Here is a 57,671-nt window from a genome sequence, read left to right as displayed (position 1 = left end):
CCTGTAAAGTGGAAGATTTAGCCGAAAAAAATATTGAAAACCCAATCGAGTTTGCCGAAAAATTTGTGCAAGCCCTTCGCATTGCCGAAATCGAACCTTTTCGCGCTGTTACGCACAACAAAGGAATCATGAACGGAATTGACGCAGTCGTTCTAGCAACAGGCAACGATTTTCGCGCCGTTGAAGCCGGAATTCATGCTTATGCTTCAAAAAACGGCAACTATTCCAGCTTATCTCATGCCAAAATAGAAAACGGAATATTCACTTTTTGGATGGAAATTCCACTCGCACTTGGAACCGTTGGCGGATTAACATCGCTACATCCATTAGTAAAAATCGCCTTGGAAATCCTAGGAAAACCAAGAGCTCACGAACTAATGGAAATCGTAGCTGTAACCGGTTTAGCCCAAAATTTTGCCGCTTTGCGTTCACTAACCACAACCGGAATTCAAGAAGGTCACATGAAAATGCACATCAACAACATCTTAAATCAATTTCAAGCAACCAAAGAAGAACGAATTACCATCGCCAAACACTTTGAAAACAACACCATTTCACATGCTTCGGTAGTGGAATTAATCGAAAATTTAAGGAAATAAATTTGGATCGAATCGCTTGCGAATTTGAACAAACCATATTCCCGCTTTTCGTTCCAATCTTTTTAAACAAAAAAAGTTTAAAAAGGATTTCCACTACAATCGGGGATAAAAAAGAAACCATAGCACTAAATCAGCTTCATGAAAAAAACCTTCTACAGCAACGGAAAATTACTCATCACCAGCGAATATGTTGTTCTCGATGGGGCAATTGCTTTGGCTTTACCCACAAAATTTGGACAAACACTACATATAGAACAAGGAGAAAACGACATGATTACTTGGACAAGCTTTGACAGCGATGGAAGCATTTGGTTTGAAGAGAATATTCCGTTTTCATCCATCATCAGAAAAGAACGTTTTGACGATATCAAAAGTGTAAAAAACACACTAATTGACATTTTACACGAAGCGTACCTTCAGAATTCAAATTTCATAACTCAATCCAATGGTTATAAAATCACTACCGAATTGAGTTTTCCAAAAAATTGGGGTTTAGGAACATCATCAACCTTAATCAATAATATTGCGCAATGGTTAGAAATCGATGCTTTCAAACTACTTCAAAACAGTTTTGGCGGAAGCGGTTATGATATTGCTTGTGCTCAAAACAATTCGGCAATTCTATACCAATTAGAAAACAACAATCCAATTGTAAAACAAATCGTTTTTGAACCCAATTTTAAAGAAAAAATCTATTTCGTTTACCTAAATAAAAAACAAAACAGTCGACAAGCCATAACTGAATATTATAACAAACAAGGCAACATTAAAAAAATCATTCCTGTTTTCAATCAAATAACACAAACCGTTATTGAAACTACTGACGTAAAACATTTTGCGCAGCAAATTGAAAATCACGAAATCCAAATGAGTGAAATTCTAGAACTTTCAACTGTGAAAGAAGCTTTGTTTCTCGATTTTAATGGAATTATAAAAAGTCTTGGCGCTTGGGGTGGAGATTTTATTATGGTAATTTCCAAAGAAAACCCAACAAACTATTTCACTCAAAAAGGTTTTGAAACAGTTTTGTCCTTTGATGAAATGATATTAATTTAATTGTATCACAGAGTTTCGCAAAGTTTTTTCACAAAGAATTTCTTCAAATTATAAAACAAAAAAATGCCTCAAAGTAATTTGAGGCATTTTTTGTGAAACTAAAATCTGTTAATAGAAATCAGCTCTGTTATCTTCAATATCAGCTTCAGTTCTTAATGCTGACATAATTCTACCTGCATTACCTTTCGCTTGTGCTGAAAGTTGCGTTACTTGTTCTTTAAAATCTTTAATTGCTGGTGCTTTTGTTACTGTTTTTGTAACTACTACATAAACCCCAGAGTTACCTTCGATAGGTTTCGAAATTTGACCTGCTTTTGAAGCAAATGCTGTCCCAACTACTTTTGGTTCAAATCCAGCTCCAGGAAGCGCAGGATTACCTAATGTTAAATCTAAAGCGTTCATTACAGTAACTTTATTAGCAGATGCTAATGAAGTCAAAGATGTACCGTTCAATTTAGCTTTGATTTTCTCAGCTTTTTTCTTGTTTTTAAGAATATTTTCAACCATTGGTCGAGCTTCTTCTGCAGACATTAATCCCTTTGGAGTAACTTTTTTCAATTTAGCAATTACATGTCCAACATTAGGAATTTCAAAACGTTTAACATCATTTGTATTAGTATCATCAGCAAAAGCCCATTTTACAATTTGTCTTTGATTTTGGATAGTTCCAAAACTTTCGTCCATAGGTTTTAGTTTTGCCGATGGAGCAACAGTAAGCTTCATTTGTTTTGCTAACGCTGTAAAATCTTTAGTTGCAGCTTCCATTTCAAATTTAGTAGCTTGCTCATAAGTTTTGTTGTTTGTTTGTTCAGATGGAGCAATTTTTTGAGCAATAGTAGCCATTTTGATTGCATCTTGCTTGTCTGTTACATTAATAATGTGGTAACCAAATTCTGTTTCAACCAAACCAATTTTTCCGATTGGGTTATTGAAAACAAAATCGTTGAAAGGTTTTACCATTTGACCTGGAGCAAAATATCCTAAATCACCACCTTGTTGCGCTGATGAATCATCAGAATTAGTCATCGCCAACATAAAGAAATTACCAGGATTTGCTTGAGCTTGGGCTAACAATTCAGTCGCTTTTGCTTGTGCTTGTTCTTTAGTTCTTTTTTCCTTTTTGTTTGGAACTTGAGTTCCTTCCCAACTGATTAAAATATGACTAGCTTTAGATTTTGCACCAGCTTTTCTTCCTAATCCTTTTGAAATACAATAATAATTGTTAAACATATACGGACCATAAATTTCTCCTGTTGCTAAAGCAAAAAGTTTATCAGCATGTTCTGCAGGTAAATCTTGTTTAGCGATATAGGTAGAGTCGAATGGAATATCAGAATTTGCGTTTACAAATTCAGCGATATTAGTTGCAGTTCTAAATCCTTGAATAGTATCGTTTTTACCAGTTTCTTTATTGTAACGAACGCTTGGCAAAAGTAAAGCATCAACTTTTCCTTTGATTTCAGCTTCGTCAGAAGTTGATGGTTTTTCATCAATTAAAACGTATTCTATTTCACGAGTTTCTTCTGACTTGAAACGTTTTTCTTTTGTTTTTACATAAGCATTGATTTCTTCATCAGTAATTTTGATATCGCTATCTTTTACAGAAGAATAAGGAACGTTTACAAAGTCAAAAGTTACTTTATCAGTATCTGCTTCATATTTTAATTTTCCTTCAGCATTAGTTGTGTACAAACCGCCTTTTACTAATGAATTATAGATTTGATACTTTGCGTTTAGCTCAGCATCTTTTTCTCTTTCTTTTAAGAATTGAATTCCTTCTGGATTTGCTTTGAAATACTCTTTGAATTTAATGATATCAAATTTTCCAACTGCGTTTAAAAACATTGGGTTTTGACCAATATTTGGATCGGCTTTGAATACTTCAACAATATGTTTTTCACCAACTCTAAGTCCTAATTTTTCAAATTCTTTAGTAAGTAAAGCAATGCTGATTTCTTGATTCCAAACCTGATTTGCTGCCTGAACAGAAGTCACACCTTGTCCGCTCTTTTCTGCATTTGCTACTTTAATCCTAAATTCTTCAAATGCAACATCTTCTCCATTAACGCTTCCTACATATCTTGAAGGTTGTCCAAAACTTCCGCTTTGAAACAAATCTCCAATTACAAATGCAAATAATGCGAATGCAATAATTGCAATCAATAAGCCAGAACGGTTTCTAATTTTTGATAAAACTGCCATTTCTATTATGTTAATTTTTTAATTCAGTTTGCGAAAATACAATTATCTGTGAAATAATAACAATCAGTTGCTTATATTTTTACTGTATTTTTTTATTTTCAGCAAATAATTAGGTTTTACTGTTTTTTATTGCGCTCATCAAATCGTTTCGCATAGTTTCTTCTGAAGAAAAACATAAACAATCCAATGACTGCAAAAACAGCACTTAGAATATAATTCTCTTCGCCTGATTGCCATTTTGAAAAAGCATCATAGGCAAAAATTAAACCTGCAATTAAGTAGGCATATTGGGTAAATTTTAAATAATTCATAGTTATTCGCTTTCGTTAACTTCTCCCGATATTTTTTGGGAGTTTACTTTTTTAAAATCTTTACTAAAATCAATTCCTTCGCCATAGGAAAGACCTTTTGGAGAACTAAATTTAAATTTTTTTTGAGTAAAAAACCATTCATTTTTTTGGTCGAAATATAGTTGCTCGGTTTCGAGTTTTTCTCCAGTTTCGTTATAAATATTTACTTTTCCTTGTAAATCAATCAAATCGGTTCCTTTGTAAGAAATGGCATAATTGGCTTTTACAAATGTTTTTTTACCATTGGCATCAAACAAAGTCAAATCAATTCCTTTAGGAAATTCGGTGAACGGAAATTCTACCAATCCAAATTCGAGCATTTTTGGACTTATTAGAACGGCTTTAATTCTTCCCGAATCGGTGTATTTTAAATTGATAGAATCGGCTTCACCACTTGGACTGAATTCTGAAAAACCCATTTTTTGTACTTCACGGAAATTGCTTTCGCAAGAAACAAAAATGAATAAAGTTAGTATAAGAAAAATATGTAGAAGTTTATTGCTCAACTCTGTAATGGATTATTTTTTTTGAGGAAATTCAACTATTTCGTTAATTCCGCATTTAATTTTATAAGTTTTACCAAATAATTTTGCTTGAAAAATTTCTTCAACCGAAAGCGACTTCTTTTCTAACTCAGCTATTAAAGAATCATATTTTCCTGCAAATTTTGGATTTTTATTTTGAGCTCTTTTAATTGTTTGTATTGCTAAATAATAAACCGCTTTTTTATCAAAATTATTATCAGTACACTTTTCAGCATTATTTACATATGCATTTGAAAGGAAAAGATAAGCTCTATCAAGCATTGGATCAAAACTAATGGCTTTGTTCATGAATTGTTTTGTTTTTTCCAAATCATCATTGTAAAGTGTTGCACCAAGATTGTAGTAAATTTTAGCTTTTTCTATTGAATCATTTTCTAAAATTGCTGCTTCTTCAAAATATTTTTTTGCGTCGTTATTTTTTCTGTTTTTTACAAAAGCCATAGCTAAAAAACTTGAAGATTTAGCGGTTTTATTTAAATCATAAAATTTTTGTGCCATTGAAAGAAAAATTGGTTTATCAGAACATCTATTAGATAAAATATCTAATGCAGTTTCAAACCATTGAACATTTTCTTTATTCTCGTTGATTTTATCATCGTAATATGCAGTTAGATTTTCACAATTAATTACTGATCTTGCCTCTGATTTTAAAGAGCGTAATGTTGCATTATATTCATCACTATACTTTGGCTTTGATAACAACATTTCATTCGTTAGCTGATACAAACTTGAATATTTTTCTACATAAGTGTTAGTAGAAATTTTACTATCTGTATTTTTATATTTTTTGTTAAAAAGTTTGAAGTAGCTAAAGATTACTCTACCTTCAACATCCTTAACTTTTGAAAAACCACTTTCGAAAAGAGTTAAAATTTCATCATCAGTACCGATAGAATTATCAACCAAAAGCAAACCTTTTTTTATCTCATAATCTTTCGATTTTTCGGGGAAATTTTTATGAAACTGGTCATAAAATTTCATAAAATCGCGAACAACTTTTTCTTTTTCTTCTGAAGATTTGGCTGTCTCAATTCTATACTGATATATAGTAATTCCATCAGTATATAATTCTGGATTATCTTTTGGACAATTTTTTAAAACCGATTCCCAAGGTTGAATAGACTCATCCATTTTCTTAAGAATCAAAAAGTCTTTATATTCTTTTACTTGCTTAGAGCAATCCATTTTCTGCGCGTTACTAACTGAATATATAGTTAGTAAAATCATTAAAATATTTACTCTCATTTTTTATATTTTTAATTGAATTTACGTCTTTCAAACCATTTATCGCTAAATGACAAACCAACACTTAAATTAAAGTAGTTTTCTTCAATTAAGTTAAAGTATTTAGTTCCTCTTTTACCCATTTCGAAACCAACATTAACATTAGAAAAAGTACCACTCAAAGGCAAACTCACACCTAAATTAACGGCAAAATCTTCAATACTTTTATTTTGCAAGACCATTCCTGTATTTTCATATCTCAAACCACCTCTGTAGGTAATCTTTTTCAAATAACTAGAAAAAGAATTATAGTTAGGAATGAAATAACCACCTAAACTGTAACGTGTTGAATTTTCAAATTTAACACCCGTTATATCGTCAAATCTATTCTTCAAATCACTATTTTGTTGTAAAGTAATCTCAGCACCAACAACCCATTTTTTTACTTCACCAAATCCTGCTCCAAACATTATTTTCGATGGTAAATTTAACTTTAAATTTTCAGCAGGTCTAATATCTTCTTGATCATCTACTGTGATTGTTCTTTCGTTTGTAAATTGCAATTTTGCTTCTGGCGAATAAACCAAAGAACTAAACAATGTATATTTTTTTGAAACTTTTGTTTCATAAGCCAAACCAGTTGTGAAATTGAAACCTTGAATTCTTGAAAAATTCTCTTCAATCGTTCCATCTTGTACACCAGTTAAAAATCTAAAACTTGTAGTCTCAATTGTCCCAAAATTATATTGGGCATCAACTCCAAAGTTAAGTTTTTTTGTGATTTTATATGCCATTCCAAAAAAAACTTTGTTAATACCACCAATTCCGTTGTATTGTGTAGTAAATTGATTTGTTTCATCAGCTGATTGATTAATCTTATATCCAACAGAAGAATATGGAATCACACCAAAGCCAATTCCTAGTTTACCAGCTGGAATACCAACTGCTAAATAATCCAAAGTAACTCTTCTTGCTTTTTCTTTAGCATTTTCTGTTTTTAATGTAGTATTTAGACTTGTTCCTCCAACGGTAAATGTTGTCAATTTTAAACTTGCTAAATGAGCAGGATTTTGTAAGTTCATATGAATACTATCAGAAAAAACAGAAACTCCACCCATTGAACGGTTTTCAACTGCACCTTTAAATTTTACATCACCTATTCCATAAAATGAATATGGAGAAGCCGTTCCTTCTTGAGCTTGTGAAGAAATTGCAAAAAGTAAACCAAAGCTTACTATAATTTTTTTAATCATTTTTGATTGTATTGAAATGTTTGGTTCAAACTTTCTAAGAGAAAATTTGGATTGGCAAATATGGTATTTTTTAATCGCATAGCCAAAAAATCTGCATCGCCACCAGTTAAAATTATGATAAAATTAGCGTTTAAGGTTTTGTAATAGTCTATAAACCCGTCAATTTCATTGGCTAAACCGTTGATTACGCCAGAATGTATTGACTCATTAGTAGAATTTCCAATTATATTTTCGGGAGAAGTTTTAGTCAATAAGGGCAATTTTGCAGTAAATTGATTCAATGATTCATATCGTAATCGAATTCCTGGCGAAATTGCGCCACCAAGATAATTATTATTTTCATCAATATAATCATAGGTTACACATGTTCCAGCATCAATTACTAACCTACTTTTATTAGGGAATTTTAAAACTGCTCCTGCTGCCAAAACCATTCTGTCAATTCCAAGTGTATTTGGTGTTTCGTATAAATTTGAAAAAGGAAAAATGCTTTCTTTGGATATAAAGTTAATTTTCGCTCTATTTTCAAAGGCTAAAAAATCGGTTTTTTCTATACTTCCAACCGAAGCAACTGTGATTTTATCGATTTTTGGAAAATTATTTAAAATAATATTCAATTCTTTTGAAAATTTTTCTTTTTGAAAAAAAAACACTTTCAAAATTGTATCCTGCTCAAATACAGCAGTTTTAATTCGGGTATTTCCAACATCAATTGCTAAAAGCATATAGTTTAATTTAGAACTGCGAAGTTACAATAGATTTTTTTTACAATTTCTTTTGGATAAATTAAAAATCGTTCTATATTTGCACCCGCATTAGCAACGGTACCTTAGCTCAGTTGGTAGAGCAATGGACTGAAAATCCATGTGTCCCTGGTTCGATTCCTGGAGGTACCACAAAAAAGCCCAAACAGTTTGTTTGGGCTTTTTTATTTGACAAAAATTAAATATCGTTTTTAAAAAACCATTAAGAAATTAAGTTTCATTAAGCATTGTTACCCTTTAATCATCCTATTTCTTAATGGTTTATATATAATTTCAATAATAATTTCTAACTCATGTTATTGCTTTCCTTCGGTTACTGGTTGACTTTGTAAAGGTGTTGGCACTTCTCCATCATATTTAGTCTCTTCCAAGTCTTCAGTTTGTCTGCCTAATTGTACCTTTGGATTTTCTTGCGTTCCAGTAATTTTTAATGGAATTCCTAACAAACCAAATGGTGGCAATCCTAATCGCATTTTAATATTCAATTTACCGTCAAAACTGGTTGTTCCTTCAATTCTTGGACGGAAACCTGCTACTTTGAATTTGAATCGTTCAATGGTAATGATATTATTTTTAATTTTAGTTTTAATATCCACTTTACTTAAATCAGGATTAGCAATTGCGTCTTTACCTGTTTTTTTACTTACGGTTCCAAACATTTTAAAACCTTTCATCTTTACTTTATTAACAGAAAGTGTTCCACCACCAGTTAACGATGGATAAATTGGCATCATTTTATTATCCAATATTCCGGCAACATTATAATCTAAAGACACAATTCCTTCTGCACTTTCGGCGGCAGAAGCCATTTCGCGAAACATTTTTACTTCGTTGTAAGCACGTTTTATATCAAAATCTTTGGCATTTACTTTGAAGTCAAAAAATGCTTTTTCGGGCGATTGACTACCATAAACGATATCCATTTTTACATTGGCACCAATTAAATCAAAAGCTGAATTCTTTAACGTTAATTGACCTTTATTGATATTCATTTTTCCTTTCAGGTTTTCTAATTTCAAGTCTTCGAAATTGACTTTTTTTGCAATTGCATTAATTTCTAAATTGAAATTTGAAGGAATGATAATTACTGTACTTTCAGTTTTCACTTCATCTGGTGCAGATAATGGCGGATAATCAATGGTAATTGTCTGTTTTCCCATAAACTCATCAACATTAATGAAATCGGACTGCAACATGAAATTCCCTTTCAAAATTGCTTTATCGGTCAACACAAAATCGATTACGTTTTGCAGAAATCCATTCATTTTAAAATCGGATTCGCCGTAGGTTGCTTTGAATTCGTTGAAATTCATTTTATCTTGATTGAAGACAAATGTTCCTTCGCGAATAATAAATGGTTTTGGCAAATATTCTGAACTAGTTTTGATGTCACGCAAAACCAAAGTTCCTTTGTTTTGAAGCTTGGTATAATTGCCGTTCATGGCATCGGCTTGTGTCCCTTTAAACGATACATCAGCTTGGATAAAACCTTTCAAATCAAGACTTTTTAGTGAAAAAACTTTGTAAATTCTACCTAAATCCAATTCGCCTTTTGCCTTGATATCGTATTTAATATTTTGAAAATTTTCTACCATAGCATTGACAAAAATTGGCTTTCCTTCAAAGTCAAAAAATGCTGGTGTGATATGTATTTTCAAATCATCAAATGACCCTTTTTTATCGATTATATTAGCAATTACATTAATATTTTTAATTGGATTTGGATAATAATCGGTTTTAATATAGCCATTTTTCAATTCAATTTTTCCATTGGTTACTGGAACTTTATTATTCTTTTTGTCATAAACTCCAAGTGCTCTAATATTAGTATTCAATGTTCCGCGCAACTCCATATTTTGAAGACCAAAAGCTCTATTTAATGTTGCCAGATTGACTTTGGTTTCAATCCGCGCATCAACATTTGGCGTAGCTAAACCTTTAGTTTTTACGATTGCTTTTACATAATCTTTGTCGAGATTGAAGAAAATGGAATCAAGATTTACCGTTAACTGTTCTGTATCAAGCGAAGGTAATTTGGTATCAAAATTCAAGAAAATATTTGATGCCGAAACTGGTGCTTGATTATAATTGACATATCCTTCACGGATTTTCATATTGAAAGCAAGATTTGGCTTTAGGTTTTTGGAAGCGATGTATTTTCCTTTTAACGACATTGACAAATCGGTTTTTCCTTTAACCTTTGATTTATCTAGCCAAGTCACATATTGCGGTGGTAAAGCGGAGAAAAAATCGCTTAAATGACTGTCTTCGGATTTTACACTGAAATCCATATCATATCCATTACTCAAAAAATCAAATTTTCCTTTGAACTCAACTGGCAATTTGTTGATTTTCAAATTATTTTGTTCAAAAATAAACGCTAAGGAATTGGTATTTATTTTGGTAATTAAATCCGCATTTACTTTTTTATTTTTTAGATATTGTTCGCCGTCATATGTAAAATCAAAAGATTCAATTCTGGCTTTGGTATATAAATCAAAAATCGATTTGTCTAAATCTCCATTTCCAACATAATTAAAACCTTTGGCATCAATTAACATCTTGGCCGATTTATCGTTGTAAACCAAATGGGTATTCTCGATGGCGATTTTTTCTAATCGAAGTGCAGTTTCTGATGGATCTTTTTCGATAGCTTTTTCTTCGGAAATATAGACATTATAGTTTGCTTCTCCTTTTTCGTTTACTAACACATTGATAAATGCATCAGAAATATAAATTTTATCGATGTTTACTTTATTATAAAACAACAATGAAGATAAGTCAATTCCAAAAGCAACTTCATCAGCAGAAAGCAATGTTTCTTTTTTGTATGGTTCTGAACCTTTTAGAGATAAATCAGTTAGGGTTAAGGTTAACGATGGAAAATGATTGAAAAATGATAGATTTGCTTCTTTAAAATTAAGTTCTCCGTTGAGTTTTTTATTAGCAAATACTTTTACTTCTTCGGCAATTTTTCCTGGAAAAAGTATTGGTAAAATGAATAATAGTGCAAGAATAGAGGAAACCGAAATTCCTATCCATTTTAAAATTCTAATTATTATTGCTTTAGGCGTTTTTTTCATGCAGCAAAACTACATCAAATATTAATATCTCAAAAGATTTGTTTTAGTTTTAAAACAAGTAAGCCACACTTTTCAGTGTGGCTTACAATAACTAAACTAACTCTAACCAAATTATTGTTTAATTAATTTCATTGTTTTTGTTCTGTTTTGAGAATCAAATGCTTTCACTAGATATACACCTTTGGTCAAATCGTTAATATCAAATTGATAATCAGTAGCATTTATTCCATCAAACGACTTCACTAATTGTCCTGTGACAGAATATATTTCGGCTTTAGAAATTTCTCCTTCGATAACAAAATAATTGTTAGCTGGATTTGGATAAAGAGTTAAACTTCTAGATTCATTATTTACAATATCTAAAGTACTTTGCTGGTTACCAAATATTCGATAACCACCAGGTTCAATAGAAACATTTTGATTTTGATTTGTAACATTTAATGTAGTATTATCCATTAAATTCACCCAATTACCGGTGAAGGGAAAACCACCTGGAACATCATAAGTGCTATCTGAAAAGTTTGTCAATACAAATACATAACTCAATGAAGATGTAGGAGATGTTGATGTCCAAACATCTAACCTTGGTCTTCCTACTTGGCTAAAATTCCATGCGAATTGTCCATTTTCGAATACATCTTCCTTGATTCTTAAATCAATTTGTCTAGCCCATTGGTTATAGACGTTTGCTCTAGCTGGATTTTGTAACCAATTTTCTGCCCATTGAGGTTGAGGTTTAGTATCTAATTTACATCCATCATTGAACTGAACGTTACCATTGCTGCATAAAAATAAAGATTCATCCCAACCTAATGCCCCAAAGTGCCATATCATTTTCGGTCCGGGAACCATAAATAAAACTGAACCCATTGCAGGTAATCTTTGTAAAACTTTATCTAAATTACCAACGGTTTGTCCAGCCTCATTCAATGCTTTATAAACTACTCTCTCTTCATCATGACTTTCTGCGTAACCTATCATTCTATCAGATGGATCAGTAACCGCTGCTAGGTTTGTCGCATTTCCTTTTAATAAGTTTGCATAAGGATCAGTCATTTTTCTCCACTGCATGATACCGCCTTGGTTTCCTACTCTATTATAACTAGCCCATTCCACCTCTTCTTGTGCTGAACCACCAGTTCCTAAATGTTCAAAAATTACTAGCGAAAGTGGATCTGCTGCCCACTGATTGTCAGCATACCATTTCATTTTCGCAACACGATCGGTTCTATAACCATTTGTACAACCTTCATCCATTGAAGTACACTGGTTTGTAAATCCTTTCGTTAAATCCCAACGGTAACCATCAATTTTAAATTCATTAATCCAATATTGAATTGTTCGAATAGCATAAGTATTTGTTAAATTCCCGCCTGGACCTGTTTCTCTAAAATGATTTAAATCACTTCCAACATTGTAACTATGTAAGGCAACTTGATTTACATAAGGATTTTCAGTAGTTGTTCTTGGTCCTGTTCCGTTGGCCCAACCATCGTTATCAGAATCTAACATCCACATTCTTTCTAAAGGTGAACGTCCAAAAACGTGATTTAATGCTATATCTAAAATTACCGCAATACCGTTTTGATGACATAAATCTACAAATTCTTTCAATTTAACCGGCGGACCGTAACGTTTGTCTAACGCCATATGAAAAACCGTATTGTAACCCCAACTCATGTTGCCTTCAAACTCCATAACTGGCATCAATTTAATAGCATTTATCTTAAGATTCTTAAAATAATCGATTCTATTAATTAAATCTTGATACGTTCTTGTTGCATCAAAATCTCTTATCAAAACTTCATAAAACACTAAATCTTTCTTTTTAGGTTTCACAAAATTTGTGGTCGCACTACTCCAATTATAAGAAAATAAATTATTTGGTCCAGTTTGTAATACGGTTACTTCTCTTTCCTGTCCTGGTGCAATAGCGGAATATGCTGGCAAGTTAGGAAATACTCCAAGCGATTGAATTTCTGGGTCGTCAAACGGTGAAAGAACAAGTGTTGAAAATGGATCAGCAGTTTTAACAATTGCTGGCGAACCAACTGGTAAATTTACTACATCACAAACCCAATATTGATAAGCATAAATTTGACCTGGAGTTAATCCTGTTAATTCTAACCAATATTTTGTTGAACCAGAAGCTGTATCTCTTTTCATTGCAAAAGCACTTGTTGGTTGCCAGTTATTAAAACTTCCAGCCACATAGATGAAACTTTTAAATGGAGCATTTAATACTAAAGTAGCTTTTGTAGGATCAGAAGGATTGTAATTTATTCCATCAACTAAACCTGATGGCATTGCTCCTGTTAAATTTCCTGGATTAATAATAACTGAAAATCTAGCTGTGAATGTTGTATTACCTTGAGTTATTCTTAAAACATAATTTTTATTTACAGTTACATTAGTATCAACAAAAGAATAATTTGAAGTATTCTGAGTATTAAGAGGTGTAGTTGAGCCATTTACAAATAATTGATAATTTGCAGAACCATTTGTATTATTAGCTGTAACAGTTACATTAGATCCACTAGATATTATATTATTACTATTTAATGCAGGAGCAGTTAGATTATATTGAAATGCACCCACGGGCACGAAATAATCTGGTCTAGATTGCAAACTTGCATCAGCAGATCTAAAGACAACACAAATCTCGGTTATTGAGCTATTAGTTGGCACACCAAAATAAGTGTATAAGTCTGGTGTTATTGTTAATGTATAGTTTGATGAAGTCCCAACTTGAGTCATTTGTGGATGTAAAGGACTAGCAAAATCAGAACTACCTTTAATATTTTGAAATCGAACTCCATTTACAGTAACTCCAATATAAGCATAAATTATTCCTGTATAAGGAGCTAATTCTGTTCCTGTTTTGTTAAATGTAATTGTTACTGGTTGCTCTGCAAGAACAGTAGTTGGCGAAGTTGTAACTTGTGCGTTAGCCTTTGTAAATAAAACAAATGCTAAAAAAAATAATAGATTTTTCATAGTTATTTTTAGATAAAAAAAGGGCTGAAAAATAATAATTTCAGCCCTTCAAAAATATTATTTAATTAGTCAACTGTAATCACTTTTGTGATTGTATTAACAGTGAATTTTCTAACTGCATTTGGACCAATATATTTAAAATTAGAATCTCCGTCGTTAGCATTAATTAACTCGTTATCAATTACATAACCGTCATTTACAAAAGAAGGGAAATTTCTATTTGGAGAACCCCAACTGTCACCACCATCATTTGCCAACCAAATTCTGAAATTAGCATCTCCATCAGGACTAAAACGAACAATTGCTTCATAAACGCCTGGCGCTACTAATCCTAATTCCGACTCATTATTACCTGCCCATGACCAACCTCCAGGTGTAGCTTGACCAACAAGCCAGTAAGAACTCGCAGAAGTTGAACCTTGAAAAGCAGTTATTGTCTTTTGATTTTCATCAATTTTTAAACGGTGAACACCCGGAGTACCTACGAATCTGAAGTTTGAGTCGCCATCATTAGCATTTTCAAAATTCGAACTGATTTTGTATCCAAGATCTGTATAATAAGGAAAATTTCTACCAGAAGACCATACTGTTTCCTCAGTAAAAAATCTAAAAGTATCATTTGCGAAAGTTACAGTAGCAGTAAGAACATTATCATCACATATTAAACTAAGTGGTGAATCCCAATTCCAACCAGCAGAAGGAATCCCAGCTCCAACTGCAAATTGTCCTAAACATCCATATGGTGTCACTAAATATGTTATAATATTAGAGTAAGCTGGTTCAGAATTACCAACAGTTGCTTTAATTCTAATATCAACAGAACTTTGTACAAAAGGAGTTGCTCCAGCAACTAATGCAGCGAAGTTTAACTGACCAGACTGGATGGTAACAAATTCATTAGACGTTGTGGCTAAAATCTGAGCGTTGGAGAAATCAGACCCAACTGGAGCTAATTCAACACTATATTCAATTTGTGTAGGTGTTGAAAAATCTGGTTGATCCCAAGTCAATGAAATTCCAGGATTAGTAGGATTGCTCTCACTTAGAACAATGCTTTCACCAGTTAATGGAGTAATTATTCTAAAAGATTCTGCTGGCGTTATGAATTTTAAATCCTGCTCGTCTTCGCATGAGGTAAGCAGAAATGTACTTACTGTTAGTAGTAATATTGATTTTACTATTTTTTTCATCTTGTTTAATTTTTTATTAATAACCTGTATTTTGTGTTAAATTTGGATTTGCAACTAAAGAAAGCTGCGGAATTGGATATAAATTACGGAATGTTGGTATTGCTATTCCGCCTGGGGCATTTCCTTTCCAAGCCCAATTATAAATTCCACCAGAATATTTTCCAAAACGTATTAAGTCTTGTCTTCTGTGAGCTTCCCAATGTAATTCTCTTGATCTCTCATCTAATATAAAATCTAAAGTTACTTGAGAAGTTGATACGTTTGCAAAGTTTCCGTCATTTGCTCTTTCTCTAAGTGCATTTATATACCCTAAAGATGTTGAAGAAACATTAGCTGTTGAACTACCATTTGTAGCACCATCTTTTCTCATCTGAGCTTCAGCGTACATTAAATAAACATCTGCAAGCCTGAATAAAGGAAAATCAGTGTCTACAAATGTAGAGTTTGATCCATTTATTCCACTTGAACTAACATTTGAATATTTAGATAATATGTATCCTTGATTTCTATTGTTAATGTCCAAAATATCTAAAGTCCTTTGACCACCACCAGAAATTGTTTTTCTGATATCAAAATCAAACTCAGAGCCGTTAAACTTTTCAACAAATTGCTTTCTCAAACGAATAGCTCCACCCCAACCTCCTGCACCTACTCCAAGAGAAATTCCATTTTGCTCTAATGAACCAACAGAACCGTTAATCATTACTGTAGTTGGACCAAAGTTTTGAGTAACAACCCCATCAGACTGTATAGCAAATATCATTTCGGTTGAAGTATCATTATCAGCTTTAAAGTTATCCAAGTAATTTAACTCTAATACATAACCACCATTGATGATAGACTCACATTGATTCATACAATCTTGGTATCTATTTTGACCAATATAAACTTCTGCATTTAAGTACATTTTTGCTAAAATCATACGTGCAAAAGCTTGATCTAAACGACCTGACTCGTTTGTTCTTGGTGCTTTTAGTGACGGTATTAAATTTATTAAATCGGTCTCGATGAACTCAAATAATTGTTGTCTTGTGTATTGTACACCAGCAACTGCAACAGGCTGTTCTTCTGTATTAAAGGCTGCTTTACCAAACATATCCATTAAATGATAATACGCTAAAGCTCTCATAGCTTTCATCTCATTCCTGTAATCTTCTATATCAGCGAGTAATGTTGGATCTGTTACTCCTCTTGATGATAATTTAGAAGATGTTGTTTGTCTTAAATACTCATTTGTTAGAGCGACATGGAACATAGCTCTACTGTACATACCTCTTATTATTGCATTATCCGAAGTCCAAATATTACGTTGTAAATCTCTTACACCTTCATCATTTTCATAACTCCAAATAGCTTCATCGGTGGCTAAGTTTTGCAAATACCACAAACAACGACCATATTGGCTAGTACCAGCATCTACACCACCAATATTGGATGATGAAGGTCCATCTGTACCTGTCAAAGCCAAATTACCATAAACACCTGCTAATCCTTTTTTATATGCATTCTCAGTGGCAAAAAATTCATCTGAGAGGAATACTTGAGGATTTTCTGGTGTAATGTCTAAATCACTTTCGCACGATACAAAAACGAATGCTGTGATAATGACATAAACAAAATTAAATTTACTTTTTTTCATAGTTTTTTTAGAATTTTAAATTAGCCCCAAATAAAAATTGTCTTTGTCTAGGATAAATAGTGTTATCTCTTCCTTCATTATTTATCTCAGGGTCAAGACCAGAGTATTCAGTTATTATAAATGCGTTTTGAACACCTGTAAATAATCTTAACGATGCTTTACCATCTAACCATTCTGGAAATGTGTAACCTAACGTAATGTTATCCATTCTTAAAAAAGATCCATTCTCAACATACAAGTCTGACAAAACTGTTTGTCCATTGGCAATAGCAAATTGTGTATCATTAAATGAAACAGGAATATTTGATAATTGTCCATCATTTGCAAAAGCAAAACTTGAGTATGCTCTAGTTGAATTTATTTGATTTAGAATTCTATTCCCAACACTTGCTCTCAAGAAGAAAGAAAAATCAAAGTTTTTATAATTCATGTTTGATGAAAAACCAAAAACAGCATCAGGATCTGGATTTTTGTATAGATAACGATCGCTTTGATTAACAACCCCATCTCCATTTAAATCAGCGAAAGCACCATCAATTGGTGAACCGTCTAAATTGTACAATTGCTTATATACAAAGAAGGAGTCAGGAGTAAAACCTACTCTTCTGATTTGCGATGTTCCTCCAGTTCCTGCACCAGAACTCCCAATAAATTGCTCTACTTGATCAGCAGGAAGAGACTCAATCCTTCTTTCAAAAGTGGTTGCATTAAAATTAATATTCCAATTGAAATTATCTCCTCTAACCACATCTGCATTTAAGTTAAATTCAATCCCTTTTGTAGAAAAACTTCCACCATTAGCTGGACCTTGATTTCCAAAATTACTTCCATCAGCATATGGAGTCTCAGCAAAATATAAATCATCAGTTAATTTATAAAATACATCAAAAGCTCCAGATAGCCTTCCATTAAATAAACCGTAATCTAAACCAAAATTATATGAAGTAGTTTCCTCCCATTTGATATTAGGATTATATGATTGTGGAACACCAACAGTTAATGACTCTCCACCAAAACTATATTGAGAATTTAACAATCCAGTGCTATATCTTGGTAAATAAAAATCCCCAACAGGTATGTTTTGTTGACCAGATATTCCCCAACCTAAACGTAGTTTTAAATCAGAAATAGTTTTGTTATTTTCAAAAAAGTCCTCTTTCAATTTCCAAGCAAAAGCAGCTGACGGATAATTACCCCAACGATTTTCTTCAGAAAAACGTGAAGTACCATCTCTCCTCATAGCTAAGGTTAACAAATACTTATCATTGTAATTAATATTCGTTCTCGCAAAGTAACCAATTAGTACCTCGTCAGGATTAGCAGGAAAACTTTCAACTGCTGCTGGGTTATTTCTATTACCACTTCTGTAACCATTATACTCAAACTTTTGATAAGAATAACCTGCAGTTGCTTCTACACTAGTATTACCAAATTTTTTGTTGTAAACAAAATAAGCATCTAATAATTTGTTTCTTCTCGTATCTTCATCTTCAATATTAGTCCCAATAAAACTATTATTTAGTACTTCACTAGAACCGATACCAGTAGTACCTTTATTGATTCTTCTTACTCCATTTGACTCGTCAAAACCCACATTTAAAACCGCTCGTAATTCCGGGAAAAAATGAAATTTATAATCAACTTCAAAATTTCCTAAAAAACGATTATTAACACCTCTATCATTTGTTTGAAGTAATTGAGCAACAGGATTTCTTGGTGATTGAGCTGCAAGACCAGATGGATCCGATGGATTTTCATATTCATAAAATCCGTTAAAGTTATTACTGTAAGGATTATAAACAGGTTTTGTTGGATCAAAACGTATTGCAGTTCCTTCTACGCCATCAGCAAATCTATTTCTTTCATTACTATACAAAGCAGAAACATTAAACTTCAAGTGATCATTGAAGAATCTTGGGTTTAAAGCAACAGAAACATTATTTCTGGTAAACTCATTAGTTAATCTTAACCCTTCTTGATAAGTATTATTTATTGTTAATTTAGCAGGTATACTGTTAAACAACTGTCCTCGAAGAGACAAATTATTGTCTACAAAATCTGTTCTTCTGTAAATTGCTTTTTGCCAGTTTGTATTATAGATTTGTTGAGACTCATTCTGTGGTGTAGAAGGATTATCAATTATGTTAGGATTAATAATTCCAAGTTCTGAAAATCTACTAGGTTGATTTTGCTGTATAAAATTAATATACTGTTGTGAATTCATAATATCAACAGTATTCATAACCCTACCACTTCCGTATTGGAAGTTATAATCTATTGTAAGCTTCTTTCCTCCTCTTTTTGTGGTTATGATTATAACTCCATTTGCCGCTCTTGCACCGTAAATTGCTGAGGCTGATGCATCCTTCAATACGTTAAAACTCTCAATATCATTTGGATTAATTGATGCAAGTATAGAAGTTGACCCAACATTTTGACCTTCAGTTATTGGTAAACCATCTATGACTATCAAAGGATTGTTGGATGCGCTTAACGATGAACCACCACGAATTCTAATTTGAGATCCACTACCTGGAGCTCCACCACCCGTGTTTATTGTTAAACCAGCAACACGACCAGCAAGTAAATTTTCAGTTGTAACATTTGCACCCTTGTTGAAATCTTTCGATGACAATTGTGTCACTGAACCTGTAAGATCTTTCTTTTTTACACCACCATAACCAACTTGAACTACAACTTCTTGCAGTTGATTAGCTTCTTCTACTAAAGAAATTGATACTGATTTTTGACCAGAATATTTTACTTCTTGAGCAGTGTAACCTATAAAAGAGAACTGAACTAAGTCTCCATTATTAAGCCCACCCAATTGAAACTTCCCATCAAAATCAGTTGTTGTGCTTTTGTTGGCACCTTTAACTATTACATTTACTCCCGGCAAAGGTTGATTGGATGCTGCATCCAAAACAACTCCACTTAACGTTTGCGCAAACGCAGCAAACGGCAAAATCAGGAATAAAAATAACAACTTTTTGTAAATTGTTTTCATACTTTTTGTTTAGGTTAAAATTTTTGCTTTGTGCTTATACTTTTGTCTTCGAATTGTTAAATTTATGCAAAAAAAAGGTTCAACAAAACGAACACTTGTTAATTGTGTTTCGAAAACGTTTTCGTGTTGAAAACTTTTTAGTTATGGTACATTTTTGACAATAAAATTGACGTTTGTGAAAAAAAAATATATCTTTATTGACAAATCATTAGTAAACAAAAAAATGAAGAGAAAAGTAACACTAAAACAAATTGCAAAAGAATTGGATGTTTCAATCTCTACTGTTTCAAAATCATTACGAAACAGTCTGGAAATTAGCGAAGACACAAGACAAAAAGTACAAGCTTTTGCAAAATTATACAACTACAAGCCAAACAACATTGCTTTAAGTCTAAAAAACAAGAAAACAAAAACTATTTGTATTATCATTCCCGAAATTATTCATCACTTTTTTGCTACTGTAATTAGTGGTGTTGAACATGTTGCTAATGAAAACGGATACAATGTTTTAGTATGTCTCTCGGACGAATCTTTTGATAAAGAAGTTATCAACATGGAAATGCTCGCTAGCGGAAGTATTGATGGTTTTATTATGTCTTTATCCAAAGAAACTCAGCAAAAAAAAGATTTTCATCATATTACCGAAGTCATAAATCAAGGAATGCCAGTAGTCATGTTTGACCGAGTTACGAATGAAATTTTATGTGACAAAATCATTATTGACGACGTTCATGCCGCTTATAACGCAACACAATTTTTAATCGATAAAGGCCTGAAAAAAATAGCCCTAATCACTACTGTAGACTACGTTAGCGTTGGAAAGCTAAGGACCGAAGGCTATAAAAAAGCTCTAAAAAGCAATGATATTGACATTAACGAAAATCTTATTCTAAAAATCGAAGACACCGAAGATTTTGACCATTATATAGAAGAACTTCTACAAAACAATGATATTGAAGCTATTTTTGCGGTAAACGAACTTTTTGCTGTTACTGCATTAAAAATTGCCAACAAGCTAGGAAAAAATATTCCCGAAGACATTTCAATAATAGGTTTCACTGATGGAATTATCTCCAAATATTCCACTCCAAGCATTACAACAGTTAGTCAAAATGGAATAAAAATGGGTGGAAAAGCAGCCAAAATGTTAATTGACCGATTAGAATCGGAAGACGAAGAAGAAGAACAATACAAAACAGAAGTTATCGAAACTGAATTAGTAGAAAGAGAATCAACAAAAAATTGATTTATCAACAAAAAACGTTTTCGTAAATATCCATTTCTTAATTTTTTTAATTAGCCTAGCCAAATTTAAAATCTTTAGTATATTTACAACTTATTATCAAGCTTATACTTTACTTCGAAACTAAAAAAGCTTGATAAGCAATAGCTTATCGTATTATAAATCATTAAATTACGATAATGGAAAAGCGTAAATTAGGTTTCTGGGAAATTTGGAACATGAGTTTCGGTTTCTTAGGAATACAAATGGGTTTTGCCCTACAAAATGCTAACGCTAGTAGAATTCTCCAGATTTTTGGTGCCGATGTTCATGAATTATCATGGTTTTGGATAATTGCTCCGCTAATGGGATTAATTGTTCAACCCATAATTGGACATTACAGTGACAATACTTGGGGAAGATTTGGCAGAAGAAAACCTTATTTCCTAGCTGGAGCTTTATTAGCTTCTATTGGATTAATTCTAATGCCTCAAGCCGAAATTTTCATTGCTTTTATGCCTGCCTTATGGGTTGGCGCGGGAATGTTAATGATAATGGACGCATCTTTCAATGTTGCAATGGAACCATTTAGAGCATTAGTTGGAGATAATCTTCGTGCCGACCAACATACAATTGGTTTTAGCGTTCAAACCGCTTTGATTGGTATTGGTGCTGTGGTTGGTTCTTGGTTACCTTATGTTTTAAACAAATGGTTCGGAATTAGTAACTTAGCAACTGAAACTTCAGCAATTCCACAAAATCTAATTTATTCCTTTATAATTGGTGCATTGATTCTTGTTGGTTCGATATTGATTACCATTTTCACAACAAAAGAATATTCGCCAGAAGAACTTGCCAAATTCAATGATGAAAAGCAACACAAAGAAGCTGTAGGCGAAAAGGAAAAAGAAGCAAAATTATCCGATATTTTTACAGACTTTGCCAAAATGCCCGAAACCATGCGCCAACTGAGTTGGGTGCAATTCTTTTCTTGGTTTGGACTTTTTGGAATGTGGGTTTTTTCAACTCCAGCAATTGCACAACACATTTACGGCCTAAGTATTAACGATACTAAAAGTGCCGAATTTCAATCAGCTGGAGATTGGGTTGGAATTATCTTTGGAGTTTACAATCTTGTTTCAGCTATCGTCGCTTTTGCATTGCCATACATCGCAAAACAAATTGGGCGACGAAAAACACATGCTCTTTCTTTAGTTTTAGGTGGAATTGGTTTAATTTCTATGTATTTCATGCCAAACAAAGAAGCATTAATTTTCTCCATGATTTTAGTAGGATTTGCTTGGGCGAGTATTTTAGCAATGCCTTATGCCATTTTAGCTGGTTCAATCCATCCAAAGAAAATGGGAGTTTACATGGGAATTTTTAATTTCTTCATCGTAATTCCTCAAATAGTAAATGCCTTAATTGGCGGACCATTAGTAAAATATGTTTATAGTGATCACGCCATTTATGCTATAGTGATGAGTGGAATTAGTTTCCTTATCGCAGCATTTTTAGTAATTAAAGTTAAAGATAACGTAGACACAAAATAATGTCAAAAAAAGCATTCATATTCGACCTCGACGGCGTAATTGTTGACACCGCTAAATATCATTTTTTAGCATGGCAAAAATTAGCACAGGAACTTGGTATCGAATTTACCCCAGAACACAACGAAGAATTAAAAGGAGTTAGCCGCGTTCGATCGCTTGATATCATCCTAGAACTTGGAGGAATTCAAGCTTCTCAAGAAGATAAAAACAAATGGCTTATCCAAAAAAACGAAGATTATCTATCCTATTTGGTAGATATTGATGAAAATGAAATTTTACCAGGAGTTTTACCTGTTTTACACTATTTAAAAGACAAAAATCAATTAATTGCTTTAGGTTCAGCTAGCAAAAATGCGAGACCAATTCTCGAAAAAACAGGAATTATCAACCTTTTTGACGCCATAGTTGACGGAAACGATGTTACTAATGCAAAACCCGATCCAGAAGTTTTCTTGCAAGCCGCAAAAAAACTTAATGTTACCAACGAAAATTCAATCGTTTTTGAAGATTCAGTAGCAGGAATCCAAGCCGCAAATATTGCCAACATGACAAGTATCGGAATTGGTGAAGCAACAACATTACACGAAGCAAAATACATATTTGAAGATTTCACGTTTATTGATGTATCATTCATAGAGTCTTTAATATATTAAAACAACAGAAAAATAAAAATTAGTGATTTAGGAAAACAATTATTTGAAGCAAAAGTCTTTAAATCTTTACATCCAAAAATCTTTAAATCAAAATAAAAATGAACCAAGATTATATCAAACCAGATAACTGGTCGATTATTGAAGAAGGATTTGATGCCGAAAGAGTAAAATCTTCTGAAAGTTTATTCAGTATTGGTAATGGCGCAATGGGACAACGCGCAAATTTTGAAGAATATTATTCCGAAAAAACATTCCAAGGAAGTTATATTGCCGGAATTTATTATCCTGATAAAACAAAAGTGGGTTGGTGGAAAAACGGTTATCCAGAATATTTTGCCAAAGTCTTGAATGCTCCAAACTGGATTGGTATCAAAATAGAAATTAATGGCGAAAATTTAGATTTAGCCAAATGTCAATCGGTTTCAAATTTCAAGCGTGAGTTGAACATGAAAGAAGGAATTTACTATCGTTCTTTCAATGCCAAAATGCAAAACGGATTAGAGATTGCAGTTAAAGTAACGCGTTTTCTATCTTTAGATTTAGATGAATTAGGTGTTATCAATTATGAAATAACACCAAATGCTGATGCCAAAATTGTTTTCAAACCTTATGTCGATGCTGGCGTTCACAACGAAGATGCCAACTGGGAAGAAAAATTTTGGGAACCATTGAACGTTCAGCACAACAACAACGAGGCTTTTGTTACGGCAAGAACTTTCAAAACTCATTTTACTGCTACAACGTTTATGCAAAATGCTATTTTACTTAACGGTGAAAACACAAATGCATTGCCTGTAAATATTGAAAAAAACAACGAGAAAGTCGAATTCACATACGAAGTTGCTGTTGCAAATGGACAAACAGCATCCATCCAAAAACTAGGTGGTTATACGGTTTCAATGAACCATGAAAACACGCAAAAAGCAGCACAAAATGTAATTGCCGAAGGTTTGAAAATAGGTTTTACTAATTTAGTAGAAAGCCAAAAACAAGCTTGGGCAAAAATCTGGGAAATGAGCGATATTACTATTGATGGCGATGTAAAAGCACAACAAGGTATTCGTTTCAATATTTTCCAACTAAACCAAACATATCTTGGAAAAGACAGCCGATTAAACATTGGTCCAAAAGGATTTACAGGCGAAAAATATGGCGGTTCGACCTATTGGGATACCGAAGCCTATTGTATTCCTTTTTACATGGCTACAAAAGACCAGCAAGTTGCTCGAAATCTTTTGGCTTATCGTTATAACCAATTGGACAAAGCTATTGAAAATGCAGGAAAATTAGGCTTTACAAATGGTGCAGCTTTATATCCAATGGTTACCATGAATGGAGAAGAATGTCACAACGAATGGGAAATCACTTTTGAAGAAATTCATAGAAATGGCGCCATCGCTTTTGCTATTTTCAACTATCATCGATTTACTGGCGATTACAGTTATATTCCAGAAAAAGGATTGGAAGTTCTTATTGGAATTGCCCGTTTTTGGCACCAAAGAGCAACGTATTCAACTTACAGAAACCAATATGTAATTCTAGGCGTAACTGGTCCAAATGAATATGAAAACAACGTTAACAATAATTTCTACACCAATTATTTAGCCAAATGGTGTATCGATTATACAATTGAACAAATCAACAAAGTTCAAAACGAATATTCAGCCGATTATTCTCGAATAATGAGCAAAGTTAATCTTGACGATGCCGAAATTGCTCATTGGAAAAAAGTAGCAGACAAAATGTATTTTCCTTATTCGGAAGAACATGATGTTTACCTTCAACAAGATGGTTTTTTAGATAAAGAATTAGTAAAAGTTCACGATTTAGACAAAACCCAACGACCAATAAATCAAAAATGGTCTTGGGATAGAATTCTTCGTTCGCCATATATCAAACAAGCCGATACCTTGCAGGGTTTCTATTTCTTTGAAGATCATTTTAGCAAAGAACAATTAGAAAAACATTTCGATTTCTACGAACCGTTTACTGTTCATGAAAGTTCGCTTTCACCTTGTGTTCACTCAATTCAAGCTGCTGTTTTAGGAAGAATGGAACAAGCGTATACATTCTATTTACGAACTTCTCGATTGGATTTAGATGATTACAATAAAGAAGTAGAAGAAGGTTTGCATATTACTTCTATGGCTGGTACTTGGATGAGTATTGTAGAAGGTTTTGGTGGAATGCGTGTAAAAAATAACTCATTACATTTTGAACCAAGAATTCCAAAAGAATGGAATGGTTATTCATTTAAAATCAATTTCAGAAACCAAATATTAAAAGTAGCCGTTCATCAAAACGAAACCAATTTCACTTTGGAAGGCGAAACTGCAATTCCAGTTTTTGTAAACGGAAAAGAAATTTTAGTTGAACCGAATAGTTTGGTAACGGTTTAAATTAACCTAACACTAACCCTGTCAGCGTTTTAAACTCTGACAGGGTTTTTTAATTGTTTATAAAATGAAAAAAGCACTTCTATTACTTCTGTTTACAATAACAACTTTCGCACAAGTTGACAAAGTTGAACCGCCATTTTGGTGGAGTGACATGAACCGTTCCGACGTGCAAATAATGTTCTATGGAAAAAACATTGCTCAAAATGAAGTTTCTGTTTCTAATGGCATCATCATCAAAGGAATTCAAAAAACCGAAAACCCAAACTATGTTTTCGTTACTATTGACACCAAAAATCTAAGTGCTCAAAACATCGTTTTCACTTTCAAAAACGGCAAAAAATCATTTACTAAAAACTACGAACTCAAACAACGCAAAGAAAACTCACGCTTCCGCGAAAGTTACAACAGTTCTGACGTAATGTATCTTTTAATGCCAGATAGATTTGCTAACGGAAACCCAAACAACGACAGTCATCCATCAGTAACCGAAAAATACAATCGCGATTTACCTGGCGGAAGACATGGTGGTGACATCGTAGGAATTATCAAAAACATCAATTATATCCACGAACTTGGCGCAACAGCCATTTGGTCAACACCACTTTGTGAAGATAATGACGAACGATATTCTTATCACACCTATGGACAATCCGATGTGTATAAAATCGATCCAAGATATGGAACTAACGAAGATTATCTTCGAATGAGCCAAGAATTACACAAAAAAGGCATGAAAAACATTATGGATTATGTAACCAATCATTGGGGTTGGAAACATTGGATGATAAACGATTTGCCAACGCGCGATTGGATTCACCAATTTCCAGAATTTACCAATTCCAACTACAGAATGACAACCCAATTTGATGCAAATGCTTCAAAAAGAGATGCAGCACATTGTATGGATGGTTGGTTTGTAAAATCAATGCCCGATTTAAATCAATCTAATCCATTGGTTTTAAACTATCTTACTCAAAACGCTATTTGGTGGATTGAATATGCCGATTTAGATGGTTTTCGAGTAGATACTTATTCCTATAATGACAAAGAAGGAATTGCCAAATGGACAAAAGCAATCACAGACGAATATCCACATTTTAACATTGTTGGCGAAGTTTGGATGAACGACCAAGCTCAAATGGCTTATTGGCAAAAAGACAGTAAAATTGGCGCTATTCAAAACTTTAATTCCTATTTGCCTTCGGTAATGGATTTCACGTTGCACGAAGCGATTAGTTCCACTTTCAATGAAGACCAAGCTACTTGGGATAAAGGAATCATCAAAGTATATCAAAATTTTACCAACGATTTCTTATATCCAAACATTGACAATATTTTAACCTTTATTGAAAATCACGATACGCAACGTTTCAACCATTTATATCCCGATTTCAAAAAATACCAATTGGCTATGACTTTGTTAGCAACGATTCGAGGAATTCCTCAGATTTATTATGGTTCCGAAATTGGTATGGCAGGAAACAAAGACAAAGGCGATGCTGATATTCGACAAGATTTTCCTGGCGGATGGAATGGCGACAAAAACAACGCTTTCACAGCTTCAGGAAGAACCGATGTTCAGAAACAATACTTCGATTTTACGTCAAAACTATTAAATTGGAGAAAAAATAAATCGGTTATTCATTCAGGAAAAACTACTCATTATATACCAGAAAACAACGTTTATGTCTATTTCCGTTATAATGAAAAAGAAACGGTAATGATTATCATCAACAATAATCCCGAAAAACAAACCATCAAAACCAATCGTTTCCTAGAAAATATCAAAAACTATACTTCAGGAAAAGACGTTTTAGGAAATGCTTCTTTTGATTTAAAAAATGAAATTTCCATCGAAGGAAAATCGGCATTAATTTTAGAATTAAGATAAAAAAACAAACCATTAAGTAATTAAGAAAAGTTAAGTTGCATTATGATTTGACTTAATTTTTCTTAATTACTTAATGGTTCAAAAAATGAAAAATGAAAAAAATTGTTTTACTATTTTTAATCACAACCTTTTCATTTGCGCAAAGCAAAATAGAAAGCCATCAAATAGTTGACAAAGAAAAATTTGCTGGAATTATCCATCGAATAGATAGCTTTCCCACAAAATTTATTGTGCCAAGAACAGTCGATATTTGGTTGCCATCCAATTATGCTGAGGATAAAAAATACAGCGTTTTGTACATGCAAGATGGACAAATGCTTTTTGATTCATCGTCAACATGGAACAAGCAAGAATGGATGGTTGATGAAGTTGTTTCCAAATTAAATGCTGAAAATAAAATTGAAGACATGATTGTGGTTGCCATTTGGAATATTAAAAATCTTCGTCATGGCGATTTATTCCCAAAAAAACCGTTGCTACAACTTTCAAAAGATAAAATAGAATTTATTTATGTTGAAGCTCAAAAATTAAATTATAATTTAAAAATTGAAGATATTAATTCAGACAATTATCTAAAGTTTATCGTCAAAGAATTAAAACCATACATTGACAAAAAGTATTCGGTTTATACCGATGCAAAACATACCGCAATAATGGGTTCAAGTATGGGCGGATTGATTTCGATGTATGCCATTTGCGAATACCCAAAGGTTTTTGGAAAAGCAGCATGTTTATCAACCCATTGGGTAGGATTTCGTGATTTTGAAAACAACCCAATTCCAGAAAGTTTTTTTGCTTACATGGAGAAAAATTTACCCAATCCAAAAGACCACAAAATCTATTTCGATTACGGAACAGAAACACTAGACGCAAGTTATTTAAAATACGAATATCGGATAGACGAAGTGCTACAATCCAAAGGATACACAACAGAAAATTATAAAAATCTTAAATTTGAAGGAGAAAACCATTCGGAAGCTTCTTGGCAAAAACGAATTAACATTCCTATCGAATTTATGTTTGGAAAATAAATTAAACCTTTTAGATATTAAGTCAAATCTTAATGTAACTTAAACCCTTAATGGTTCAAAAAATAAAAATATGAAAAAAATTGTTTTAATTGTTTTAATTTTTTTAATTACAACTTTATCATTTGCCCAAAACGCAAATAGAAAATTCATTGAAATTGAAAAGCTTTCTAGTGGATTTTCGGTTAGAGTTTCAGATGGATATTATCTAGTAAACTTTTTAAATGATAAAATCATTGAAACATCATTTATACCAAATGGAGAAAAAAACAATTACACTTCGGAAGCCGTTGTCTTAAAAACTAAGTTAAAAGATATTTCTTTTAAAGAAAATATTAACACAATTGAATGTTATTCGAAATCAAGTAATTTAAAAATAGTTATTCAAAAATCACCATTCAAAATTTCCTATTTCAATAATAATGAAGAAATCCTTTCAGAAAAATCAGGATACGCAAAACGTAAACACATTCCATTGGAAAACGTAAAAGGAAACATTGTTTACGACTCTACCGAAGTGTTACAATTTAACATCACGTCAGATGAAATCCTTTTTGGCGGTGGTGCAAGAGCTTTAGGAATGAACAGACGCGGTAACCGTTTAGCACTTTATAACCGAGCACAATATGGCTACGAAACAAAAGCTGAACTGATGAATTTTTGCATTCCACTGGTTTTATCATCAAAATTATATGCCGTTCATTTTGATAATGCTACTATTGGTTATTTAGACTTAGATAGTAAAAAAAATAATGTCCTAGAATATGAAACCATTTCAGGAAGAAAAACCTATCAAGTAATCGTTGGCGAAACTTGGACAGATTTAATTTCAAATTATACAAAATTAACTGGAAATCAACCATTACCTCCAATATGGTCGTTTGGAAATTTTGCTTCCCGTTTTGGTTACCGTTCGCAAGAGCAAGTAGAAAAAACTATAAAGAAATTTCAAGATGAAAAAATCCCTGTTGATGCCATAATTCTAGATTTGTATTGGTTTGGAAAAACTGTTCAAGGCACAATGGGAAATCTCGATTGGGATAAAGATACTTTTCCTAATCCTGATAAAATGATTAGCGATTTGAATGAAAAAGGAATAAAAACCGTTTTAATTACAGAACCATTCATTCTTACTACCTCATCTAAATGGCAGGAAACGGTAGACAAAAAGGTACTAGCAACACTTAAAGATGGAAAACCAGCAACATGGGATTTCTATTTCGGGAATACTGGAATTGTTGATGTATTCAAGCCGGAAGGTTCAGCATGGTTTTGGAAGGTGTATAAACGACTAATTAATCAAGGCGTTGCCGGTGTTTGGGGCGATTTAGGCGAACCCGAAGTGTTTCCTAGCTTTGCCAATACCGCAAGAGGAACCGCTGATGAAGTACACAATATCTATGGACACAATTGGGCAAAACTCATTGCCGACGGTTATAAAAAAGATTTTCCAAAACAAAGACCGTTTATTTTAATGCGAGCAGGATATTCTGGAAGTCAACGTTTTGGAATGATACCTTGGAGTGGCGATGTTTCTCGAAGTTGGGGTGGTTTACAATCGCAAATGGAAATAGCTTTACAAATGGGAATGCAAGGTATGGCTTACATGCACTCTGATTTAGGCGGATTTGCTGGTGATTATTATGACAATGAATTATATTTGCGTTGGCTGCAATATGGTGTTTTTAATCCAATTTTCCGTCCGCACGCTCAAGATGATGTCGCTTCAGAAGTAGTATACAAAGATATCGCGACAAAAGAAGTTGCAAAAAAAGCTGTAGCATTGCGCTATCAATTACTGCCTTATAATTATACTTTAGCCTATGAAAACTCGGTTTCAGGAATACCATTGATGCGTCCGATATTTTTTCAAGAACCAAAAAACGAAAAAGCATTAAACGAAAAAGAAAGTTACCTTTGGGGAAATAACTTTTTAATAAAACCGATAACAAAAGCAGGCGTAACTTCAACAGAAGTATATTTCCCAAAATCGTCCAATTGGTTTGATTTTTATACTGGTAAAAAATATGATGCTGGAACTACTCAAATTGTAACTGTAAATTCAGAAAATATTCCTACTTACGTTCGTGGTGGTAGTTTTATTCCAATGAAAACATCGCTTCAAAATATGTCAGATTATTCTTTAAACTACTTTGATTTGCACTATTACTATGATGAAAGTAGTGTGGCAACTATCGATAAATTATTTCATGATGATGGAAAAACAACAAATAGCATAGAAAATAATGCCTATGAAATCATGACATTTACATCAATTTCAACATCTAAAAACACAATTTTGACTTTGAAAACAGAAATTGGAAAAAACTATAATGCAATCGATAAAATTGTTACTCTAAAAATTCACAATTGTAACCCAAAATCGATTTATATTGACGGAAAAATTACTTCTTTTACGAAAGAAAACAATAGTATAATGGTTCCCATCTCGTGGTTAAAAAATACAACCCCTGAAATTAAATTAGAATTTTAAAATGAAAAAAATAATCCTTTCTATTTCTGCTTCGCTCCTATTCATTAGCTGTAATTCAACCAAAGAAGTAACTTATAAACAGCAATCTAAAACACCTTTTGTTTGGGAAAGTGCCAATGTCTATTTTCTATTAATTGACCGTTTTAAAAATGGCAATCCAGCGAATGACAAAATTATTAACCGAACAAAACCTACAGGAAAACTTCGTGGGTTTGAAGGCGGTGATATTCGCGGAGTTATTCAAAAATTAGACGAAGGTTATTTTACCGATTTGGGTATCAACGCGATTTGGATGACACCTGTTGTAGAGCAAATTCATGGCAGCGTTGATGAAGGAACTGGAAACACCTATGGTTTTCATGGCTATTGGACTAAAGATTGGACAGCTATTGATCCAAGTTATGGTACGCGCGCTGATTTAAAAGAATTAGTAGATAAAGCTCATTCCAAAGGAATTAGAATTATACTCGATGCAGTAATCAATCATACTGGTCCAGTTACTGAATTGGATCCCGTTTTTCCTAGCGATTGGGTTAGAACTTCGCCAAAATGTACTTATAACTCGTATGATACTTTTATAAATTGTACGTTAGTTGAAAATCTTCCCGACGTTTTAACTGAAAGCAACAAAGAAGTTTCTTTGCCACCAATGCTCGTTGAAAAATGGAAAAAAGAAGGACGCTATGAACAAGAAGTAGCCGAACTAAATGCTTTTTTTAAAAAAACAGGTTATCCTCGTGCACCTCGATATTATATCATGAAATGGTTGGCAGATTACATTGCCGATTTTGGAATCGATGGCTACAGAGCTGATACCGTGAAACACACTTACGAAGATGTTTGGAAAGATTTTGAAACCGTTTGTCAATCAACTTTTGAGGAATACAAAAAAAATAATCCAGCAAAAGTATTAGACGATAACAAGTTCTTTACCGTTGGTGAAGTATATGGCTATAATATCAGCGGGAAAAAGTTCTATGATTTTGGAGACAAAAAGGTAGACTATTTTATAAATGGATTTTCTAGTTTAATCAATTTTGATTTTAGAAACGAAGCCAAAATGAATTATGAAGACTTATTTTCAAAATACAATTCGATACTTCAAAACGATTTAAAAGACTACAGCGTAATGAATTACATATCATCGCATGATGATGGATATCCCTTTGACAAGCAAAGAGAAAAGATTTTTGAAGCAGGAACAAAACTCTTATTAACTCCCGGAATTTCTCAAGTTTATTATGGTGATGAAACATCTAGACCGTTAGATATTCCTGGTACACAAGGTGATGCTACACTACGTTCTTTTATGAACTGGGAAGAATTTGAATTTAATAAAACGACCTATAAAATTCATGAGCATTATAAAAAGTTAGGACAATTTAGAGCCAATCACCCAGCAATAGGCGCAGGAATTCATAAACAAATTTCTAGCTATCCTTATGTTTTTAGTCGTACCTTCGTAAAAAATAATTACAAAGACGAAGTAGTAGTAGGTTTAGATTTACCATCTGGTAAAAAAGAAATAAACGTAGGTACTACTTTTGCAAATGGGACCAAAGTCAAAGATGCTTATTCTGGAAAAACAGCAATAGTTGAAAATGAAAAAATAAGTATCGATACGAATTACAACATCGTATTACTTGAAAAAATGTAAGATTTAATACAAAAACACCTTTATAAATTATGCCTTTTGAATACATTGAAATTGAAAGAGTTGAAAAACTTACTAAAGAGGAATTTATAAAAAATTACTACAAACCTCAAAAACCTGTGGTGGTGACTAATCAAATTGAAGATTGGCCAGCTTTTACAAAATGGAATTTTGACTTTTTAAGAGAAGTTGCAGGCGATAAAACTGTCCCGTTGTATGACAGTCGAAAAACCGATTACACTAAAAAAGTCAACGAGCCCGATTTTACAATGACAATGTCTGAGTATATCGATATTTTAGAAAAAGGACCAACAGATTTACGCATCTTTCTTTATAACCTTATGAAAGATGTGCCATCAATGAAAGAAGATATGAAATGGCCCGATTTAGGTCCGAGATTACTAAAAAGTTTACCATTGGTGTTTTTCGGAGGTGAAGGTGCAAAAGTTTTTATACATTATGATATTGATTTTCCAAACCTTTTTCACTTTCATTTTCAAGGAGAAAAACAATGTATCATCATTGACCCCAAAGAAACCAAATACATGTATCGTCTTCCCTACTCTTGGCTCTGCCACGAAGATATAGACTTTGAAAACCCTGATTTTGATAAATTCCCCGCGTTAAAACATGTTAAACCTTATATTACCAACTTAAAGCACGGCGAAATGTTATACATGCCTGAAGGTTGGTGGCACTACATGAAATATTTAACACCCGGTTTCTCTCTAAGCTTACGTTCATTGGCAAGCAAACCTAGTAATTTGTTTAAAGGATTTGCAAATGTGGCCATTATTCGACACTATGATAATTGGATGCGAAAAAGAAAAGGGCAAGCTTGGCTTGACTATAAAGATGAGGAAGCCATTCGTCGCACCAATGCTTTATTGACTAAATGATACTAATAGGACATCGTGGAGCAAAAGGACACATGGCTGAAAACACTTTGGCTTCTTTCGAAAAAGCTTTACAACTCAATGTCGACATGATTGAACTGGATGTTTTTCTAAGTAGAGACAATATTCCAGTTGTCATTCACGATAAGACAATAGATAGAACAACTTCTGGCTTTGGTTTGGTTTCTAGTTTTTCTGCACGTGAACTTCGAGAATTTGGCATTCCCACGCTACAAGATGTTTTTCAATTGGTCAATAATCAATGTGATATTAATATTGAGGTTAAAGAAATTAAAGCGGTAAAAAGCATTTTAGATTTAATAGATTCGAATATTTTTTCAAAAGACAAAATCTTGATTTCGAGTTTTGATTGGAATGCTTTGCAAGAAGTTCGGTTTCATGATGATGAAATTCGGATTGGTGTTTTAACCGAAACTGATTTAGAGCTCGCCATAGCCTTCGCCAAATTCATGCAAGCTTACTCCATTCATCCCTATTATCATTTATTAACCCCTGAAAATTGTCAAAAAATGAAAAACAATCGTTTAAAAATTTTCACATGGACTGTTAATGAGCCCGAAGACATTATCTTTGTGAAATCGTTATACGTTGACGGGATAATTACTGATTTTCCAGATAGAGTATAAATTAACCGTAAAGTTCGCCAAGATTTACACAAGCAACGCCAAGTTTTAAATTAATAAATAAATTTTGTGATTTAATGAACTCAAACTTTGATATAATAATCGTTGGTGGCGGAGCTGCAGGTTTTTTTACGGCAATTAATATCGTAGAAAATAATCCGCATTCAAAGGTTGCTATTCTCGAAAGAGGAAAAAGCGTTTTAGAAAAAGTTAGGATTTCTGGTGGCGGTCGATGTAATGTGACGCATGCTTGTTTTGTTCCCAATGATTTGGTGAAATTTTATCCTCGTGGAGAAAAAGAATTGCGTGGGCCATTTCATCAATTTTGTTCGGGCGATACTATTGAATGGTTTGAGAAACATGGTGTGGAATTGAAAATAGAAGATGATGGTCGCATGTTTCCCACAACTGATAATTCACAAACCATTATAGATTGCTTTTTGACTGCTGTTAAAAAATTGAAAATTGAAGTTTTAACGGGACAAAGTGTGCAATCACTTTTTAAAGGAAATGACTATTGGAAAGTCGAAACCAATAATGAAACCTACTCGTGTCAAAAACTAATTATGACTACAGGTAGTAATCCTAAGATATGGGAAATGCTACAAAATATGGAACATACGATTGTTGCGCCTGTTCCTTCATTGTTTACTTTTAATATCAAAGATAGCCGAATTGCAACTTTAATGGGTGTTTCGACTTTCGCCAAAGTAAAAGTAAAAGAGACAAAGCTAGAAGCTGTTGGACCATTATTAATTACCCATTGGGGAATGAGTGGGCCAGCAATTTTGAGACTTTCGGCTTGGGGTGCAATTATTTTGGCTGAAAAAAAGTATCAGTTTATCATACAAGTCAACTGGTTGGGTGATGCCACGTTTGAAGAAACTTTGGAGCAATTAAAAGAATTAAAACTCGAACAAGCTAAAAAAGTTGTTTCTAAAATATCTCCATTTGAGTTACCAAATCGATTGTGGGAAAGTTTGGTCTTAGCTTCCCAAATTGATAGCGAAGTGAAATGGGCAGATTTATCCAAAACACAACTCACAAATTTAGCCAGCCAACTAACCAACGGCGAATTTCAAGTTAACGGGAAAAGCACTTTTAAAGAAGAGTTTGTTACTGCTGGTGGCATTGATTTAAAAGAAATAAACTTCAAAACAATGGAAAGCAAATTGCACGATAATCTATATTTTGCTGGCGAAATCATGAATATTGATGCCATTACAGGTGGTTTTAACTTTCAAAATGCTTGGACAAGTGGATTTATAATTGCCAGCGGAATTTAATTTTTTTTAACAAATGTTGTAGGTGCTTCAAAATCAATTATATTTGATTACTAATTCTAATCAAATGAAACAAACTCTACTCCTTTTTTTATTTTTCACCCTAAAAGTATTCGCTCAACCTAGCATTACAACTTATAATGTTTGCGATGACAATAACGATGGTTTTGCTATTTTTGATTTAACTACAAAAATCCCTGAGATTTTAGCCAATGATAATCCAGTAGATTTTTCAATAACTTTTCATGAAACTTTAACAGATGCTCAAACCAATTCAAATGCAATAACAACAATTGGAGGTTATACGAATGTTCAACCATTTGTACAAACTATTTTTATAAATAAATTAAACAATGCAACAAATCTAAGTGATTTACTTGCTCTAGATATTATAGTGCAGCCAAGTCCAATTGCTGATGTTGCCGCGGTAACAGCCTGTTTTTATCAAGGAGTTGCGCTTTTTGATTTAGGAACTACAGCTGAGTTAATTTGGGCTCAAAATAATGCTACACCAAATCTAATAAGTGTCAGTTTCCACAATTCACTTGTTAATGCAATGAATCAAATCAATCCTTTGCCATATCAGTTAGCTTCACAAGATAACTTCACAGTAATCTATATTTCAATAAAAAATACAATAACAGGTTGTTCTACTTTTACTCCTTTATCTCTCATAGGTGAAAATTGTAACAATAACAATTGTCAAACACCAACTAACTTATTTATTGAACCTGTTTCAAACAACATTTACACTTTAGATTGGTCTACTGTTAATGGAGCAACAAGTTATGAGGTTTTTCTAACTGGTATTAATAGTCCTGAACCAACACCAAATACAACCGGTATAAGTTCAACTGTTAGTAATTATACCTTTTCTAACTTAAACTGTGGAACTGCTTTCAAATGTTATGTTCGTTCAGTTTGTTCAACAAATGACACTTCTCCATGGTCTAATGCTATTATTTTTGAAACACCTGATTGTAGCGGTGGAACATGTGTTGTTCCAACAAATTTAGCTACAAATAGCATCACATTAAATTCCGCTACATTAAATTGGTCAACAAATAATAACGGTGATACTTCTTGGGAAATTTATATTGTTCCACAAGGAAGTCCTGCGCCAACAAGCACAACAACTGGTTCAGTAATTGCAAATGTTAATCCTTTTATAATTGTTGGGTTAAATTGTGGTACTTCTTACACATATTATATTCGCGCAGCATGCACCAATCAAGCGTTTTCTGATTGGTCAGTTGGAGCAAATTTTCAGACTATTGGCTGCGGAACTGCTGTAACCGTTTCTACAACAACTTTAACGCCAACACAAATTTTAAACACCGTTGTGCTTAACGAAGAATGTGGCACACCTACCAATATCGTTACGCAAGGAATATGTGGGATTGGCTATTTTAACAACAACGATGGCGATTTTCCTTTTGAAGAAGGATTAATTCTCCGCAGCGGAAACGCTAATCTATCTGGTGGAAGTTATACTGGTGGAAATTCACTTTCCTCTACTTGCTCTAACTTAAATGATGGCGATTTGAACAATGTATTAGTTTCAACAGGAAATGCTTCGGGAACAATTAATGATGCTACTTTTATGAAATTTGATTTCGTTCCAACATCCAATTTATTAACATTCAATTTCATTTTCGCTTCTAATGAATATGGAAATTATCAGTGTAATTTCTCCGATGTTTTTGGATTTATTTTAACCGATTTAACCACTGGAGATAAACAAAATATTGCGGTTGTTCCAAACACTACAATCCCAATTTCAACTACAACAGTTAGAAATAATCTTTACAATAATGCTTGTCCATCGGTAAATGCGCAATATTTTGGTAGTTTCAACCCAAATAATCCAGAAAGTGATATCAACTTTGTTGGTCAAACGGTTCCTTTAACGGCTTTTGCAAATGTGATTCCAAATCGTCAATATTCGTTAAAATTGGCAGTTGGTGATTATAATGACTCTATGTTTGATTCAGCAGTATTTATTGAAGGTGGTAGTTTGGCGTTTGGCAATCAATGTAATGATAATATTCAGTTAATGGCTTTTGTTGATACGAATACGAACGGAATTAAAGATACTGGAGAAGTCGCTTTTTCCCAAGGAACATTCAATTTTGTTGTAAATAATGATGGAATTACAACCGAAAACCAATCTTCAAACGGTACGTTTTATATTTTCCCTGAAAACCTCAGCAATAGCTATGACATTTCGTTTTTAGTTTACCCAGAATTAGCAAGTTTTTTCTCCAATTCAACTACATTTACTGATATTGTTTTTGATGAAAATGGCGATAATATTTACTATTTCCCTATTACAAATACGCAACCTTACAACGATGTAGAAGTAAGCGTAAGTTCTTTTGGAAATCCAAATCCAGGGTTTAATTACAATAATTATATCATATACAAAAATAATGGTTTAACACCTGTTTCTGGTATTTTGCAATTTAACTATGATAGTATTTTAACTGTATTAAGTATTTCTCAAGCTGGTACTATTGCCACATCCAATGGCTTTGCCTATAACTATATTGATTTACAACCTGGTGAAACACGAATTATTTATGTAAACTTCATTGTACCAACAATTCCTATAGTTAGTTTGGGACAATTAGTAACAAATACCGCTATTTCAATAAATGATGGTGATATCAATTTAACAAATAATACCTCTGAATTTATTCAAACCATTATTGGTTCTTATGATCCAAATGATAAACTAGAAGCGCATGGCGGAAAAATAGTTTTTGATGAATTTGACTCAAATGATTACTTGTATTACACCATTCGTTTTCAAAATACAGGAACTGCCAATGCACAGTTTGTTCGACTAGAAGATACTTTAAACGAAATGCTAGATGAAACTAGTGTGAGAATGATTACATCAAGTCATAATTATGTTTTGACAAGAAATAACAATCAATTAACATGGCAATTTGACCAAATAAATCTTCCACCTCAAATAGTTAATGATACAGGAAGTAATGGATTTGTACAATTCAAAATAAAACCAAAAGCAGGTTTTGCTTTAGGAGATGTTATTCCAAATACTGCTGAAATATATTTTGATTTTAATCCAGCAATCATCACCAATACTTTTGAAACTGAGTTTGTAGAAACGTTAGGCAATACTCAATTTAATGCGTCAAGCATTGGTTTGTATCCTAATCCTGCTAAAGAAAACTTCACGATAGGTAATAGTGGTTCAGAAAACATCACTCAAATTACTATTTATGAAGTTAGCGGAAAAAGAATATTCCAACAAACTAAATCGTTTGAAACTCAAACGACAATTCCAGTTTCTACTTTTGCCAAAGGAATATATTTGGTAGAAGTTGTTTCTGAAAACAAATCAAAAGTAACAAAGAAGTTAGTTGTTAAATAAACTAAAAGTCCCGAAATTATCGGGACTTTTTTTATCGGTTTAAATACCAAATACTAAACGTTAAAACGGTTGCAAAACTAACCCATGCCAAATAAGGAAGTAAAAGATAACCCGAAATTTTATCTAATTTCTTAAACTGAAGATAGGTTTCATAAATCATCAACCAAAGTAAAATAATTTCAAATGAAGCCAACATCGGATTACGCAATCCAAAAAACAAATACGACCATAAAGCATTCAAAGCCAATTGAATTATAAAAAATAGAAAAGCCTTTTTTACATTTTTTTCATCAGTATCAATTTTGTTCCAAACTCTTCCAGCAGCGAAACCCATCATAACGTAAAGCAATGTCCAAACAGGTGCAAAAATCCAATTAGGCGGATTAAAAAATGGTTTGTTCAAATCGGCATACCAAGTTGGAATATTTTCTCGAGTAACTATACTTGAAATGTAACCAACCGCCAAACAAGTCAAAATTACAGTAGCAATTCGTAGAATTTTTTGCATGATAAAAAGATTTTAGTCAAATGTACTACAGATTTATAAACTATTTTTAAAAAAAGTATCTTTGCCAAAAAAAATTTAGTTATGGTTTCTGAAAAAGATTTTATTTCAACCGAAATGGCATCAATCGAAAAAGGCAGTTTTCAATGGAGTTCGCCAAGTAATATCGCTTTAGTAAAATATTGGGGTAAAAAAGAAAATCAAATACCAGCCAATCCATCCATAAGTTTTACTTTGAACAATTGTAAAACGATTACTAAATTGGATGTCTCCAAAAAAGAAACAAACTATACCTTTTCATTCGATTTATTATTTGAAGGAAAACCAAAAGAAGATTTTAAACCAAAAATTCAAAAATTCTTTGAACGCATTGAAAAATATTGCCCTTATTTAAAACAATATCATTTCACGATTGATACTGAAAATACTTTTCCACATAGTTCTGGAATTGCTTCATCTGCATCTGGAATGGCAGCTTTATCGATGAATATTATGAGTTTGGAAAAAGCGCTCAATCCAACTTTAACAGATGATTTTTTCTACCAAAAAGCATCATTTCTAGCTAGATTAGGTTCTGGAAGTGCGTGTAGAAGTATCAAAGGAAATGTAGTTGTTTGGGGAAAACATAGCGAAATTTCAACTAGTTCCGATTTATTTGGAGTAGCATTTCCGTTACAACTTCATGAAAATTTCCACAATTATCAAGACACCATTTTATTAGTTGACAAAGGCGAAAAACAAGTTTCGAGCACAGTTGGTCACGATTTAATGCACAATCATCCGTATGCTTCAACTCGTTTTGAACAAGCGCACACCAACTTATCGGCATTAAAAAAAGTGCTGGAAAACGGAAATTTAGACGAATTCATCAAAATTATAGAAAGCGAAGCACTCACTTTACACGCCATGATGATGACTTCAATGCCTTATTTTATTCTAATGAAACCGAACACATTAGAAATCATCAACAAAATTTGGAAGTTCAGAAACGAAACGAATATTCCTATATGTTTTACACTCGATGCAGGAGCAAATGTCCATGTTTTGTATCCCGAAAACGTTAGCGAGAAAGTTTTACAATTTATTCAGCAAGAATTAGTTGGCCATTGTCAAAATGGTAACTATATTTGTGATCAAATTGGAAACGGAAGTCAATTGATACAACTATGAAAGGACCACTTTTTTATTCAAAAATTCTTCTCTTCGGAGAATACGGAATTATCAGAGACTCTAAGGGTTTATCTATTCCTTACAACTTTTATAACGGTGCTTTGAAAGTGGACGAAAATCCATCAGCCGAAGCTATGAAATCAAACGAAAGTTTAAAACGATATGTTGGTTATTTGGAACAATTACAAGAAGACCAACCTGAGCTAGTAACTTTCAATTTACAATTACTAAAAACGGATGTTGAACGTGGCATGTATTTCGATTCAAGCATTCCACAAGGTTATGGCGTTGGAAGTAGTGGCGCTTTAGTTGCTGCTATTTATGATAAATATGCCAATAATAAAATAACCGTTTTAGAAAACCTAACTCGTGAAAAGTTATTGCAGTTAAAAACCATTTTCTCTCAAATGGAGTCATTTTTCCACGGAAAAAGTTCTGGTCTTGATCCATTAAACAGCTATTTGAGTATTCCAATTTTGATTAATTCAAAAGATAATATTGAAGCTACCGGAATTCCATCGCAAAGCGCAACAGGAAAAGGTGCTGTCTTTTTATTAGACTCTGGAATTGTTGGCGAAACAGCACCAATGGTTAACATTTTTATGGAAAACCTAAAGGAAGAAGGTTTCCGAAAAATGCTAAAAAACCAATTCGTAAAATATACGGACGCTTGTGTGGAAAATTTCCTTGGCGGTGATATAAAATCACTTTTCAAAAACACCAAGCAATTATCTAAAGTCGTTTTAAATAATTTCAAACCAATGATTCCCGAACAGTTTCATGGCGTTTGGCAACAAGGAATTGATACTAATGATTACTACCTAAAACTTTGCGGTTCTGGAGGTGGCGGATATATTCTTGGTTTCACCGAAGATTTAGAAAAAGCAAAACAATCCCTAAAAGATTACAAACTTGAAGTAGTTTATCAATTTTAAATTTCTACTATGCTTAGCCGAAAAACCAAACATCTGCTGTTAAAAATTATCAGCATGTTTTCTGTGGTTCGAGGCTATAACATTCCAGTTATTGTCTTGGCACAATACCTGTCGTCTATATTTATTCTTGCTCCCGAAAAAAGAGCTTTGGAAGTAATCCTCGACAAAAATCTTTTCTTAATCGTACTTTTATCCTCATTAACCATAGCTTCGGGTTACATTATCAACAATTTTTACGACAGTAAAAAAGACCTAATCAACCGACCAAATAAATCCATGCTCGATAGATTAGTCAGTCAAAAAACCAAACTTCAAGTTTATTTTTCAATCAATTTTATTGTTTTTATACTCGCCTTTTTTGTGTCAATCCGAGCCGTACTTTTCTTTTCTTGCTATATTTTTCTCATTTGGTTCTATTCCCATAAACTCAAAAAAATAGCAATCATTGGTAATTTAACCGCCTCACTCCTAGCCGTTTTACCATTTTTTGCCATCCTTTTATATTTCAAAAACTTCTACAACGTCATTTTTGCACATGCAACATTTTTATATTTACTCATTCTCATCCGCGAAATGATAAAAGATTTAGAAAATATAAAAGGCGATATAGCAAACGATTACCAAACCATTCCCGTAATTTTTGGCGAAAATTTCTCCAAAAAAACCATCACATTTTTAACGATTTCCACCATAATTCCAGTATATTTTCTAATCGAAATATTCGAAGTTGGCTACATGGATATCTACTTCTACATTAGCATGATAATCCTGATTTTCTTTCTCCAAAAACTCTGGAAATCCGAAACAAAATCCGATTATCTAAAACTCCACAATATTCTAAAGTTCATAGTAGTTTCGGGCGTTTTTTGCATCATTTTAATCAATCTCGAAGTACTAATTCACGGCAAAAAAGTAGTCGAAACCATTGTTCGTTAGTAGCGAAACTTTCACCAATTACTACACCTTTTTCCCGCTTTCCGTTTCAATCTCTTCGAGGATTTCCACTTCAAATGAAATTCATCGAACTCCAATAAAAATTATTAACAAAGTGAAATAATCGGGGCTAATTTTTAAACCATAGCATTTTATTATACGATATAAGCATCTGAAATACGTATCTTTGCACAAATTACAGAATTTATGAATAATAAGGAAGGCAACAATAAACGAAACAGTTCACGTTCAAATAGTTCGAGACCAAATTCGAATAAGCCAAAACCTGCCATGCAAAAACGTGCGCAAGGTCCAAAAAAAGTAAAACCAACAACTGATTCTGCATCACCAAAGAAAACAGCAAAACCAGTAAATAATATACCTAAACCACTAAAATCGGACGACATTCGATTGAACAAATACATTTCCAATTCAGGAGTTTGTTCACGTCGTGATGCCGATATTTATATTCAGTCAGGAAACGTAAAAGTAAACGGCGAAGTTATTACTGAAATGGGCTACAAAGTAAAACCTGGCGATGTGGTAAACTTTGACGGAACAACGTTAACTCCAGAACGCAAAGAATATATTTTGCTAAACAAACCTAAAAACTTCACAACTTCTAACGAAGACAATGATGATTATAGAAATGTTTTAGAATTAGTTCGAGCAGCAACCAAAGCCAAAATTCAACCCATCGGAAGAATGGATAAAAACACTACTGGTTTATTAGTTTTCACAAACGATACTGATATGATTAGAAAATTCAGTTTACCTAATCAAAAATCAACAAAAATCTATCAAGTTTCCCTAGACCGAAATTTAAAATTTGAAGATTTAGAAAAAATTTCTGGTGGCGTAACGCTTGACGGACATAAATTATACGTGGACGAAATCAGTTATATTGAAAACGAACCAAAAACTGAAATCGGGCTAAAACTAAGAACACCAAACGTGAAAGTAGTTCGTGCTATTTTTGAAAGTTTCAAATACGATGTACTTAAAATTGACCGTGTCTCTTTTGCTGGATTGACAAAGAAAAATTTACCTCGCGGTAACTGGCGTTTCTTAACAGAACAAGAAATCATCAATTTGAAAAATCTATAAAAATTGTATATTTACATTACTAAAATCCTCTTTTTTAGAATAAGAGGATTTTTTTTGTCTAAAAATAAAATATGTCAACAGAAAAAAACCTATCCATTGCGCATCTTTGGTTTGAAGCCTTTAATGCTCATAATCTTGAAAAACTTTTGTCATTATATGATGATGAAGCACAACATTTTAGTCCAAAATTAAAAATTCGCCATCCCGAAACCAATGGTTTAGTTATTGGAAAAGATGCTTTACGTTCTTGGTGGCAAGATGCTTTTGACCGATTGCCAAGTTTGCATTATAAAGTAACTTCATTAACTTCAAATTCGGATAGAGTTTTTATGGAATACATCAGAACTGTGGAAAACGAACCCGAAATGCTCGTAGCCGAAGTACTCGAAATTAAAGACGGAAAAATCATTTTTTCCCGAGTTTATCACGGATAATTTATCATTCCGTTAACTAATCAATTCAGTTAAAAATATAGTTTTACCTACTAATCAATACATTATGAGAAAAATTTATTCATTTTCGGCAATTGTAATTTTGTCATTACTTTTTGCAAACTGCAAATCCGACGAAAAACCACAGGACTTCAAATCAATAACTGATAACTATTTCAATGAAAAAAACGAATTAAGTCCGCTTGAAGCAACCTTCAATGGACAAACAGAGCAAAACGACAAATTAGTTTTTGAAATGACCGATGCGTATCGTTCTAAAAAGAAAGCTCTTTTTGAAAAATATTTATCCGAATTAAAAAAAATTGATTTCGACAAACTATCCGAAGAAGAAAAAAATAGCTACGACATCATCAAATGGGAAGCTGAAGTTGGCATTTCATTATTGGAACAAAACGGAAATTTAACGCCAATCAATCAGTTTGACGGAACGCATTTAACGATGGGACAATTGGCCAGTGCCGAAAGTGCGCAACCATTCAAAACCGTTGACGATTATGAAAAATTCTACAAAAGATTAGATTTATATACCGTTTGGATTGATTCTGCTATTGTTTATATGAAAAAAGGAATGAACCAAAATGTGCTTTTACCAAAAAGTTTGGCAGTAAAAGTTGTTCCTCAATTTGAATCGTTAATTACTCCAAAAGCCGAAGACAATCTTTTTTATTCAAGCTGTAAAAAATTCCCAACCGAATTTACGCAGCAACAAAAAGACGAATTATCTAAAAAATATGCAGCTACAATTTCTGAAAAACTTATTCCTCAGTTTCAAAAAATGGTAAAATTTTTAAACGAAGAATATGTTCCAAAATGCAGAACAACCAGCGGAATAGGAAGTTTAAATGGCGGAAATGAATTGTACAAATCTCTAGTAAAACAATGGACAACAACGACCAAAACTCCTGAAGAAATTCACGAATTAGGATTGAAAGAAGTTGCTCGCATTAAATCGGAAATGGAAAAAGTAAAAACCCAAGTTGGTTTTACTGGAACAATAATTGAGTTTTTTGAACATGTTAGAAACAAACCCGAATTAAAACCATTCAAAGATCCAAAAGAAGTAATTGCTAATTTTGAAAGATACCATAAAATCATCAAGCCAAATGTGGATAAACTATTTTCGCTTCAACCAAAAACTCCGTTTCAAATCAAACGAACAGAAGCATTTAGAGAAAATACCGCGAGTGCCGAATATATGCAAGGTGCAACCGACGGTTCGCGTCCGGGAACTTTTTATGTTCCAATTCCTGATGTAAAAAATTACAACTACTATGCCGATGAAGATTTGTTTTTGCACGAAGCCATTCCAGGTCATCATTTCCAAATTTCGTTGCAACAAGAAAACGCAGCTTTACCCGATTTCAGAAAATTCAATTGGTTTGGTGCTTATGGTGAAGGTTGGGCTTTATACACCGAAAGTCTTGGAAAAGAATTAGGTTTATACAATGATCCGTATCAATATTTTGGAATGTTAAGCAGCGAAATGCATCGCGCTATTCGTTTAGTAGTTGATACTGGTTTGCATAGCAAAGGTTGGACGCGTGAACAAGCGATAAAATATTCACTTGAAAACGAAGCCGAAAGTGAAGCAAGTATTATTGCCGAAATTGAACGTTATATGGCAATTCCAGGACAAGCTTTGTCTTATAAAATTGGCCAATTAAAAATCATTGAGCTTCGCAAAAAAGCCGAAACAGAGATGAAAGACAAATTTGACGTTAAAGTTTTCCATCAAAAAGTATTGGAATCTGGCGTAATGCCATTGGCTTTGTTGGAAAAGAAAATCAACGATTGGATTTCCACTGCAAAATAAATTCAACAAAAAACGGCTTTCAAATGAAAGCCGTTTTTTTTATTTTTTAATTCCCTGTTCTAATTTATCAAAATTGATAGGATTTCCGTTTACGTCAAAATATTGGTAGTGATATTTCAACTTTCCATCAAATTCTTCTATTCTAATTTCCATTTGATAAAAACCGCCTTTCCACTCAACAACAACGCTAAAAGTATATTCTGCAACACCAAAACTACTTGGCATTGTACTAGCATAAACCAATCGTCTTGACTTTAAATTTAGCGTATTAATCTCAAAATTTTCATACGTTCCAATTCCTTGCTCATCAGAATCAATTCCTTCTTCATCATGATGACCAATAACTCGGCTACTTTTCTTAACATCTTTAGTATAATTATAAATATCTTTAATTGAAACAATTACATCTTTCAACGAATTTTTCCCAACATTAAAAACATAAAATCTCAATTGATGCACGTAGGTGTTTTTATCTGATTTTTTACCATTATCATCGGACAAATCCAAATCGGTAATTTCAATCAACGGTAAATTATTACCCAACATATTCTGATAAGAATACGCAACACTTGGAGAAAAAGCACTAGAATCTAGTTCTTTATTTTTTAGTACACTGTTTAGTTTCTCAATTTCTTTTTTGCTTTTGGCTAATTCAATTTCTACTTCAGGCGAAGCAACAGTTGAGCCATTTCCTTTGTAATAAATAAAAATGGCTATCGCTATTAAAATACATCCTAGAATTGCTAGTATAATCGTTATCATATTCGATTTATGGTTCATTCTTTTCTATTTGATACTTCTTCAAAAGTGTTACATAGTAAAATACGATGTAAAACTATCTTAAAAGAATTCAATAATAAATTTTTAACGATAAATAGCTCAATTTTAAGATAAAAATCAAATTTTTAGCAATAATTGCAATTTTTCTAGATAAAAAACCAATAAAAATAAAAAAAGCCCAAACTTTCGTTTGAGCTTTCTGTGCGGGTAATAGGACTCGAACCTACACGCCTTGCGGCACCAGATCCTAAGTCTGGCATGTCTACCAATTTCACCATACCCGCGAAATTTGTGAGTGCAAATATAAACATTACTTTGTAATTTCCAATACTCAATTAATAAATTCCAAAAAAATACTTCTCCTGCAAAAATTTGGAATTTGGAATTCAAAAAATGGGATTTCTATTTGTATATTTGACATTATTCAATTTTAATTAAAATGGACAACATAAAACACTACGTTCAACAAAACAAAGAACGTTTTATCAACGAATTAATCGAATTATTAAAAATACCTTCGGTTAGTGCTGATAGCGCATATTCTCAAGATGTCATCAACACTTCTGAAGCCGTAAAAGCTAGCTTGGAAAAAGCTGGATGCCAATTTGTAGAAATTTGCGAAACACCAGGTTATCCTATTGTTTTTGGCGAACATATCATCGACACCAATTTACCAACAGTTTTGGTTTATGGGCATTATGATGTTCAACCGCCAGATCCAATGGAACTTTGGACTTCTCCACCATTTGAACCTGTAATAAAAACTACCGAAATTCATCCTGATGGAGCCATTTTTGCTCGTGGTGCATGCGATGACAAAGGTCAGATGTACATGCATATAAAAGCATTTGAATACATGATTGCCAATAATTGTTTGCCTTGTAATGTAAAATTCATGATTGAAGGCGAAGAAGAAGTAGGTTCAAAATCGTTAGGCTGGTTTGTAGAACGAAATCAAGAAAAATTAAGTTGCGACGTGATTTTAATTTCTGATACCGGAATGATTTCTAATTCGCAACCAAGTATAACAACAGGTTTGCGTGGTTTAAGCTATGTTGAAGTTGAAGTTACAGGACCAAATCGCGATTTACATTCTGGACTTTATGGCGGCGCTGTAGCCAATCCAATAAATGTGTTGACCAAAATGATTGCATCACTTCACGACGAAAACAATCATATTACTATTCCTGGATTTTATGATAAAGTAGAAGAACTTTCCGCTGAAGAAAGAGCTGAAATGGCAAAACGTCCTTACTGTGAAGACGAATATAAAAAAGCGCTAGACATTGCTGATGTTTATGGTGAAACAGGTTATTCAACCAATGAAAGAAATTCGATTCGTCCAACACTTGATGTAAACGGAATTTGGGGTGGTTATACTGGCGAAGGTGCAAAAACAGTAATCGCAAGTAAAGCTTTTGCAAAAATTTCGATGCGTTTGGTTCCAAATCAAGATTGGGAAGAAATCACCGAACTGTTCAAAACCCATTTCGAAAGTATCGCACCAAAATCGGTGAAAGTAAAAGTAAAACCTCATCATGGCGGACAAGGTTATGTAACACCTATTGACAGCATTGGTTATCAAGCTGCTAATAAAGCTTACACTGAAACCTTTGGAGTTCAAGCTATTCCAGTTCGTTCTGGAGGAAGTATTCCAATTGTAGCGTTGTTTGAAAAAGAATTGAAATCCAAAACCATTTTGATGGGATTCGGTCTCGACAGTGATGCCATTCACTCACCAAACGAGCATTTTGGAATATTTAATTACTTAAAAGGAATTGAAACTATTCCGTTGTTTTATAAATATTTTGTGGAACTAAGTAAATAAGTTTTACCACGAAGACACTAAGAAAACACAAAGTTCACAAGAAAAAAAATCTGCAAAATCAAATATGATTTTGCAGATTTTTTATTTCCAATAAACTTGTCATTTCGAGGAACGAGAAATCTCATAATCATTGCTTATATTGATGTGATTTCTCCTTGCTCGGAATTACAAAAAAGAAAAAAAATGTTAAATTACTACTCTACACTTGTAGAATTGATTTTTTATTCTACATTTGTAGAGTTAATTCTAAAAACATAGAGCAATGCAATTATCCAATTCTGAAGAACAACTAATGGAACATTTGTGGAAACTTGAAAAAGCTTTCATGAAAGATTTGCTAGAAGCTTATCCTGAACCAAAACCAGCAACAACAACCGTTGCCACGCTTCTGAAACGAATGATTGATAAAAAATTTGTCGCTTACAACGAGTTTGGTAATTCACGCGAATATTATCCATTAGTCAAAAAATCGGATTATTTCTCTAAACATGTGAACGGATTGATTAAAAATTTCTTTGACAATTCAGCATCGCAGTTTGCTTCCTTTTTTACAACCGAAACAAATCTTTCGGAAAAAGAATTGGAAGAACTTAAAAAAATTATTGATGTTCAACTTCAAAAAAAGAAAAAATGATAGACTTTATTATATCATCATCGGTTTGTTTGAGCATTTTTCTTGCAGTATATCATTTGCTTTTGGAAAAAGAAAAAATGCACAATTTCAATAGATTTTACCTATTGGGTTCGATAGTAATTTCATTGCTAATTCCATTTTTAAACTTCGAAATCATAAAAGAAATTCCTGTAGAAGTTTCAGAAACCGTTATGGTTGAAGGAATAATTTCAAGTCAAGCGGTTTTTGTTGAAGAAGAACCTTCGATTTTACCATTAATCATTTGCAGTTTATATGGTTTAATAACTTTTGGACTTTTCATTCGTTTTGGAAAAAATATTTTGGAACTTATATCAAAAACCAAGTCAAATCCAACGGTAAAATATCAAAACGCCAATTTGATTTTATTGGAAGAAAAAGTACTTCCGCACACATTTTGGAACTCCATTTTTATCAATTTTGATGATTATAATCGCAGAAATATTGAAGATGAATTATACACGCATGAATTAGTTCACGTAAATCAAAAACATACATTAGATATTCTATTTATCGAGACACTGAAAACCATTTTTTGGTTCAATCCGTTGTTTTATTTCTACAAAAAAGCTATTCAACTTAACCACGAATTCCTTGCTGATGAAGAAGTAGTAAAATCATGTGATAATGTTCCGTTTTACCAAACCTTATTGCTGCAAAAAACTAGTATCAATCACGTATTTCTAACCAGTAATCTCAACTATTTAGTTACCAAAAAAAGATTAATTATGATGACAAGAAACACCTCAAAATCATTGGCTTTACTTAAAAAAATCGCAATTCTACCAATACTAGCAACAATGATTTACTTTTTTTGTGTAGAAATTGTAGCGCAAGAAAAAAAAGTATCTAATGAAAATTACAAAACAAAAAATCATGCTGTTGCTTATGCTACATCTGAAACAAATAAAAAAATAAACAAAAACAATTTAGAAGAGTATTTTAAAGGTGTTCGAATCAAATATTATGACAAGTTAGTCTTAGTTGAAGAAGAAACAAAAGCTCCAAATACTGTTGGTGCAAAATATCCAAAATTAATTTTTGATAAAAAATACGAAGAACTTACAAAAGAAGAGAAAGAAGATATTGAAATTTCTTTAATTCTTAGTATGCAAAAACCACTTGAAAAAAAATCACCATCTCAACAAGAACTGAAAGAATTCCAAAATTCTAAAAAATTTGCGATATGGATTGATGGGGAAAATGTAGCAAATAGTGAATTAAACAAATACAACGTTAAAGATTTTGCCTATTATTCAGGAAGTGTTATTCTCAAAAACGCGCGAACAAAAAAGCATCCACAACCCTTTCAATATTGGTTTTATACACAACCTTATTTTGAAAAACAAAATATAGGAAAAAATAAGGACAAATATCCTGGCGATGAAATTGTGATTTTTAAAGAAGGAAGAAATCAAATTATTACACCAACTGAAAAATCAGCAGTAAGAGCAGAAGTTATCACTTCTGAGGAAGAAGTTTTGCCTGTTGCCAAAAATGAAAAGCCAAAAAAAGTTATCGTTGGAAAATATGATGAAAAACCAACTTACATTGAAAAAAATAAAAATAAAAAAGTTGAAGTAGTGGCAATTGGTGAAGAAGCCGATTTGGAAATACCTACTTTTCCTGGTGGAATTTCGGAGTTTTATAAATTCGTTGCTAAAAATTTTAAAATGCCTAAAAATTTCAACAGTAAAGAAAAATTGATTGTTTCCTTTATTGTTGAAAAAGATGGAAGTTTGTCAACTTTTGACGTAAAAAAAGACTTAGGTTCAGGCACAAAAAAAGAAGCGGTCAGAGTTTTGAAAAGTTCTCCAAAATGGATTCCAGCAAAAGTTAAAAATGAGACTGTTCGTTATCAATACGTGCTTCCAATCCAAATGTCCAAAGAATAAATGAAATTCCTTCTGATTTTTCTAACTGCGATTATTACAATTGGCTTTTCAAGTTGCAAAACCAATAAAACCTTAAACCATCATCGGGAAGGAAAATGGGTTTTTAAAGATACTGTAAATGGAGTTTTATACAAATCGAAAGGAAAATACAAACAAAGTCAAGAAATCAAAATGTGGAAATATTTTGAAGATTGCAAACTAGTTAAAACTGAAAAATACGAAGACAATATTTGCCATATTAAAACTTTTGATGAAAAAGGCAGAACCACTTCCATTGGAAAATCGATGATTGTGGAAGAAAATAACGAAACACATTGGTATTTAACTGGCGATTGGATTTTCTTTGATGAAAAAGGAAAAATCATCGGGATAAAAAAATATAAAAAAGGAGAATTAATCTCAGAAATTGAAATGTAAAAAATCCGCAGCTGTTGCGGATTTTTTGTTTAAATATCAATCACTTACAATAAAAATTATTTTTTGGCGTTATATTTGTATAATCATCATTAATCAAAAAATAATCAATCATGTCAAAACGTTTTTTCCTTCTTTGTTCTGGTGTCGATACTGACATTGTGAACGGTTGTTCCAACGGCGAACAAAACAAATATGCCGGAATTGGAGCTACAGTTTTTTTTACAGCCGTAATGGCTTTTATTGCTGCTTCTTATGCTTTATTTACCGTTTTTGACAACGTATTTATTGCAGTTGCTTTTGGATTAGTTTGGGGATTTTTAATCTTCAATCTCGACCGATTTATTGTTTCTACTATCAAAAAAAGAGATAATTTTTTGGATGAATTTATTCAAGCTTCGCCACGTATTGTTTTAGCAATTATCATTGCAGTTGTAATTTCAAAACCTTTGGAAATCAAAATTTTTGAAAAAGAAATCAATACTGTTTTATTAAAAGAAAAAAACGAAATGGCTTTGGCAAATAAAAAGCAAGTTGCCAATTATTTTCAGTCAGATTTGGATAAAAACAAAGCGCAAATCGATAGTTTGAAAAGCGATATTACCAAAAAAGAAAAAGAAGTAAACGATTTATACTCAACTTACATCACCGAAGCTGAAGGAACAGCCGGAACCAAAAAATTAGGAAAAGGTCCAGTTTATAAAGAAAAACGCGAAAAGCACGATGCGGCTTTGCAAGATTTGGCAACTTTAAAAACAACCAATAAAACCAAAATTGCCGACTTGGAAGCCAAAGCCAAAACGCTACAAGCTGATCTAGACAAAAAAGTAACCGAAACTCAACCTATTATTGATGGTTTCGACGGATTAATGGCTCGAATTAATGCTTTGAATAAATTACCTTGGTTGCCATCTTTCTTTATTATGTTGTTATTTTTAGCGATAGAAACTTCTCCAATTATTGCCAAATTATTATCGCCAAAAGGTGAATATGATTTCAAACAAGAAGATGGTGAAATGGGAATTAAAAACGTAATCGCTCAAAATCGTTATCAAAGTGAATTGCAACGAAAAACCGATGCCGAAATCTATGATAAAGTGTACGCTGATATCAAAGACGACAAGGAATTGTACAATTACAAGAAAAAAGGCGCAACCGAATTATTGAAACTTCAAGCCGATGGTTTTGTAGAAAAACAAAAGAAATCAATGTAGTTTAATTGCATAAGTACATAGAAAAAACCCTGTCAGAGTTTGAAACTCTGACAGGGTTAATTTTAAAGAAAAATATACTTTTACATATATTTTATAATCTCAGTCTTTAGCTTATCATATTCGCCTTGAAGAATTAATCCGTTGTCTAACAGTTTTTTATAGTTCTGAAGTTTTTCAAATAATTCATCTTGAGATAAATCGGCTAAACCTTTCTCGGTTTCTGCTTTCTCATCTGGAAATTGCTTTTCATCTCGATAACCCGAAACCGGAATAATTTCAGCAAAATTGGTTACTTCTTCCGCTTGAACTTCTTCGATAGCTTCTACTTCTTCTATAATTTCTACTGGAGTTTCAACAACTTTTGGTTCGTCAATAATTGGTTTATTCACAACCGGATTTTTTAACAAATCCAATTGCTCTTTGGCAAAAGTGTATAATTTTCGGGCTTGATTTTTTGGTAAATAATCTACAGTATGCGTTAAATCGGATTTGGTAGAAAAAGTAAATTCAGCTCCTAAAATTCCTTCTTTTACAAAACTTGCTGCAATATCATCCCAATCATAATCAACAAATTCCATTGATAAACCAAGATTTTTTGGTTTGCAAAGAATGATTCGCTTATTGGTTACCACAATGCTATCGGGCAAAATAGTTACGGCTGGTTTTTTTTGAACTGCAATATATCCAATTTCTTCATTGGACATCAATAGATTATCGAGCTTTGAAGTGATTTTTTCAATTGCTTTTGGATCTTGATCTTCGTTTAATATTTTCTTTAAATTATCAATCATATTGAAAGTTTATGAGTTTAAAAGAGATATCAAAAGTAATGCCTATTTTAATACAATTTATAGAATGTTAAAAAAATAATTAATAGTAATACTTTTGATTTTTTTAGTAAAACTTTTTAATTTAATTAACTTACTGTTAAGATTGTGTTTTACTTCTTTTATAGAAATTTGCAATAAAATTAAAAAAAAGTGAAAAGAGTTGTATTTTATTTGTTGGTACTTTTTGTTCAATGGACTTATGGTCAACAAAACCTATTTAACATTCCTTCGGGCGATATTACAAAAGAAGGTAAAATTTTCTATCAACACCAACTTAATGTTTATTCTGAAAAAATCGAAAGTAAAGGACACTTTGTTTATGGACTTGGCAAAGGTTGGGATGCAGGTATAAATCTTGTTGGAAAAGGCGCTTATTTTTCTGATGATTGGCGATTGGCTTATAATAGTGATACTCGTTTTGGCTCTGTTTACCCAAATTTGATGGGAACTTTACAAAAACAATTTAAAATAAATGACAAACTAGATTTTAATATTGGGACTCAAATTGGTGTAAACTTGAGTACAAAACTTGAAAATAAAGAGTTAAATAATTTCAACTATGCCATTTTTACTAAACATATAGGCAAAGGAAGTAGAATTGTTGCTGGTGCATATCACGGAAACCGAATGTTTCTTGGTACAGGAAACGATACTGGAATTTTATTGGGTTATGAAATGAAACTCAATAAACGTTGGTATCTAATGGGCGATTGGGTTAGCGGAAGTAATAACGAAGGTGTAGCGGTTCTTGGTGGAATGTATAATCTTTCTAAACGAGTGCAGCTTTGTGCGGGTTGGCTATTGCCCAACGAAAATAATCCAAAACCACAAGGTGTTGTGCTAGAAATCAATATTTTAACTTGGGATTTATTTTAATTCGTCACGAAGTTTTTTTGGTAAACCTGCCACAACCAATTCGTAGGAATGATTGATGAAATGAATAATTTTTTTATCATCAACTTCTTTGTTTACAAAGATAGTGTTCCAATGCTTTTTATTGGAATGATATCCTGGCGTAACGCTTTCATATTTTTCCCTTAATTCAATAGCGTAGTCTGGATCACATTTTAAATTCACCGTTGGATTTCCATTTTCCCAATCTTTTAGCGAAGCCAAACAAAACATTTTCCCAGCTACTTTAAACACTAAAGTATCTTCATCAAACGGAAAATGTTCGGTTACACCTTTTTTGGAAAGACAAAATTCGTAGAGTTGTTGGATGTTCATTTTAGTCTATTTTATACAAAATCGGTTTACTTGGAGAAGCATCATTTTCAAACGAAGCTATCTGAATATTTAGTAAATAACTTCCATCTAAAATTTCATTGGGTACAAAAATCATTTCAGTAATCGTAGAATCCAATCGTGAATCATCATTCAAATTAGCAATATCTTTTACATTCCAAAATGCTTTATGTGCCAATAACTTTCCTTCATCTTCTTCCCTATCAACACTTGGTAAATCAATTAACAAATGCTGAATTCTGCTTTCACGAATGAAAATTGCGGCTTCTTCCGAAAGATATGGCGGATTGGTTTTGGAATAATTTCTATGTTTTTTTTCATCAAGATTTGGTAGTGTTCTGATGACAATTGCACTTGGAAATTTTCCATTTAACGATTTTTCAATCTGCTTTTTTGTAATAACAAAATCATCGTCAATGTTCTCTGGTTCAACGGAAATCAGTTCTGCTGTAAAGAAAAATTGTTTCAAACATTGATTTATCGAATAAAACTCTCGTGTGATATGTCCGAGACATTCGGTATGCGTTCCGTGCCCATGCGGATTGAAAAAAATATTGTTGAAATTGGTCGAACTTCCTTCAGAAACTTTTCCAATCCAATCACCAAAACGAACTGGTTCGATTTCAGGTTTTTCGATATACCACGCAATTGGATTTTTATCAGAATTTGTTATAGGAATAGAAATATCAATGGGTTTTGATAGGTCGATTTCGAAATTATTTATTTTTGCTTTCATGTTAACCACTAAGACCACGAAGTTTTCACGGAGTTCACAAAGCTTTGTGTTTCTTTGTGCCTTCTTTGTGTGCTTTGTGGTTATTTTTCCAAATTTAACAAAAACAAGTCACTTGCTATTCCGTCGCAAAGAAATTTTCCCTTTTGGGTTGCTTTTAAAATCTTTTCATCAAAATAAAGTAATTCATCTGCAATAAATTTTTCGGATTGTTTTAAAAGATATTCTAGAAAATCAGTTCCAAATTCATTTTCAATTTTATCTAGAGAAATTCCCCAAATGGTTCGCAAACCGGTCATAACATATTCATTGTATCTATCGTTTTTGGATAAAATTTCAGTTTCGGATGGTAATTTATTTTCAGCTATTGCTTTTAAATACAAACTGTTGTTGGGAATATTCCAACTTCTAGAAATTCCATCAAAACTATGAGCTGATGGTCCAATTCCGATATATTTTTTGCCCAGCCAATACGCGGAATTGTTTTTAGAGAAATAATTTTCTTTCCCAAAATTGGATAATTCGTAATGAATAAAACCGCTTTCAAAAAGTTTGTCGACTAAAATTTGAAAATGTTCTTGAGCAACTTCGTCTTTAGGTTCATTGATTTTTCCGGTTTCTATTAATTTTTTCAAAGCCGTTCTAGGTTCAACCGTCAAAGCATAACTGGAAATATGTGGAATATTGAATGACAAAGCGGTTTCGATGTTTTGCAACCATTTTTCGTTGCTCATGTTCGGCATTCCATAAATCAAATCGATGGAAATATTATCGAAATATTGTATAGCTAATTCCAGACATTTTTTGGCTTCATCAGCATTATGTGCGCGATTCATCAGTTTTAAATCATCTTCAAAAAACGATTGAATTCCAATGGATAAACGGTTGACTTGGTTATTTGATAATTCAAGAATTCGCTCATTAGACAAATCATCTGGATTGGCTTCAATAGTGATTTCGGGATTTTCTACAACGTTGAAATTCTTAAACACTTCATCAATCAAAAATCTCAAATCTTCAATTGCTAATATCGACGGCGTTCCACCTCCAAAATAAATCGTCTCAACCTCATCATTTTCAAATTCATTTTTTCGCAACGCTATTTCTTTTGCCAATGCCAAAACCATTTCATCTTTTTTCTTCATTGAAGTCGAAAAATGAAAGTCACAGTAATGACAAGCTTGCTTGCAGAATGGTATGTGAATATAAATTCCAGACATAAGTCTGGCAAATATATTAATTAGTTAAAGGCTAAAACTTAAAAATTTGATTTAAAAGTTCCACTTGTAACTTGAATTGAATTAGAACCGCTTGTTGCTGTCAAACTAAATGTTCCTTCAATTATTCTTATGAAACTGGAAACAACTGTGTTCGATGTAATAGTTAATGTTCCTGTTGTTTGATAAAAATCATATTCTTTAGTTGTCGTATTAAATTTTGCAAAACCGATTTTGTTTTGACTATTGTTAGTGAATGAATATGTTCCCGTTTCAATAGTCTCTTCTGTCAAATTCATTATTATCATATTTTCATCGTCACTAATATATTTTCTATCTACATCAGAAAAACCATTGTCCCAAAAATCAGTTTCGTACCAATCTTGACCATTAATCTTACATGATAAGCCTAATCCAGTAATTGAAGGTGTTTGATTAATATACTCTGTATCAAAACTTCCTGACAAAGTAACACTTTCAGAATTTAGGTCAGTTTCGTCACTATACAATGTTCCACTATAAGTAACTTTTATTGTATTTGTAGCTTCATTTAGTGATACAATATTGAAAGTAAAATAATTTGATTTGTAGTATTGATAATTATAGAAAGAATTAAATTCAGCGTCATCGTAAGAAACAGACTCCAAATCACCAAATTGATTAAAAACTATTTCAATTGAAGAGTCATCACTTCCAGTTGCATAAATGGACATGGTTCTTTCGCTTTTTTGAGCAAAAACATTACTCAATGTAATTGGACTTCCATTTACCGTAAGTGCGGTTTGAACAGAACTTCCACCATCACCATCAGATGAGCATGAAAAAAAGCTAAAGGCTAATACAAGAAAACAAATAAGTTTTAAATTTTTCATTTTTTTAAGTTTTTTATGTTAATGACTGCAAAATATGAAAAAATTTT

General features: G+C 32.6%; 44 protein-coding genes and 2 tRNA genes (1 of these 46 running past the window's edge). 27 read left to right on the top strand and 19 right to left on the bottom strand.

What is annotated here, in order from left to right:
- A protein-coding gene (locus IAI56_RS04460; RefSeq protein WP_187656732.1) for a hydroxymethylglutaryl-CoA reductase, degradative crosses the window boundary here: on the top strand, window positions 1-599 show its final stretch. It extends 718 nt beyond the left edge of the window; 599 of the gene's 1,317 nt are visible here — the last part of the coding sequence; the start codon falls outside the window, past its left edge; the stop codon is at window positions 597-599.
- Between the two features lie 138 nt (window positions 600-737).
- The gene (locus IAI56_RS04455) at window positions 738-1,655 is read left to right on the top strand and encodes a GYDIA family GHMP kinase (protein WP_187656729.1); all 918 of its coding nucleotides are present in this window, start codon (window positions 738-740) and stop codon (window positions 1,653-1,655) included.
- Window positions 1,656-1,763: 108 nt separating this feature from the next.
- On the opposite strand, the gene IAI56_RS04450 is transcribed toward IAI56_RS04455, so the two are convergent.
- From IAI56_RS04450 to IAI56_RS04425, 6 genes are all read right to left on the bottom strand, one after another.
- The gene (locus IAI56_RS04450; RefSeq protein WP_187656728.1) at window positions 1,764-3,857 is read right to left on the bottom strand and encodes a peptidylprolyl isomerase; all 2,094 of its coding nucleotides are present in this window, start codon (window positions 3,855-3,857) and stop codon (window positions 1,764-1,766) included.
- A gap of 116 nt (window positions 3,858-3,973) precedes the next feature.
- On the bottom strand, window positions 3,974-4,168 hold the full coding sequence (locus tag IAI56_RS04445) for a hypothetical protein (RefSeq protein ID WP_187656727.1): 195 nt from the start codon (window positions 4,166-4,168) through the stop codon (window positions 3,974-3,976).
- Between the two features lie 2 nt (window positions 4,169-4,170).
- Window positions 4,171-4,713 carry an LPS export ABC transporter periplasmic protein LptC gene (lptC, locus tag IAI56_RS04440; protein WP_187656726.1) on the bottom strand — a complete coding sequence of 181 codons (543 nt, stop codon included), beginning with the start codon at window positions 4,711-4,713 and terminating at the stop codon, window positions 4,171-4,173.
- A 12-nt stretch (window positions 4,714-4,725) separates the two neighbouring features.
- Entirely contained in the window at window positions 4,726-5,997 is a 1,272-nt protein-coding gene (locus tag IAI56_RS04435; protein ID WP_187656725.1) for a tetratricopeptide repeat protein, read from the bottom strand.
- 11 nt (window positions 5,998-6,008) lie between these two features.
- On the bottom strand, window positions 6,009-7,229 hold the full coding sequence (bamG, locus tag IAI56_RS04430; protein WP_187656724.1) for a BamG family beta-barrel-assembly machinery protein: 1,221 nt from the start codon (window positions 7,227-7,229) through the stop codon (window positions 6,009-6,011).
- Complete coding sequence (locus IAI56_RS04425) at window positions 7,226-7,954, bottom strand: type III pantothenate kinase (protein ID WP_187656723.1); 729 nt, start codon at window positions 7,952-7,954, stop codon at window positions 7,226-7,228. Before IAI56_RS04425 ends, bamG begins: the two co-directional genes overlap by 4 nt.
- A gap of 98 nt (window positions 7,955-8,052) precedes the next feature.
- On the opposite strand from IAI56_RS04425, the gene IAI56_RS04420 reads away from it, so the two are divergent.
- A tRNA-Phe gene (locus tag IAI56_RS04420) sits at window positions 8,053-8,125 on the top strand.
- A 164-nt stretch (window positions 8,126-8,289) separates the two neighbouring features.
- On the opposite strand, the gene IAI56_RS04415 is transcribed toward IAI56_RS04420, so the two are convergent.
- The 5 genes from IAI56_RS04415 to IAI56_RS04395 form a co-directional block, all read right to left on the bottom strand.
- Window positions 8,290-11,076, bottom strand: coding sequence for an AsmA family protein (locus tag IAI56_RS04415; protein ID WP_187656722.1), 2,787 nt, complete (start codon window positions 11,074-11,076; stop codon window positions 8,290-8,292).
- 111 nt (window positions 11,077-11,187) lie between these two features.
- Entirely contained in the window at window positions 11,188-14,073 is a 2,886-nt protein-coding gene (locus tag IAI56_RS04410) for an alpha-amylase family protein (RefSeq protein ID WP_187656721.1), read from the bottom strand.
- A gap of 65 nt (window positions 14,074-14,138) precedes the next feature.
- The gene (locus IAI56_RS04405; protein ID WP_187656720.1) at window positions 14,139-15,263 is read right to left on the bottom strand and encodes a SusE domain-containing protein; all 1,125 of its coding nucleotides are present in this window, start codon (window positions 15,261-15,263) and stop codon (window positions 14,139-14,141) included.
- A gap of 16 nt (window positions 15,264-15,279) precedes the next feature.
- Window positions 15,280-16,725 carry a RagB/SusD family nutrient uptake outer membrane protein gene (locus IAI56_RS04400; protein ID WP_244970331.1) on the bottom strand — a complete coding sequence of 482 codons (1,446 nt, stop codon included), beginning with the start codon at window positions 16,723-16,725 and terminating at the stop codon, window positions 15,280-15,282.
- A gap of 184 nt (window positions 16,726-16,909) precedes the next feature.
- Window positions 16,910-19,909 carry a SusC/RagA family TonB-linked outer membrane protein gene (locus IAI56_RS04395; protein ID WP_187656718.1) on the bottom strand — a complete coding sequence of 1,000 codons (3,000 nt, stop codon included), beginning with the start codon at window positions 19,907-19,909 and terminating at the stop codon, window positions 16,910-16,912.
- A gap of 223 nt (window positions 19,910-20,132) precedes the next feature.
- Here IAI56_RS04395 and IAI56_RS04390 point away from each other — a divergent pair, with 223 nt between their 5' ends.
- The 12 genes from IAI56_RS04390 (at window position 20,133) to IAI56_RS04335 (ending at window position 39,029) form a co-directional block, all read left to right on the top strand.
- On the top strand, window positions 20,133-21,155 hold the full coding sequence (locus IAI56_RS04390; RefSeq protein ID WP_187656717.1) for a LacI family DNA-binding transcriptional regulator: 1,023 nt from the start codon (window positions 20,133-20,135) through the stop codon (window positions 21,153-21,155).
- A gap of 176 nt (window positions 21,156-21,331) precedes the next feature.
- Window positions 21,332-22,684, top strand: coding sequence for an MFS transporter (locus tag IAI56_RS04385; RefSeq protein WP_187656716.1), 1,353 nt, complete (start codon window positions 21,332-21,334; stop codon window positions 22,682-22,684).
- Window positions 22,684-23,337 carry a beta-phosphoglucomutase gene (pgmB, locus tag IAI56_RS04380; protein WP_187656715.1) on the top strand — a complete coding sequence of 218 codons (654 nt, stop codon included), beginning with the start codon at window positions 22,684-22,686 and terminating at the stop codon, window positions 23,335-23,337. Before IAI56_RS04385 ends, pgmB begins: the two co-directional genes overlap by 1 nt.
- Before the next feature lie 98 nt (window positions 23,338-23,435).
- Window positions 23,436-25,736: a glycoside hydrolase family 65 protein gene (locus IAI56_RS04375; RefSeq protein ID WP_187656714.1), complete on the top strand. Its 2,301-nt coding sequence runs from the start codon at window positions 23,436-23,438 to the stop codon at window positions 25,734-25,736.
- 64 nt (window positions 25,737-25,800) lie between these two features.
- The gene (locus tag IAI56_RS04370) at window positions 25,801-27,627 is read left to right on the top strand and encodes a glycoside hydrolase family 13 protein (protein WP_187656713.1); all 1,827 of its coding nucleotides are present in this window, start codon (window positions 25,801-25,803) and stop codon (window positions 27,625-27,627) included.
- A 92-nt stretch (window positions 27,628-27,719) separates the two neighbouring features.
- Window positions 27,720-28,658, top strand: a complete 939-nt coding sequence (locus tag IAI56_RS04365) for an alpha/beta hydrolase (RefSeq protein ID WP_187656712.1) — start codon at window positions 27,720-27,722, stop codon at window positions 28,656-28,658.
- A 70-nt stretch (window positions 28,659-28,728) separates the two neighbouring features.
- Window positions 28,729-31,149, top strand: a complete 2,421-nt coding sequence (locus tag IAI56_RS04360) for a glycoside hydrolase family 31 protein (RefSeq protein ID WP_187656711.1) — start codon at window positions 28,729-28,731, stop codon at window positions 31,147-31,149.
- A gap of 1 nt (window position 31,150) precedes the next feature.
- On the top strand, window positions 31,151-32,806 hold the full coding sequence (locus tag IAI56_RS04355; RefSeq protein ID WP_187656710.1) for an alpha-amylase family glycosyl hydrolase: 1,656 nt from the start codon (window positions 31,151-31,153) through the stop codon (window positions 32,804-32,806).
- A gap of 29 nt (window positions 32,807-32,835) precedes the next feature.
- On the top strand, window positions 32,836-33,702 hold the full coding sequence (locus tag IAI56_RS04350; RefSeq protein ID WP_187656709.1) for a cupin-like domain-containing protein: 867 nt from the start codon (window positions 32,836-32,838) through the stop codon (window positions 33,700-33,702).
- The gene (locus IAI56_RS04345) at window positions 33,699-34,346 is read left to right on the top strand and encodes a glycerophosphodiester phosphodiesterase (protein ID WP_187656708.1); all 648 of its coding nucleotides are present in this window, start codon (window positions 33,699-33,701) and stop codon (window positions 34,344-34,346) included. Before IAI56_RS04350 ends, IAI56_RS04345 begins: the two co-directional genes overlap by 4 nt.
- Window positions 34,347-34,420: 74 nt before the next feature.
- On the top strand, window positions 34,421-35,629 hold the full coding sequence (locus IAI56_RS04340) for a BaiN/RdsA family NAD(P)/FAD-dependent oxidoreductase (protein WP_187656707.1): 1,209 nt from the start codon (window positions 34,421-34,423) through the stop codon (window positions 35,627-35,629).
- A 64-nt stretch (window positions 35,630-35,693) separates the two neighbouring features.
- Window positions 35,694-39,029, top strand: a complete 3,336-nt coding sequence (locus tag IAI56_RS04335; protein ID WP_187656706.1) for a DUF7619 domain-containing protein — start codon at window positions 35,694-35,696, stop codon at window positions 39,027-39,029.
- Between the two features lie 31 nt (window positions 39,030-39,060).
- On the opposite strand, the gene IAI56_RS04330 is transcribed toward IAI56_RS04335, so the two are convergent.
- Complete coding sequence (locus IAI56_RS04330; RefSeq protein WP_187656705.1) at window positions 39,061-39,537, bottom strand: TspO/MBR family protein; 477 nt, start codon at window positions 39,535-39,537, stop codon at window positions 39,061-39,063.
- Window positions 39,538-39,618: 81 nt separating this feature from the next.
- Between IAI56_RS04330 and IAI56_RS04325 the strand changes: the two genes are divergently transcribed.
- The 6 genes from IAI56_RS04325 (at window position 39,619) to IAI56_RS04300 (ending at window position 45,944) form a co-directional block, all read left to right on the top strand.
- A complete protein-coding gene (locus IAI56_RS04325) occupies window positions 39,619-40,704 on the top strand; it encodes a diphosphomevalonate decarboxylase (RefSeq protein ID WP_187656704.1) in 1,086 nt (361 codons plus the stop codon).
- Window positions 40,701-41,639 (top strand): mevalonate kinase family protein, encoded by a 939-nt coding sequence (locus IAI56_RS04320; RefSeq protein WP_187656703.1) that lies wholly within the window; start codon window positions 40,701-40,703, stop codon window positions 41,637-41,639. Before IAI56_RS04325 ends, IAI56_RS04320 begins: the two co-directional genes overlap by 4 nt.
- A gap of 9 nt (window positions 41,640-41,648) precedes the next feature.
- On the top strand, window positions 41,649-42,575 hold the full coding sequence (locus tag IAI56_RS04315; protein WP_187656702.1) for a geranylgeranylglycerol-phosphate geranylgeranyltransferase: 927 nt from the start codon (window positions 41,649-41,651) through the stop codon (window positions 42,573-42,575).
- A 204-nt stretch (window positions 42,576-42,779) separates the two neighbouring features.
- Window positions 42,780-43,679: a pseudouridine synthase gene (locus IAI56_RS04310; RefSeq protein WP_187656701.1), complete on the top strand. Its 900-nt coding sequence runs from the start codon at window positions 42,780-42,782 to the stop codon at window positions 43,677-43,679.
- 71 nt (window positions 43,680-43,750) lie between these two features.
- Window positions 43,751-44,113: a nuclear transport factor 2 family protein gene (locus IAI56_RS04305; RefSeq protein ID WP_187656700.1), complete on the top strand. Its 363-nt coding sequence runs from the start codon at window positions 43,751-43,753 to the stop codon at window positions 44,111-44,113.
- A gap of 64 nt (window positions 44,114-44,177) precedes the next feature.
- Window positions 44,178-45,944 (top strand): DUF885 domain-containing protein, encoded by a 1,767-nt coding sequence (locus IAI56_RS04300; RefSeq protein ID WP_187656699.1) that lies wholly within the window; start codon window positions 44,178-44,180, stop codon window positions 45,942-45,944.
- Between the two features lie 39 nt (window positions 45,945-45,983).
- On the opposite strand, the gene IAI56_RS04295 is transcribed toward IAI56_RS04300, so the two are convergent.
- Both IAI56_RS04295 and IAI56_RS04290 read right to left on the bottom strand, forming a co-directional pair.
- Entirely contained in the window at window positions 45,984-46,724 is a 741-nt protein-coding gene (locus IAI56_RS04295) for a hypothetical protein (RefSeq protein WP_187656698.1), read from the bottom strand.
- Between the two features lie 202 nt (window positions 46,725-46,926).
- A tRNA-Leu gene (locus IAI56_RS04290) sits at window positions 46,927-47,008 on the bottom strand.
- A gap of 155 nt (window positions 47,009-47,163) precedes the next feature.
- Between IAI56_RS04290 and IAI56_RS04285 the strand changes: the two genes are divergently transcribed.
- The 5 genes from IAI56_RS04285 (at window position 47,164) to IAI56_RS04265 (ending at window position 52,727) form a co-directional block, all read left to right on the top strand.
- Window positions 47,164-48,552, top strand: a complete 1,389-nt coding sequence (locus IAI56_RS04285; RefSeq protein ID WP_187656697.1) for a dipeptidase — start codon at window positions 47,164-47,166, stop codon at window positions 48,550-48,552.
- 262 nt (window positions 48,553-48,814) lie between these two features.
- Window positions 48,815-49,186 (top strand): BlaI/MecI/CopY family transcriptional regulator, encoded by a 372-nt coding sequence (locus tag IAI56_RS04280; RefSeq protein WP_133533200.1) that lies wholly within the window; start codon window positions 48,815-48,817, stop codon window positions 49,184-49,186.
- Window positions 49,183-51,099 carry a M56 family metallopeptidase gene (locus IAI56_RS16210; protein ID WP_239106989.1) on the top strand — a complete coding sequence of 639 codons (1,917 nt, stop codon included), beginning with the start codon at window positions 49,183-49,185 and terminating at the stop codon, window positions 51,097-51,099. Before IAI56_RS04280 ends, IAI56_RS16210 begins: the two co-directional genes overlap by 4 nt.
- Window positions 51,100-51,516, top strand: a complete 417-nt coding sequence (locus IAI56_RS04270) for a hypothetical protein (RefSeq protein ID WP_187656696.1) — start codon at window positions 51,100-51,102, stop codon at window positions 51,514-51,516. It abuts the gene before it with no gap.
- A gap of 110 nt (window positions 51,517-51,626) precedes the next feature.
- Entirely contained in the window at window positions 51,627-52,727 is a 1,101-nt protein-coding gene (locus IAI56_RS04265; RefSeq protein WP_187656695.1) for a DUF4407 domain-containing protein, read from the top strand.
- 80 nt (window positions 52,728-52,807) lie between these two features.
- Here the strand turns inward: IAI56_RS04265 and IAI56_RS04260 are convergent, their stop codons facing one another.
- Window positions 52,808-53,518, bottom strand: coding sequence for a PH domain-containing protein (locus IAI56_RS04260; protein ID WP_187656694.1), 711 nt, complete (start codon window positions 53,516-53,518; stop codon window positions 52,808-52,810).
- A gap of 189 nt (window positions 53,519-53,707) precedes the next feature.
- On the opposite strand from IAI56_RS04260, the gene IAI56_RS04255 reads away from it, so the two are divergent.
- A complete protein-coding gene (locus IAI56_RS04255; RefSeq protein ID WP_204158774.1) occupies window positions 53,708-54,433 on the top strand; it encodes a hypothetical protein in 726 nt (241 codons plus the stop codon).
- Here the strand turns inward: IAI56_RS04255 and IAI56_RS04250 are convergent.
- From IAI56_RS04250 to IAI56_RS04235, 4 genes are all read right to left on the bottom strand, one after another.
- Window positions 54,425-54,784 (bottom strand): MmcQ/YjbR family DNA-binding protein, encoded by a 360-nt coding sequence (locus IAI56_RS04250; protein WP_187656693.1) that lies wholly within the window; start codon window positions 54,782-54,784, stop codon window positions 54,425-54,427. The genes IAI56_RS04255 and IAI56_RS04250 overlap by 9 nt on opposite strands.
- Window position 54,785: 1 nt before the next feature.
- Window positions 54,786-55,538, bottom strand: coding sequence for a cyclase family protein (locus IAI56_RS04245; RefSeq protein WP_187656692.1), 753 nt, complete (start codon window positions 55,536-55,538; stop codon window positions 54,786-54,788).
- 80 nt (window positions 55,539-55,618) lie between these two features.
- Window positions 55,619-56,755, bottom strand: coding sequence for a radical SAM family heme chaperone HemW (hemW, locus tag IAI56_RS04240; protein WP_187656691.1), 1,137 nt, complete (start codon window positions 56,753-56,755; stop codon window positions 55,619-55,621).
- A 38-nt stretch (window positions 56,756-56,793) separates the two neighbouring features.
- Window positions 56,794-57,624 (bottom strand): DUF6252 domain-containing protein, encoded by an 831-nt coding sequence (locus tag IAI56_RS04235; RefSeq protein ID WP_187656690.1) that lies wholly within the window; start codon window positions 57,622-57,624, stop codon window positions 56,794-56,796.
- Between the last annotated feature and the right edge of the window lie 47 nt (window positions 57,625-57,671).

Source organism: Flavobacterium macrobrachii, from assembly GCF_014486675.1.
Classification (GTDB): domain Bacteria; phylum Bacteroidota; class Bacteroidia; order Flavobacteriales; family Flavobacteriaceae; genus Flavobacterium; species Flavobacterium macrobrachii.
The sequence above is the reverse complement of the archived record's forward strand: the minus strand, read 5'-3'. Positions and strand labels throughout refer to the sequence as shown.

Bases quoted from the DNA above. Each gene is read 5' to 3' on its own strand.
- IAI56_RS04455 (WP_187656729.1), top strand. From the start codon at position 738: ATGAAAAAAACCTTCTACAGCAACGGAAAATTACTCATCACCAGCGAA.
- IAI56_RS04450 (WP_187656728.1), bottom strand. From the start codon at position 3,857: ATGGCAGTTTTATCAAAAATTAGAAACCGTTCTGGCTTATTGATTGCA.
- IAI56_RS04445 (WP_187656727.1), bottom strand. From the start codon at position 4,168: ATGAATTATTTAAAATTTACCCAATATGCCTACTTAATTGCAGGTTTA.
- IAI56_RS04435 (WP_187656725.1), bottom strand. From the start codon at position 5,997: ATGAGAGTAAATATTTTAATGATTTTACTAACTATATATTCAGTTAGT.
- bamG (WP_187656724.1), bottom strand. From the start codon at position 7,229: ATGATTAAAAAAATTATAGTAAGCTTTGGTTTACTTTTTGCAATTTCT.
- IAI56_RS04425 (WP_187656723.1), bottom strand. From the start codon at position 7,954: ATGCTTTTAGCAATTGATGTTGGAAATACCCGAATTAAAACTGCTGTA.
- IAI56_RS04415 (WP_187656722.1), bottom strand. From the start codon at position 11,076: ATGAAAAAAACGCCTAAAGCAATAATAATTAGAATTTTAAAATGGATA.
- IAI56_RS04410 (WP_187656721.1), bottom strand. From the start codon at position 14,073: ATGAAAAATCTATTATTTTTTTTAGCATTTGTTTTATTTACAAAGGCT.
- IAI56_RS04405 (WP_187656720.1), bottom strand. From the start codon at position 15,263: ATGAAAAAAATAGTAAAATCAATATTACTACTAACAGTAAGTACATTT.
- IAI56_RS04395 (WP_187656718.1), bottom strand. From the start codon at position 19,909: ATGAAAACAATTTACAAAAAGTTGTTATTTTTATTCCTGATTTTGCCG.
- IAI56_RS04390 (WP_187656717.1), top strand. From the start codon at position 20,133: ATGAAGAGAAAAGTAACACTAAAACAAATTGCAAAAGAATTGGATGTT.
- IAI56_RS04385 (WP_187656716.1), top strand. From the start codon at position 21,332: ATGGAAAAGCGTAAATTAGGTTTCTGGGAAATTTGGAACATGAGTTTC.
- pgmB (WP_187656715.1), top strand. From the start codon at position 22,684: ATGTCAAAAAAAGCATTCATATTCGACCTCGACGGCGTAATTGTTGAC.
- IAI56_RS04375 (WP_187656714.1), top strand. From the start codon at position 23,436: ATGAACCAAGATTATATCAAACCAGATAACTGGTCGATTATTGAAGAA.
- IAI56_RS04370 (WP_187656713.1), top strand. From the start codon at position 25,801: ATGAAAAAAGCACTTCTATTACTTCTGTTTACAATAACAACTTTCGCA.
- IAI56_RS04365 (WP_187656712.1), top strand. From the start codon at position 27,720: ATGAAAAAAATTGTTTTACTATTTTTAATCACAACCTTTTCATTTGCG.
- IAI56_RS04360 (WP_187656711.1), top strand. From the start codon at position 28,729: ATGAAAAAAATTGTTTTAATTGTTTTAATTTTTTTAATTACAACTTTA.
- IAI56_RS04355 (WP_187656710.1), top strand. From the start codon at position 31,151: ATGAAAAAAATAATCCTTTCTATTTCTGCTTCGCTCCTATTCATTAGC.
- IAI56_RS04350 (WP_187656709.1), top strand. From the start codon at position 32,836: ATGCCTTTTGAATACATTGAAATTGAAAGAGTTGAAAAACTTACTAAA.
- IAI56_RS04345 (WP_187656708.1), top strand. From the start codon at position 33,699: ATGATACTAATAGGACATCGTGGAGCAAAAGGACACATGGCTGAAAAC.
- IAI56_RS04340 (WP_187656707.1), top strand. From the start codon at position 34,421: ATGAACTCAAACTTTGATATAATAATCGTTGGTGGCGGAGCTGCAGGT.
- IAI56_RS04335 (WP_187656706.1), top strand. From the start codon at position 35,694: ATGAAACAAACTCTACTCCTTTTTTTATTTTTCACCCTAAAAGTATTC.
- IAI56_RS04330 (WP_187656705.1), bottom strand. From the start codon at position 39,537: ATGCAAAAAATTCTACGAATTGCTACTGTAATTTTGACTTGTTTGGCG.
- IAI56_RS04325 (WP_187656704.1), top strand. From the start codon at position 39,619: ATGGTTTCTGAAAAAGATTTTATTTCAACCGAAATGGCATCAATCGAA.
- IAI56_RS04320 (WP_187656703.1), top strand. From the start codon at position 40,701: ATGAAAGGACCACTTTTTTATTCAAAAATTCTTCTCTTCGGAGAATAC.
- IAI56_RS04315 (WP_187656702.1), top strand. From the start codon at position 41,649: ATGCTTAGCCGAAAAACCAAACATCTGCTGTTAAAAATTATCAGCATG.
- IAI56_RS04310 (WP_187656701.1), top strand. From the start codon at position 42,780: ATGAATAATAAGGAAGGCAACAATAAACGAAACAGTTCACGTTCAAAT.
- IAI56_RS04305 (WP_187656700.1), top strand. From the start codon at position 43,751: ATGTCAACAGAAAAAAACCTATCCATTGCGCATCTTTGGTTTGAAGCC.
- IAI56_RS04300 (WP_187656699.1), top strand. From the start codon at position 44,178: ATGAGAAAAATTTATTCATTTTCGGCAATTGTAATTTTGTCATTACTT.
- IAI56_RS04295 (WP_187656698.1), bottom strand. From the start codon at position 46,724: ATGAACCATAAATCGAATATGATAACGATTATACTAGCAATTCTAGGA.
- IAI56_RS04285 (WP_187656697.1), top strand. From the start codon at position 47,164: ATGGACAACATAAAACACTACGTTCAACAAAACAAAGAACGTTTTATC.
- IAI56_RS04280 (WP_133533200.1), top strand. From the start codon at position 48,815: ATGCAATTATCCAATTCTGAAGAACAACTAATGGAACATTTGTGGAAA.
- IAI56_RS16210 (WP_239106989.1), top strand. From the start codon at position 49,183: ATGATAGACTTTATTATATCATCATCGGTTTGTTTGAGCATTTTTCTT.
- IAI56_RS04270 (WP_187656696.1), top strand. From the start codon at position 51,100: ATGAAATTCCTTCTGATTTTTCTAACTGCGATTATTACAATTGGCTTT.
- IAI56_RS04265 (WP_187656695.1), top strand. From the start codon at position 51,627: ATGTCAAAACGTTTTTTCCTTCTTTGTTCTGGTGTCGATACTGACATT.
- IAI56_RS04260 (WP_187656694.1), bottom strand. From the start codon at position 53,518: ATGATTGATAATTTAAAGAAAATATTAAACGAAGATCAAGATCCAAAA.
- IAI56_RS04250 (WP_187656693.1), bottom strand. From the start codon at position 54,784: ATGAACATCCAACAACTCTACGAATTTTGTCTTTCCAAAAAAGGTGTA.
- IAI56_RS04245 (WP_187656692.1), bottom strand. From the start codon at position 55,538: ATGAAAGCAAAAATAAATAATTTCGAAATCGACCTATCAAAACCCATT.
- hemW (WP_187656691.1), bottom strand. From the start codon at position 56,755: ATGTCTGGAATTTATATTCACATACCATTCTGCAAGCAAGCTTGTCAT.
- IAI56_RS04235 (WP_187656690.1), bottom strand. From the start codon at position 57,624: ATGAAAAATTTAAAACTTATTTGTTTTCTTGTATTAGCCTTTAGCTTT.